We start from the raw sequence: 55840 nt of genomic DNA on the forward strand, positions 1-55840 counted from the left end.
CGCTGGTCACCCGACCGAGCGGCTCGTTCTCGAGATAGGTCAAGCCCGCGTCGATCTCGAGATTTTCCAGCAGCGCCAGGATCTGCAGCGACGTGGTCGAAAGCACCGAAAACGTGACATCGGGGTGCTTCTCCTGGAAGGGCGCGGTGATCATCGGCACCATTGCCAGCGTCGTCGGCACCGCTGCCAGCCGGATATGGCCGGAAAGCCCCTTGCGCGCCGCCCGCATCTCCTCGCGCATGGTGCGGGCATCGCCAACGATGCGGCGCGCCCATTCGAGCACGCGCTGGCCCTCCGGCGTCAGCCCCTGGAAGCGCGAGCCGCGGCTGACGAGCATGACACCAAGCTGATCCTCAAGCTGACGGATGGCGGCCGACAAGGTCGGCTGCGTCACGCCGCATTCCTCCGCCGCGCGGCCGAAGTGCCTTTCGCGCGCCAGGACAAGAAACATTTCCAGCTTGTCGATCATAATGCGCGTCTCAAGTGATCAGCTGCCCGCCATTGACCTCCAGCACCTGGCCGGTGATGTAGCCCGACAGCACATGCGAGGCGAGGAACAGATAGGCGGGCGCACAATCCTCCGCCGTGCCCAGCCGGCCGAGCGGAATGGTCTTGCGGGTGGCCTCCAGTTTCTCCAGCGACGAGTAGCGCTCGTGGAACTCGGTGGTAATCGTGCCCGGCGAAACGCAGTTGACCCGGATGCCCTCGGGCGCGAGCTCGCGCGCCAGCGCCTTGGAGTAGGTGGCAACGAATGCCTTGGTGGCAGAATAGATCGAGGAGCCGGCGCTACCGCCGGTGACCGCCGAGATCGAGACGGTGTTGACGATGGCCGGATGGGTGCCCTTGCGCAACAGCGGTAACATCGCCCGCGTCATTTCGACGACCGCCGTCTGGTTGAGCTGAACGACGGTCTGGTATTGCTCATCGGTCAGTTCGGACGCCGGAAAGCGACCGACCATCGTGCCGGCATTGTTGATGAGGATATCGATGCTTTCAAATCGGCTTCGGACCACGTCGGCGAGCCCCTCGACGCCGCCGAGCGCCAGAAAGTCCGCCGTCACGACATGGGCCCGGCCCTCGGTCGCCGCCGATTCGAGAAAATCAGGCAAATCGCCGATCGACCGGCCGGCATGGACAAGGACATGGGCGCCGCAGTCCAGGAACTGCCGGGCAACTTCCAGGCCAATGCCGCGACCGGCTCCGGTAACGACGACGGTCATGCCTCTGAACAAGGCCGGATGGAACATGTCTTTCCCCTCTTCACGCCTCAGACAGCGTCGCCCATCGGCGAAACGAATGCAACGCGCCCGCACATCTTGATCTGCAGCGAAAGTGATTTCAACGCAAACGCCGATTCTGAAATTGCGCAGCTTTCGTTTTTGCATATTATGAAACAAAACGAAAATGGGGAGGATGAAATGTACCTGACAGGTCGGCAGGCGGAAATTCTGGAGCTGGCAAAAAGCGAAGGCCGCGTGCTTGTCGAGGAGCTGGCGCAGCGCTTTTCCGTCACGCCGCAAACCATCCGAAAGGACCTGAACGACCTCTGCGACGCCAAGGTTCTGAACCGCATTCATGGCGGCGCCATCTTCCCGAGTGGCAAGGAAAACGTCAAATACGACGCCCGCCGGCAGATCGCAGCCCCGGAGAAACAGGCAATCGGCAGGGCCGCCGCCGAGCTCATCCCCGACAATGCCTCGCTGTTCATCAATATTGGCACCACCACTGAAGCCGTGGGCGAAGCCCTGCTCGACCACAAGGAATTGATGGTCATCACCAACAACATCAACGTCGCCAACCGCTTGCGCGTCTTCCCCTCGATCGAGGTAGTGATAACAGGCGGCGTCGTGCGCGGCTCCGATGGCGGCATCGTCGGCGAGGCGGCCGTCGACTTCATCAAGCAGTTCAAGGTCGATTTCGCGGTCATCGGCGCCTCGGCCATCGACCATGACGGCGCGCTTCTCGATTTCGATTTCCGCGAAGTGAAAGTGGCGCAGGCAATCATCGCCAATGCGCGCCATGTCATCCTTGTTTCCGACTCCACCAAGTTCGAAAGAACCGCGCCGGTGCGCATCGGTCATATCTCCCAGGTTCAGACCTTCATCACCGATCGCTGTACGCTCGAAAATGTCAGGAAAATCTGCGCCGAACAGGACGTTCGGCTGATCGAAACCGACTCCTGAAGCATGAGGTTTAGGCACCCCTAAAGATTCGTGGAGCATTCGTTTGACATTCGATATGTTTTCGTTTTAACTGATTTCACTTTCGCTGATGCATCAATTTGTGCGTTGCGAAATGTGGAGGGGAAACAGCAGTGTCAGAGCAGGCAATCTACGACGTCTTCGTCATCGGCGGCGGCATCAATGGATGCGGTATCGCGCGCGACGCGGTCGGCCGCGGATATTCGGTCGCCCTGGCCGAAATGAACGATTTCGCCTCGGGCACGTCGTCTGGCTCCACCAAGCTCATTCATGGCGGCCTGCGCTATCTCGAGCATTACGAATTCCGCCTGGTGCGCGAAGCACTGATGGAGCGCGAAGTGCTGTGGGCGATGGCGCCGCACGTCATCTGGCCGATGCGCTTCGTCCTGCCCTATCACAAGGGCGGCCTGCGCCCGGCCTGGCTCATCCGCCTCGGCCTCTTCCTTTACGACCACATCGGCGGCCGCAAGCTGCTGCCGGCGACGGCGACGCTGGACATGAACCGCGATCCGGCCGGCAAGCCGCTGAAGCGCCTGTTCAACAAGGCCTTCGAATATTCCGACGGCTGGGTCAACGATGCCCGCCTGGTGGTGCTCAACGCCCGCGATGCCGCCGATCGCGGCGCCGTCATCATGGCTCGCACCCGGGTCGTCTCCGCACGGCGCAACGGTGCGCTCTGGACGATCGAGACCGAAAACCAGGCAACCGGCGAACGCAAGACGCTTAAGGCCCGCATGCTCGTCAACGCCGCCGGCCCCTGGGTCGATGCGGTGCTCTCCGGCGCGCTGGGCAAGAACGACGTCCACAATGTGCGCCTCGTGCAGGGCAGCCACATCGTTGTGAAGAAGAAGTTCGACGATCCGCGCGCCTATTTCTTCCAGAATCCGGATGGCCGCATCATGTTCGCCATCCCTTACGAGGAAGACTTCACGCTGATCGGCACCACCGACCGCGACTACAAGGGCAATCCGGCCGACGTGCGCATCAGCGACGCCGAGGTCGACTATCTCTGCCAGGCGGCCAGCGAATACTTCCTCGAGCCGGTGACGAAGGACGACATCGTCTGGACCTACTCGGCGGTGCGCCCGCTCTATGACGACGGCGCCAGCAAGGCGCAGGAAGCGACCCGCGACTACGTGCTGCGTGTGGAAGGCGACAAGGGCTCAGCGCCGCTGCTCAACGTCTTTGGCGGCAAGCTCACGACCTACCGGCGCCTCGGCGAATCCGCACTCGAAAAGATCGGCGAGGCGATCGGCGTCAAGGGATCGAAATGGACCGCCGGCTCACGGCTTCCGGGCGGAGACTTTCCGACCCAGGGTTTTGCCGAAGAAGTCGCAAGACTGCAGAAACAATATCCTTTCCTTGCGCCTGCACATGCCCGACGCCTCGTGCGTCTCTACGGCACGCGGGCGGCAGCCCTCCTGGGCTCGGCAACGAGCGAAGCGGCCCTTGGCCGTCGCTTCGGCGCCGACCTCTACGAGGCCGAAGTCAAGTGGCTGATCGGGCAGGAATGGGCACGGCACGCTGAGGACGTGCTGTGGCGCCGTACGAAGTTGGGATTGAAGCTGACGCCCGGCGAGGCGCTAGCACTGGAGGAATACATGCGAGGCGCGGCCAACGCAGCCGCTTGAACACGCTCGCATCTGGAGCATTTCTGACAAAGGCACGCAGGCGTGCGGCGTCCGGAAATGTGGAAACGATAAGAGAGTGTTTCCGCGCTGTGGTGGAAACGCTCGGGACTGCCGACAGGCTGGGTGGAGAATTCAATGCTTGAAATGAAGAAGATATCCAAGGTCGTGGGCGGGGAGACGCATATCTACCCGACCGACCTGGTGCTGGAGAGGGGGTCGCTCAATGTGCTGCTCGGCCCGACTCTTTCCGGCAAGACGTCGCTGATGCGGCTGATGGCCGGTCTCGACAAGCCTGCCTCCGGTGCGCTGATCTTCGACGGCATCGACGTGACCGGCCAGCCGGTGCAGAAGCGCTCGGTCGCCATGGTCTACCAGCAGTTCATCAACTACCCGGCGATGACGGTCTATGAAAACATCGCCTCGCCGATGCGCATCAGCGGCGCCGATACCGCGACCATCGACCGCGAAGTGCGCAAGGCTGCCGAGCTCCTGAAGCTGACGCCCTATCTCGACCGCACGCCGCTCAGTCTCTCGGGCGGCCAGCAGCAGCGCACGGCGCTGGCGCGCGCCATCGTCAAGAACGCCGACCTCGTGCTTCTCGACGAGCCGCTCGCCAACCTCGACTACAAGCTGCGCGAGGAACTGCGCGAGGAGCTTCCGAAGATCTTCGCCGCTTCCGGCGCCATCTTCGTCTATGCAACGACCGAGCCCTCGGAAGCGCTGCTGCTCGGCGGTAATACAGCAGCCCTCAGCCAGGGCCGCATTACCCAGTTCGACAAGACGATCGACGTCTATCGCCGTCCGATCGATCTCATCACCGCCCGCACTTTCGCCGATCCGCCGCTGAACTGCATCGCGCTCGTCAAATCAGGCGCGACCTTCACGCTTGACGGCAAGCCGGTGCTCGCGGTGCCGTCACATCTCAACGGCATTGCCGACGGTCCCTGCACCGTCGCCTTCCAGCCGCACCATATTTCGTTCGATCGCCCGCAGGGCGGCGGCGATGCGCTTACCGTGAAGACCGCGATCTCCGAAATCGCTGGATCCGAGAGCTTCATTCACGTCGGATTTGCCAATGCGCGCTGGGTCATGCTGGCGCCGGGCATTCACGACATCGAACCGGACGCGACCCTCGAGGTCTTCGTCGATACCCGTCATCTCATGGCCTTCGGGCCGGATGGACGCGCCATTGGCGGCGCGGCCTGAGGAGGCGCTGGGAGGAAAACATGGCACGCATCGACCTGGAACATATCCGCCACGCCTACGGCGCCAAGCCGAAGTCTGAGAACGACTACGCGCTGAAGGAAGTACATCACGAGTGGAACGACGGTGGCGCCTATGCGCTGCTCGGCCCGTCCGGCTGCGGCAAGACCACGCTGCTCAACATCATCTCGGGCCTGATCAACCCGTCGGAAGGGCGTATTCTCTTCGACGGCAAGGACGTGACGCATCTTTCGACCCAGGAACGCAACATCGCCCAGGTGTTCCAGTTCCCGGTCATCTACGACACGATGACCGTCTACGACAACCTGGCCTTCCCCTTGCGCAACCGGCATGTGCCGGAGGCCGAGGTCGACCGCCGCGTCAAGGAGACGATCGAGATGATCGGCCTTGGCGGCTGGGCAAAGAAGACCGCCCGCGGCCTCACCGCCGACCAGAAGCAGAAAATCTCGCTCGGTCGCGGCCTGGTGCGCAACGACGTCAGCGCAATTCTGTTCGACGAGCCGCTGACCGTCATCGATCCGGAAATGAAATGGGTGCTGCGCTCGCAGATCAAGCGGCTGCACAAGCAGTTCGGCTTCACCATGGTCTACGTCACCCACGACCAGACCGAGGCCCTCACCTTCGCCGACAAGGTCGTCGTCATGTATGACGGCCAGATCGTCCAGATCGGTACGCCGGCTGAGCTCTTCGAGCGTCCGCGCCACACCTTCGTCGGCTATTTCATCGGTTCGCCGGGCATGAACGTGCTGCCCGTCAAGCTCGACGGCAACACTGCGACCGTTGGCGGCGAACATGTGGCCCTGAATTTCCTGCCCAAGGTCAAAGCCGGTGCGAAGACCGAACTCGGGATCCGTCCGGAGTTCGTCTCGCTCGGCCGCGAGGGCATGCCGGTCGCGATCACCAAGGTCGAGGACATCGGCCGCCACAAGATTGTGCGCGCCCGCTTCGCCGACCAGCCGATCTCGATCATCGTCGATGAGGACGGCGAAATCCCCGCCGATCCGCGCGTCAGCTTCGATCCGAAAGCCATCAACATCTACGCCGATTCCTGGCGCGTCGGCGAGGAGGCCTGAGCATGGAAAAAACCTGGAACAACAAGGCCTGGTTCATGGTGTTGCCGGTCCTCGTGCTGGTCGCCTTCTCGGCCGTCATCCCGCTGATGACCGTCGTCAACTATTCGGTCCAGGACACCTTCGGCAACAACGAGTTCTTCTGGGCCGGCACCGACTGGTATGTGCAGGTCCTGACCTCCGACCGCTTTTGGGACGCGCTCACCCGCAATCTGATCTTCTCGGCGATCATTCTGGCGATCGAAATCCCGCTCGGCATCATCATCGCGCTCAACATGCCTAAGAAGGGCCTTGGCGTGCCGGTCTGCCTCGTCCTGATGGCGCTGCCTCTCTTGATCCCGTGGAACGTCGTCGGCACCATCTGGCAGGTCTTCGGCCGCGTCGATATCGGCCTGCTCGGACGCACGCTCGAAGCCATGGGCATCAACTACAACTACGTGCAGAACCCGGTCGCCGCATGGGTGACGCTGATCGTCATGGACGTCTGGCACTGGACGAGCCTCGTCGTTCTTCTGTGCTATGCCGGCCTTGTCTCGATCCCGGATGCCTACTACCAGGCCGCCAAGATCGACGGCGCCTCGCGCTGGTCGGTGTTCCGCTACATCCAGCTGCCGAAGATGAAGCGCGTGCTCCTGATCGCCTTCCTGCTGCGCTTCATGGATAGCTTCATGATCTATACCGAGCCCTTCGTCGTCACCGGCGGCGGCCCCGGCAACTCGACCACCTTCCTGTCGATCGACCTCGTCAAGACGGCCATCGGCCAGTTCGACCTCGGTCCGGCGGCAGCGCTTTCGATCATCTACTTCCTCATCATCCTGCTGCTCTCGTGGATCTTCTACACCGTGATGACCACGAGCGACGCGCAAGGCTGATAAAGGCGGGAGGAGAAAAAACATGCAGACAAAACCGCTTACCGAACGCCTTTCCTGGCTGGTGCCGACGATCTACATCGTCTTCCTGCTCTTGCCGATCTACTGGCTCGTCAACATGAGCTTCAAGGAAACGAGCGAGATCCTCAGCACCTTCTCGCTCTGGCCGGTCAATCCGACGCTCCGGAACTATGAGGTGATCTTCACCGATCCGTCCTGGTACAACGGCTATATCAACTCGATCATCTACGTGGTGATGAACACGGTGATCTCGGTCGCAGCAGCCTTGCCGGCAGCCTATGCCTTCTCGCGCTACCGCTTCCTCGGCGACAAGCACCTGTTCTTCTGGCTCTTGACCAACCGCATGGCGCCGCCGGCGGTCTTCGCCCTGCCCTTCTTCCAGCTCTATTCGGCCTTCGGCCTGATCGACACGCACATCGCGGTTGCCCTTGCACACTGCCTGTTCAACGTGCCGCTCGCCGTCTGGATCCTGGAAGGCTTCATGTCGGGCGTGCCGAAGGAAATCGACGAAACCGCCTATATCGACGGCTACTCGTTCCCGCGCTTCTTCGTGAAGATCTTCATGCCGCTGATCGCCTCGGGCATCGGTGTCGCCGCCTTCTTCTGCTTCATGTTCTCGTGGGTCGAACTGCTGCTTGCCCGCACGCTGACGACCACGGACGCCAAGCCGATCGCCGCCACCATGACCCGCACCGTATCCGCCTCCGGCCTTGACTGGGGCGTGCTGGCCGCTGCCGGCGTGCTCACCATCATCCCGGGCGCGCTGGTGATCTATTTCGTTCGCAACTACATTGCCAAGGGCTTTGCCCTGGGGAGGGTATGATGACCGCTCAGCCCATTCGCAAGGCCCGTTGGCAACTGCCCTTCGCCGCCGTTCTGATCGTCTATGGTGCCGTTGCCGGGTTGCTCATGAGCATGCTGCCGGTCAAGGACGGCGCGCGCGACTGGTTCGCGCCGCTGGTCGCCGGTGGCTGGATGGCCTGGTCGTTTCCGTCGGCCATGTTCTTCCTGACCATCTTCGCACTGCTGTCGATGATGGCGGTCTGGGAATATGCCTCGCCGGGCGGCAATCCGCGCGTCGGCATCCTGCGCTTCGAGACGACACGGGGCGATCGCCTTTTCGTGTCGCTGCTCGGCAGCGCCTTCATTCACCTCGCATGGCTCGGCTTCGTCGGCGGGCAGAACCTGTGGTGGGCGCTCGCGCTCTCCCTGGTCTATGCCGTCGGCGTCTTCCGCTACGTCTGAGGCGAACCGATTTTGGGGGGCCGCCCGAAAGCGGCCCCCCGAAAAGCTAAAGAACCGCATTCGCAAACCTAAGGGAGGGAAATATGCGACGGCATCTTTTGACTACAACGGCGGCTATGCTGCTGGCTTTCACCGGCACCGCATTCGCCGGCATGGACGAGGCAAAGAAGTTCCTCGATACCGAAATCGGCGACATGTCCTCGCTTGACCGCGCGGCCCAGGAAGCCGAAATGCAGTGGTTCGTCGATGCGGCCAAGCCCTTTGCCGGCATGGAGATCAAGGTCGTTTCCGAAACGATCACCACGCATGAATACGAATCGAAGACCCTGGCCAAGGCGTTCTCCGACATCACCGGCATCAAGATCACCCACGACCTGATCGGCGAAGGCGACGTCGTCGAAAAGCTGCAGACACAGATGCAGTCGGGCGAAAACGTCTACGACGCCTACATCAACGACTCGGACCTGATCGGTACCCATTGGCGCTACCAGCAGGCCCGCAGCCTGACCGACTTCATGGCCAATGAAGGCAAGGACGTCACCAACCCGAACCTCGACATCGACGACTTCATCGGCAAGTCCTTCACGACCGCGCCGGACGGCAAGCTGTACCAGTTGCCCGACCAGCAGTTCGCGAACCTCTACTGGTTCCGCTACGACTGGTTCAACGACGAGAAGAACAAGGCGGACTTCAAGGCGAAGTACGGCTACGACCTCGGCGTTCCGGTCAACTGGTCGGCCTATGAGGACATCGCCGAGTTCTTCACCGGCCGCGAAGTCGACGGCAAGAAGGTCTATGGTCACATGGACTACGGCAAGAAGGACCCGTCGCTCGGCTGGCGCTTCACCGATGCCTGGCTGTCGATGGCCGGCAACGGCGACAAGGGCATCCCGAACGGCAAGCCCGTCGACGAATGGGGCATCAAGGTCGACGAGAACTCGCGTCCGGTCGGCTCGTGCGTCGCCCGCGGTGGTGACACCAACGGCCCGGCCGCCGTGTACTCCATCCAGAAGTACCTCGACTGGATGAAGGCCTATGCACCGGCTGCTGCCCAGGGCATGACCTTCTCGGAATCCGGCCCGGTTCCGTCGCAGGGCGAAGTCGCCCAGCAGATGTTCACCTACACGGCGTTTACCGCCGACTTCGTCAAGCCGGGTCTGCCGGTCGTCAACGAAGACGGCACGCCGAAGTGGCGTTTCGCTCCGAGCCCGCACGGCGTCTACTGGAAGGACGGCATGAAGCTCGGTTACCAGGACGCCGGTTCCTGGACGCTTCTGAAGTCCACGCCGGACGACCGCGCCAAGGCCGCCTGGCTCTATGCGCAGTTCGTGACCTCGAAGACCGTCGACGTGAAGAAGAGCCATGTCGGCCTCACCTTCATCCGCCAGTCGACGCTTGACCACAAGAGCTTCACGGACCGCGCTCCGAAGCTCGGCGGTCTGATCGAGTTCTACCGTTCGCCGGCCCGCCTGCAGTGGTCGCCGACCGGCACGAACGTTCCTGACTATCCGAAGCTGGCTCAGCTGTGGTGGCAGGCGATCGGTGACGCATCCTCGGGTGCCAAGACCGCTCAGGAAGCCATGGACTCGCTGTGCGCCGAGCAGGAGAAGGTTCTCTCCCGCCTCGAGCGTTCGGGCGTCCAGGGCGACATCGGTCCGAAGCTCGCCGAAGAGCACGATCTCGAATACTGGAACCAGGACGCCGTTTCCAAGGGCAACCTCGCTCCACAGCTGAAGATCGAGAACGAGAAGGAAAAGCCGCAGACCGTCAACTACGACGATCTGGTCAAGAGCTGGCAGAAGTAAAAAAGAAGGCCGCCCCGACCGGGCGGCCTTTTTCTTGCAGGAGATGCGGCACCGGGGTCGGCAACGGCTCCGGTTTTTCGTTGCCTGTAAGCAGATCACCGGGGCGAGCGCGGAAAGCCTTGCCGCCCAAGCCACGCCACGGCCAGAGCCGGGAGCAGGATCGCCAGCAGCATGACGGGAAGAACTGTCGCGCCGGCGCTGTCGAGCAGAAGCCCGCCGGCCAACCCGCCGCCGGCCATCGCCGCATTCCAGCCGGTGACGATCATCGACTGCGCCGCATCGGCCTCCGCGCCGGCAGCCTTTGCAGAAGCTGTCTGAAACAATGTCGGCGCGCCACCGAAAGCCAGACCCCAGGCAACGACACCGAGATAGATCGCCAGCGGCTGCGCTATGAAGACAGCAAGCAGCAGCGATGCCGCTGCAAAAAGCGCCGCGCTCGCCAGCACCAGCAGGCGCAGGTGCCGGTCGACCAGCGCCCCGATGATCGGAATGACGGCCAGCGAGGCCACGCCGAAGACGAACAGCAACCGGTCGGCGTCCGCATCCAGGCCCGACGGCTGCAGGTACGGCACGATGTAGGTGTAGAGAATGTTGTGGGCGAGAACGAAGGCGAACATCACGAAGAGCACTGGCCGGACGCCGGGCAGCCGAAACACCGATGAAAGTACCAGCCGCCGCGCGGTGCGCTGCCCCGGCAAGTCGGGAACCGCCCACAGGACCCAGGCGACGAGGAGCACGGTGGTCACGGTGAGGAGGCCGAAAGTCAGCCGCCAGCCGGTCATGGCGCCAAGCATCGTTCCGGCGGGAATGCCGATCGAGAGCGCCACCGGCGCACCGAGCATGGCGATGGCGATCGCCCTGCCCTGTTGCTCAGGCGCCACCATGCGACTGGCGTAACCGGCCGCAAGCGCCCAGAGCAGGCCGGCAAAGACACCGGCGACAAAGCGGGCTGCCATCGTCAGGACATAGTCGTTCGAGAACGCGGTCACCGTGTTGACCACGGCAAAGCCGGAGATTGCTGCGACCAGCAGCGGCCGCCGGCGCCAGGTCCTCGTCAGCGCAACGAGCGGGATGGCGGCGACGAGCGAACCGATCGCGTAGATCGTCACCATCTGTCCGGCCAGCGATTGTGAGACGCCGAGATCGGCGCCGATCTGCGGTAGCAGGCCGGCCGGCAGTGCCTCCGTGAGGATGGTAACGAAGCCGGCCGTCGCAAGTGCAAGCAGCGCCGAAAGCGGCAGCCCGCGCTCAGGGATCGCCGGCGGCCGCAATGCAGCTTCCTGCACTGGCGCAAGTGTACGGTTGATGGTTTGCATGGAAATTGTCTTTCAGGGTGATCGCCGACGGCATCCGCCTAGCGGCAGGGACGGAAACGCGCGCAAGTCGTTCGCCGCCGGCTGGGGAGGCTCGCTGTCTCGCCTATGCCGACACGGCAGGTGCCGTTCGCTTGGGCAGCACCAGGTCATCAACGCGATAGGTGTGGAACTCAAAGGTCGAGACCGAATGCAGCGCCCCGAATTTTTCGAGGAACACGGGGTCGCTGAAGAATTCCTCAACGTTCCCTTCGCCGGCTATCGCTTCGATGTTGACCACCGTCTTGCCGTCGGTGCTCTTGGAGAGGTTGCTCCAGAGAAAGCCCTCCTTGCGCTCGGCCACATAGTGCACGACGTCCTGGATCAGGCGAAACGCCTCTTCCTGCTTGCCCTCGTGGGCGTGAATGACATTGACGATGAAGACGGTGGGTTGCGGACCCCCACGGAATCCGGCCAACAGTGCCTGCTGCATGTTTTCTCCTTTTCGCCGACGGTGTTGCGCGCCTCAAGTGCGCTGTGTCGGGCAGGCGGACTGTGGCGAGCTTCCAATAAAAGAAAAATGCGCTACAGATCCGAAGATATCGGACAAAAATATCTGCAATCCCGATCAACGGACGAGGACGACGAATGGACAGCCTTGGAGCGCTCAACGCTTTCGTGCAGGCGGCAGAGGCTCGCAGCTTCACCGGGGCCGCGACGCAGCTCGGCGTTTCACCGTCGGCTGTCGGCAAGGCGATTGCTCGTCTAGAGGAACGCTTGTGTGTTCGCCTTTTTCATCGCAGTACCCGCAGCGTCACGTTGACGCCGGAAGGCACGCTGTTTCTCGAACGCTGCCGGCGGATTTTTTGCGAGGTCGAAGCCGCCGAGACCGAACTGATGCAGAGCCAGGAGGTTCCGCGGGGCAAGCTGCGCGTCAGCCTGCCGATGGCCGGCATGCTGTTGATGCCGACGCTGACGGCTTTCATGCGCACCTATCCGGAGGTCGAGATCGATCTCGATTTCTCCGACCGCATGGTCGACGTCATCGAGGAAGGTTTCGATGTCGTGATCCGGAGCGGCGAGCTCGGCGATTCCCGCCTGATGACACGCCAGATCGGAACCTTTCATCCCATTCTCGTCGCGTCACCGGCCTATTTCGAGAAACATGGCACGCCGGTAACGCCAAAGGATCTGGAACGCCATCACTGCCTGCACCATCGGTTTCCCTCGACGGGCAGGCTTGAGCCGTGGCCGTTGATGGAGGACGGCACAGAGGCGAGTGTCGATGTTCCGGTGACGACTGTCTCCAATGCGCTGGAGCCGCTGATCCATATGGCCGAGGAAGGGCTTGGCATCGTCTGCCTTCCGGATTTCACGATCCGTCGGCAGCTGCGCGAGGGAACGCTCGTAGCGGTTCTCGAAAACCAGCTGCGCCGCTGCGGCACCTACCGGATCCTGTGGCCATCCAGCCGACATCTCTCGCCGAAACTGCGCGTCTTCGTAGATTTCATGGCCGCCAACCTCTTCCCGGCAAACGGCGCAAGATCAGGCGAGGTCTGATCGGAAGCGAAGCTCTACGATTTCACCATCACGCGGCGCCCGGACTTTTCCGATCGGCGCTTGTCGAAGATCGCTCTGACGGCCCGCGTCGAGCCATCGTCCATCTGCACCAGCATGTCCATGTAGAGATGCTTGTCGACGATCGCGACGCGTATGTCGAACGGTTGGCCACTGTAGTGGCTCGCGTCGCTTTCGCCCCAGCGGCCGATGCCCTCGGCGCTGTTGTCGTCTCCCGCTCTCCCGACATGGGCGACGGCAACCCAGCCACCCTTGCCGGTCACTTTCAAGACCGGGCCGTTGCGTCTGATCTCGACCCAGCAGGCGACACACGCATCCATGCCCGACGCCACCTGCTGCCATTGGCCGGGAAAGGTCGCACCATCAGCGCGCACGACTGTCGGCCATAGGGCGATTGCAAGCACGAGCAAAATGCCGAACAGGCGGTGGAATGCGAGGGCGGGTTGCCAAGGATTCATCGATCGCGGTCCCAAACAGCTGCGCCGCAACCTGCGCGGCAATGGTCGCACCATGGCCGCGCTGCATTGCGGCAACGTTGCATCCGTTGGTGGCATTGGGTCGAAAGCAATCATCCCTGCCACGCTCGCCATCGCCTATTCCCTCCGGATTCCGGAAAGTGTTTTCGTTTTGGCGATACTTGCGACATTCTGCCTCGGCACGGAAAAATTGCAGTTCCCCGTTGGAGGACGGGGAGCCCGGACTGGTCGATGCAATGGGAGGAGGAACCATGAGCGACGTTTCCAGCATTCACCCGGTGGACGAGAAGCTGCCGGTGGGCAGGCTCGCAACGCTTGGGATCCAGCATGTTCTCGTCATGTATGGCGGTGCGGTCGCGGTGCCGCTGATCGTCGGCCGGGCGCTGCAGCTCAGCCCACAGGACGTCGCCTTCCTGATCTCGGCCGATCTGTTCGTCTGCGGCATCGTCACCATCATCCAGTCGCTCGGCCTCGGCCGCGGCATCGGCATCCGCCTTCCGGTCATGATGGGTGTCACTTTCGCCTCCGTCGGCCCGATGGTTTCGATGGCGGCAATGACACCGGGCCAGGAAGGTGCGCGTATGATCTTCGGCGCCATCATCGGTGCAGGTCTCGTCGCGCTGCTGCTCGCGCCGTTGATGGGCAGGCTGCTCAAGTTCTTTCCGCCCATCGTCACCGGCACCATCATCCTGGTCATCGGCGTTTCGCTGATGCGTGTGGGCGTCAACTGGATCTTCGGCAATCCCTTCGGCCCGACGGCGCCGAAGCTGGTCGACCCGACCCATGCCGAATGGCTGGCGGGGCTGAAGAAGGCCGCTGAGACAGGCGGACCGGCGGTGCCGGACGGACTGGTGCTTGGGGCCACGACGCCGAACCCGATCTATGCACAGCCGAGCCACATCGCGCTTGCCGCCTTCGTGCTCGTGTCGATCCTCGTCATCGCGCGCTTCGGCCGCGGCTTGATCAGCAACATCGCGGTGCTGACCGGCGTCGTCCTTGGCTGCGTCGTCGCCGCCGCGCTCGGCATGATGCACTTCGACCGGGTGGCGGATGCCGGCTGGTTCGCCGTAGTCACCCCCTTACGCTTCGGCATGCCGATCTTCGATCCGGTACTGATCGCCACCATGTCGCTTGTCATGATCGTGGTGATGATCGAATCGACCGGCATGTTCCTGGCGCTCGGTGAAATGACCAACCGCGCGGTGTCGCAGCAGCAATTGACCGCGGGTCTCCGGGTCGATGGCCTCGGTACCATGATCGGCGGCCTGTTCAACACCTTCCCCTATACCAGCTTCTCGCAGAACGTCGGTCTCGTCGGCGTCACCGGCGTCAAGAGCCGCTATGTCTGCGTGATGGGCGGCGTAATCATGATCGCGCTCGGCCTGATCCCGAAGATGGGCGCGCTCGTCGAAGCGGTGCCGACCTTCGTACTCGGCGGTGCCGGCCTCGTCATGTTCGGCATGGTGGCAGCCACGGGCGTACGCATCCTGTCGACCGTCGATTTCAAGTCGTCGCGCAACAACCTGTTCGTCGTTGCCGTCTCGGTCGGCTTCGGCCTGATCCCGCTGATTGCGCCGAACTACCTGATGTGGCTGCCGCATGCGATCCACCCGATCATCGAGTCCGGCATCGTGCTCGCCTCGATCTCTGCTGTGGTGCTCAACGCCTTCTTCAACGGCCTGAGCCTGGAACGGTCCGCGTCCGTCAACGCGGCCAAGCTCGCCGACAGCCACTAAGGCAGCGCCGAAAACATCCGCCCCGGTCCCCCGAAAGGTGGGCCGGGGCTTCGTCGTCTTCTGCAAAAACGAGATCCCGATACTTCGACCGCCACCGAAGCATCGGACAACGCGGCCGCGCTAGAAGAATGGCAACGATGACGACACGAAGGTTCTCTCCCATGGCCAAGACCAATCTCACCCTCGAGCTCCTCCTGCTGCTTGCGCTTGCCACGCTCTGGGGCGCTTCCTACACCTTCATCAAGATCGGCGTTGAAACGATTCCGCCGGTCACGCTGATTGCCGCCCGGACTCTGATCGCCGGCGCGATCCTGCATGCGGTGCTTCGCTGGCGTGGCCTGAAAATGCCGCGCGACGTGGCAACTTGGCGGCGGTTCATGTTCCAGGCCTGCCTCAACAGCGTCGTACCCTTCACGCTGATTGCCTGGGCCGAGCAGACGATCGATGCCGGCATCGCCTCCATCCTCAATGCGACCACACCGATCTTCGCCTTCCTGATGACGGTCCTGATCACCCGCCACGAGCCGGTCACCGCCCGCAAGCTCGTCGGCGTCATCGCCGGCATGGCCGGCATCAGCCTGATCATCGGCATGGAAGCCTTCGGCGGCCTTGGCGAACAATTGCTGCCGCAGCTCGCCGTCGTGCTCGCCACCGTCTGCTATGCGGGTGCTGCGATCTTCGGGCGCAGTTTCAGGGGGCTCGACCCGATGATGCCCGCTGCCGGCTCGCTGATGGCAGGCACGGTGCTGCTGATCCCGACGAGCCTCATCGTCGACAGGCCCTGGACGCTTGCGCCGTCGATGGACTCGCTGCTCGCACTTCTCGGGCTTGCCGTCTTTTCGACCGCGCTCGCCTTCGCCATCTATTTCCGGCTGATCCAGACGCTGGGTTCCGTCGGCGCCACGGCCCAGGCCTATCTTCGCGTGCCCGTCGGCGTCACCATCGGTGTGCTCTTCCTCGGCGAGCGGCTATCGGACACCGCCTGGGTCGGCCTTGGATGTGTCATCATCGGCGTTGCGGCCATGACGATACCGGCGCGGCGGCGCACCTCCGCTGTCGCGGGTCGCGGCTGACGCTCTTTCATTTGAAAGCAGCAGCAGACGTTGCGCGACATCAGAAGCGCAACGGCTCCGAGGAGCTTCGCTCAGTCCTTGCGCTTGCGGCAGTAGAGCTCGAGGCGGTGCCTCACGAGATCGTAGCCAAGCTCAGCGGCAATCTCCGCTTGCAACTGCTCGATCTTGTCTGAACGAAACTCGATCACGGCACCGGTGTCGATGTCGATCAGATGGTCGTGGTGCGGCGCGTCGGCGGTCTCGAAGCGCGCGGTCGCGCTCTCAAAGGCATGGCGGTGCACCACGCCCTGTTGCTCGAGCGCCGACAGTGTCCGGTACACCGTCGAAAGCGAGACGGTGGCGTCGATTTCCTTCGCCCGACGATGCAGTTCGTTTGCATCCGGATGGTCTTCGGCGGTGGCGAGAATTTTCAGGATGGCGGAGCGCTGGCGCGTTACGCGCACGCCGCCATCCCTCAAGACGCCTTCCAGTTCTTCGACACGATTCTTGTTCTGTTTCATCGTCGTACACTAGCCAAGGGCACTGGCTTTGAAAATAGCCAGTTGCGAATGCTTCGCATTTGCATTGACTTATGCAAATCATTCCCCTACTCCTGTTGATGTCAACATCTGGGAGTAGCGAATGATCGATCAGACGAAGCGCGCGATCCTGGCAGCGGCAGCTGCCCTGGCAACCATCGCGCTCGTTCCCAGCGCCGCTTGGGCGCAGGAAAAATTCAAGGCAGTGACGACCTTCACGGTCATTGCCGACATGGCGAAAAACGTCGCGGGCGACGCGGCAATCGTCGAATCGATCACCAAGCCAGGTGCCGAGATCCACAACTACCAGCCGACACCGCGTGACATCCTGAAGGCGCATGACGCCAAGCTGATCCTCTGGAACGGCCTGAACCTCGAGCGCTGGTTCGAGAAGTTCTTCCAGAATTTTGACGACGTTCCGGGTGTCGTCGTCTCGACGGGTGTCGAGCCCATGGGCATCGCCGAAGGCCCCTACAGCGGCAAGCCCAACCCGCATGCGTGGATGTCGCCGTCGGCAGCCCTCATCTATGTCGACAACATTCGCGACGCCTTCGTGAAGTACGATCCCGCCAACGCCGAGACTTACAAGGCCAATGCCGAGGCCTATAAGCAGAAGATCGAGGCAGCCATTGCGCCGATCCGCGCCGAGATCACCAGGATTCCCGAGGACAAGCGCTGGCTCGTTTCAAGCGAAGGCGCCTTCAGCTACCTGATCCGCGATTTCGGGATGAAGGAACTCTATCTCTGGCCGATCAACGCCGATCAGCAGGGCACCCCGCAGCAGGTCCGCAAGGTGATCGATGCCGTCCGGGCCAACCACATTCCGGTCGTCTTCTCCGAAAGCACGATTTCGCCGGATCCTGCCGAACAGGTCGCGCGCGAAACCGGTGCCAAATATGGCGGCGTGCTCTACGTTGATTCCTTGAGCGAAGCGGACGGTCCGGTTCCGACCTATATCGACCTGCTGCGCGTCACATCGGAAACCATCGCCAAAGGCCTCTCGCAATGAACCTCCAGGTGAAGACCCGCTCCGGCCCGACGCCGGTATCCGGCGAGCAAGGCAGCGGTATCCGTGTTTCTGGCGCGACCGTCACCTACCGCAACGGGCTGCGCGCCCTGCGCGACGCCACTTTCGAAATCCCGACGGGCACGATCACCGCGCTCGTCGGCGTCAACGGCAGCGGCAAGTCGACGCTCTTCAAGGCGATCATGGGCTTTGCCCGCCTGTCGCGCGGCGAGATCTCGATCCTTGGCCGTTCTGTTCCGGATGCGCTGAAGAAGAACCTCGTCGCCTATGTGCCGCAGGCCGAGGAGGTCGATTGGAACTTCCCGGTTCTCGTCGAAGACGTGGTCATGATGGGCCGCTACGGCCACATGAACATGCTGCGCATCCCGAAGAAGGCGGATCACGAGGCGGTCGAGGCGGCGCTCGCCCGCGTCGGCATGAGCGACTACCGCAAGCGCCAGATCGGCGAACTCTCGGGTGGCCAGAAGAAGCGCGTCTTCCTGGCGCGCGCGCTCGCCCAGGATGGTAAGGTCATCCTGCTCGACGAACCCTTTACCGGTGTCGACGTGAAAACCGAGGACGCGATCATCCGCCTGTTGATCGGATTGCGCGACGAAGGCCGGGTCATGCTGGTTTCGACACATAACCTCGGCAGCGTGCCGGAATTCTGCGACCGCACCGTGCTGCTCAAAAACACCGTGCTTGCCTACGGCCCGACCGAAACCACCTTCACCCGCGAAAACCTTGAGCTCGCCTTCGGCGGCGTGCTCCGGCATTTCGTGCTCGGCGGCGAGAACCTGCATGACGATGCCGACCCGCGGCAGCTTGCCGTCATCACCGACGACGAACGCCCGCTGGTCATGTATGGTGACAAGGACCGCATGGTGGCGCAGCCGGCAAAACCCGAGACCAACGGGGAGCCGAACGGCAAATGATCGCCACGCTCCTGGAACCCTTCACCTATGGCTACATGCTCAACGCCATGTGGGTCAGCGCACTGGTCGGCGCCGTCTGCGCCTTCCTCTCCTCCTATCTGATGCTGAAGGGCTGGTCGCTGATCGGTGACGCCCTCTCGCACTCGATCGTTCCCGGTGTCGCCGGCGCCTACATGCTGGGGCTGCCCTTCTCGCTCGGCGCCTTCTTCTCCGGGGCGCTTGCCGCCGGCGCCATGCTGTTCCTCAACCAGCGCACCCGGCTCAAGGAGGACACGATCATCGGCCTGATCTTCACCTCCTTCTTCGGCCTCGGACTGTTCATGGTCTCGTTGTCGCCGACATCGGTGAACATCCAGACGATCGTGCTCGGCAACATCCTGGCGATCACGCCTGCCGACACGCTGCAGCTCGCCATCATCGGCATCGTCTCGCTCGCCATTCTGACCGTGAAGTGGAAGGACCTGATGGTGACCTTCTTCGATGAGAGCCACGCGCGCTCGATCGGCATTCCCACCACCTTCCTCAAGGTGCTGTTCTTCACGCTACTCTCGGCCTGTACGGTCGCAGCACTGCAGACCGTCGGCGCCTTCCTCGTCATCGCCATGGTGGTAACGCCGGGGGCAACCGCCTATCTGCTGACGGACCGCTTCCCCCGGCTGATCCTGATCAGCGTCGCCATCGGCGCACTGACGAGCTTCTTCGGCGCCTATTTCAGCTACTTCCTCGATGGCGCCACCGGCGGCATCATCATCGTGCTGCAGACCCTGATTTTCATGACAGCCTTCGTTTTCGCCCCGAAGCACGGGCTTCTCGCTGCGCGCAGGCGCGGCGCCGAACCGGCGGAGGTTGCCCGATGATCTCGCTCGACATGTTGCTTGCCGTCTTCGAATTCGAGTTCATGCGCAATGCGCTTTTGATCTCGGTGCTGGTGGCTGTCCCGACGGCGCTGCTTTCCTGCTTCCTGGTCCTGAAGGGCTGGTCGCTGATGGGCGATGCGATCTCGCACGCGGTCTTCCCGGGCGTCGTCATCTCCTACATCGTGGGTCTGCCGCTGGCCGTCGGCGCCTTTGCCGCCGGCATGTCCTGTGCGCTGCTCACCGGCTATCTCAAGGAGAACAGCCGCATCAAGCAGGACACGGTCATGGGCGTGGTCTTCTCCGGCATGTTCGGCTTCGGGCTGGTGCTCTACACCAAGATCCAGAGCGACGTTCACCTTGACCATATCCTCTTCGGCGACATGCTCGGCATCGGCTGGCCGGACATTATCGAGACCGGCGTGATCGCCTTGATCGCCACCGGCATTCTCGCAGTCAAATGGCGCGATTTCCTGCTGCACGCCTTCGATCCCGCCCAGGCCAAAGCCGTCGGTCTTCCGGTCAACTGGCTGCACTATGGCCTGCTCGCGATCCTGTCGCTGACGATCGTCGGCGCGCTGAAGGCGGTGGGGCTAATCCTTGCGATCGCCATGCTGATCGCACCGGGCGCCATCGCCTTCCTGATCACACGCACCATGGGCGCCATGCTCATCGTCGCCGTGCTGATCGCGATGACAGCCTCCTTCTGCGGCGTCTATCTTTCCTTCTTCATCGACAGCGCGCCAGCGCCGACCATCGTGCTCTTGATGACCGCGATGTTCCTGCTCGCCTTTGTATGGTCCTCCTGGCGAACCTACCGGAACGAAGCGCGGCGAACGGCAGTCGAATGACAAAGAGGCTCCCCTTGCAGGGAGCCTCCTTCATCTTCTCAATGGTTCGGATGGAGCGCGTCGTTGAGATACATGCAGGTGAGCATGGTGAAGATATAGGCCTGGATAAGCGCCATCAGCAGTTCGAGCCCGGTCAATGCCACCGTCATCAGTAGGGGCATGATCGCAGCCAGGACGCCGAGCGCGCCGAAGCCGCTGAGCCCCACGACAAAGCCGGCAAAAACCTTGAGCGTGATGTGACCGGCCAGCATGACCGCGAAGAGACGAACCGAGTGGCTGACGGGCCGCGAGAGGTAGGAGACCACCTCGATCGGGATGATGATCGGCGCCAGAATCAACGGTACGCCCGACGGCATGAACAGCCTGAGGAAGCCGAGGCCGTGCCGGTAGAGGCCGTAGAGCGTGACCGTCAGGAACACGAGCATTGCCAGTGCGAAGGTCACGGCGATATGGCTCGTCACCGTGAACGCATAGGGGAACATGCCGATCAGGTTGGCGGTGAGGATGAACATGAACAGCGAGAAGACCAGCGGGAAAAAGCGCATGCCCTTCTCCCCGGCATTGTCACGCAGCGTCTTTGCCGCAAACTCATAGAGGATCTCGGCCGCCGACTGCGCCCGGTTCGGAACGAGGCCACGTCTGCGCGTCGACAGGATCAGGAACAGACTGGCGATCGCAACCGTCAACAGCATGTAAGCGGCCGAGTTGGTAAAGCTGATCTGGTGACCGCCGATCTCGGCGATCGGTAGGAGTGACTTGATCTCAAATTGTTCGATGGGTCCGGCCATCATCAACCTCGTGCGTTGGTGGCGAAACATCTGCGGCACGCGACGGCGGCCGCCGACGCGTCAATGTGTTGGATAAGCGATCTGCGGCCGGAATCGTCCCACGAAGCGAACGCTTCCGATGGGTTGATCAGGCTGTTCCAGGAAGGGAAAGGGCGTGCGGGCGTGCCGCGAGCTTTGGGGCTGCATGATGCGATCGACTCCAAGTATCTCGGTCGAGATACTGGGGCCGTCCCCAGGCGAAGCACCGACGCGGGTCGTCCCGCGTGCGCCTGACCTAGAGGCAATTCGCAGCGGGGTCAAGCTGGCTTGCGCCCGATCGGGGCTTGGGCGCTAGCCGAAGCGGCGATGATCCGCAAGCACCTCTTCGATCACCGCAAGCTGCCTTGCCTTCTCGCTTTCCCGCGCCCCGGTCATGCCGGCAAGCACGATCAGCGCCTTCCACAGGGTCCAGCCACGCCCGCGTGCCCAGGCGCCGCGATCGAGTGCAATGCCATCACGGAAGACCTCGCGGCTATCGCCATGGAAGAACGTCCAGGCGATCGCGAGGTCGCAGGCGGGATCGCCGATGCCCGAAGTGCCGAAATCGATAACCGCACTTAAACGGCCATCCTTCACCAGCAGGTTGCCCCAGGCGACATCACCGTGAAACCAGACAGGTGGCCCCCCGAACGGCGCGGCAAGTGCGGCTTCCCAGACTTCCCGGGCCGTCTTCGTATCGACCTGTCCCTCAAGCAACGCGAGCGCCTGACGCGTCTGCTCATCATAGAAGGCAGGTGGACCGCCGCGGTGGAAATTGTGGTCGCCGGGCAAGGGGCCATCGACAGCATCCGCCTGTCGCAAGGCGCGCAGAAAATGCGTGAGATCCTTCGCCATATCCCGAAGATCTGCGACCCGCTCCACCGCCAGTGTATCGCCCTGAAGCCAGCGATAGACCGACCAGCACCAGGGAAACCCTTCCCCGGGAACACCCTTGGCCAAGGGAACCGGAATGGGCAGCGGCAGAACGGGCGCCAGCCGCGGCAGCCAGCGATGTTCCTTCTCCACCTGTAGGACATAGCGCTCGGCGCTCGGCAGGCGCACCGTCATCCGGTCGCCGAGCAGGAACGTCCTGTTGTCCCAGCCGCCGGGCTCGATCGGGTGCACCTCAAGATCCGACCATTGCGGAAATTGTGCCGCAATCAGCCGCCGGACCAGCGATGCATCGATCACAAGCTCGGCCGGATTTACTGCCATGGTTTGTCCCATCTGCTGTTGCGTCTCGAAACTATGGAATCGTCCCTGGATTTCAACTTCTTAGTTCACCTCAGCTCCACTTCAGCGGCGCGTTGTGCCGGGATGCAACAGTCGTCCGCCGATATCGGCGGTTGCATATTGCCGCCGCTGCGGATTTCGGGGATGAAGAGGGTCCAGACCCGTTGATAACTGAGATCATGGAAGCCCGGCCGACCGATCAATCTTTGCTGGAGGTCCTGCGCCACGTCGCGCCCTGCCGGGCAGGCGGGGCAGCATGAGCGCGACCCGTGGCAAGACGCCGGCTCCAAAGCCCGCCGGTCGGACTGGACTGCGCTTCTTTCTCGTCGCCCTCATCCTGATCGTCACGGCTATTCTCGCAACGGCCCTGCTTGCCAACGAACAGCGCAACCTCAAGAAAGCGCTCGTGGCCCTGGGCCTGCCGACGACCTTCCTCGAGAGCAACAAGCCCTCCGAACCGACGGCCGAAAGGCCGGCAAGGCGCGAACCGCCGCGCATCGCCCTGCCCGCCTGGACCTTCCAGGATCTGCAGACGCCGGAGCAGCAGTTCATGCGCGTCATCCGCAGCGATCCCAAGGCACTCTGCGACGAGCTGCGCGACGCCGGCTTTCGCGAACTCGAATGGAAAGCCGGTGCCGGCGAGCGCGCTCAATGGGAATGCTCGTCACTCGTCTCCTTCCCGCGTCCTGGCGAGGACAAGCCCTCATCGATCTTCATCTTCGTCAAAGGCAGCGGCGAGGAGGAAATCACCTCCTTCCGCGTCAAGCTCAACATCGAACGTCAAGAGGACCGCCAGGCCGTGACCACCGCAGCAGCGCGGGCGGCGTCCGTGTTCCTCGAACATGTGCGCTGGGCCGACGCCGCAAGCATCACCCTGCAGATCCAGGCACTGAGGGAATTCGACCTCAAGCGTTTCGGCAGCCGCATCCAGTTCAAGCGCGAGTCCGATGAGGTGACACCGCGCTTCAATTTCCTTGCGAACCAGCCGCCGCGCGCACGACCAAAGAGCATTGCCGAACTTTACTTCGACCGCAGCAAGTGGCTCGCCTATGCCGACGGCAGCGTGCGGACCTTCGTTCGCGGACCGACGGCCTGGAACGTCCCGGCCAAAGTGCCCGAAGGTACGGGCGCCGGAAACGAAGCCGCCGCCCCTTCCGGCAAGCCGTAGACATGGCTTGAAAGCGCTGGTAAGCGGCCGTCTACCGGTCGATCCGGGTCGAGAGGATAATGGACGAAAGCGTCCGGTCGACGCCGTCAATCTCGCCGATACGATCGATCAGGAGATCGAGCTCGCTGATCGACGTCGCCGCGACCACGGCGATGAGATCGAAACTGCCGCTGACAGAATGCAGGGTCTGGATTTCGCGGATTGCGCTCAGCTCCGGAGTGACCCGGGAGAGCGCCCGCGGCGCGATGGTGATCAGCACATGCGCCTTGACCAGCCCCTTTTCGTAGCTTTCCGACAGACGCACGCCATAGCCGGCGATGACACCTTCGCGCTCCAGTCGCTCGATGCGGGCCTGTACCGTCGTGCGTGAAAGGCCAAGCTTGCGTGCGATCGTCGCCGTCGGCATGCGGGCGTTTTCGCTGAGGATGGCGAGAAGCTCTCGATCCTTGTCCGTGATTTGCATTTCGTCGGTCCAGTTGGGCAATCTGCCGAATTTAGCTAGGCGATTTAGTCATATCAGCGCTTCAAATCAACACCCCCTGCCACGACAATAGGGCACACACAGTTCTCATGCCCTGGGGGAAAGAATGAAGAATATCGTCGTCATCGGAGCAGGCAAGATCGGCTCCACCATTGCTCGCATGCTCGCCCACACCGGCGACTACAGCGTTTGCGTCGCCGACCGCGCCGCCGAACAGCTGGAGCAGGTTGAAAAGCACGCTGCGATCACCACGGCGACCGTCGACATCGGCGACAAGAAGGCACTCGTCGCCCTTCTCTCCGGCAAGTTCGCGGTTCTGAGCGCCGCTCCGTTCCACCTGACGGTCGCGATCGCCGAGGCTGCCGCTGAAGCTGGCATCCACTACCTGGACCTCACCGAAGACGTCGAATCCACCCGCCAGGTCAAGGCGATCGCCGCCAAGGCCAACACGGCCTTCATTCCGCAGTGCGGCCTCGCACCGGGCTTCATCTCGATCGTCGCCAACGATCTCGCCAGCCGCTTCCAGACGCTGGAAAGCGTGCGCATGCGCGTCGGCGCTCTGCCGCAGTATCCGTCGAACGCTCTGAACTACAATCTCACCTGGAGCACCGACGGCGTCATCAACGAATACATCGAGCCCTGCGAGGCGATCGTTGAGAGCAACCTGATCGAAGTTCCGGCCATGGAAGAGCGCGAAGAATTCTCGCTCGACGGCGTCACCTATGAAGCCTTCAACACGTCGGGCGGTCTCGGCACCCTCTGCGAAACGCTGAAGGGCAAGGTTCGGACGCTCAACTACAAGACCATCCGTTATCCCGGCCACGCTGCGATCATGAAGGCGCTTCTGAACGACCTCGGCCTGCGCCACCGTCGCGAAGTCCTCAAGGACATCTTCGAAAACGCCCTGCCGACCACCACCCAGGACGTCGTCGTGATCTTCGTTACGGTTTCGGGCTTCCGCGACGGTCGCCTGATCCAGGAAACCTACGCCAACAAGGTCTATAGCGGCGTCGTCGCCGGTCGCATGCAGAGCGGTATCCAGATCACCACGGCAGGCAGCATCTGCGCCGTGCTCGACCTGCTCGCCGAAGGCAAGATCGCCTCGAAGGGCTTCGTTCGCCAGGAAGACATCGCACTCGATACCTTCCTCGCAAACCGCTTTGGCCACTACTACGCTCAGAAGGGCGAAACCGAGCGCGTCGCCGGCTGATCCTTCAGCTTTAAGCGTGCCGAATTTGGAGCGGGATAGACATCCCGCTCTCACCTGCACAAAGCCCGGGTCTTCGCCCGGGCTTTTTTCGTTTCCATCGGTCCGGGCCGACTGCGCCACGCGTCGGATCAGACGCGCAAAGGTCGCCGCAGCACTTTGAGGGACGACCCCTCAGCTTCGGCCGAATTCGTCCTCGATGCGGATGATATCATCTTCGCCGAGATAGGAGCCGGTGCGCACTTCGATCAGTTCCAGCGGAATTTTTCCGGGGTTGTGGAGCCGGTGCACGATCCCCGGCGGAATGTAGACCGACTCGTTCTCGTGCAGCATTCGCGTTTCCCCGGACATCGTGATCTCCGCCGTGCCGCGCACCACGATCCAGTGTTCCGCCCGATGATGATGCTTCTGCAGCGAGATCTTCTTGCCGGGGTTCACGCGCAGACGTTTGACGGCGAAGCGCTCACCGTCCGAAATGGCCGCGACCGCACCCCAGGGGCGATAGGACGTCGGGTGGATCTCGGTCAGCACCGTGGTCTGCGGCGACTTCGCCAGCGTCTTGACGATGGAACCGACGCTCTGGCTATCGGCCAGCCGGCCGACATAGACGGCATCCTCGCCGGCAATGACGGCGACATCGTCCAGCCCTTGCACCGCGAGGTGGATGTCGCGCGAAAGAACAAGCGAATTGCGCGTGTTCGACACCGTCGCCTTGTCGGTGACGACATTGCCGTCGCCGTCCTTTTCTCCCGTCTTCCAGACGGCGTCCCAGCTGCCGAGATCGGACCAGAGGAAGGGAGATGGCACCACGGCTGCCCGCTCGGTCTTTTCGAAGACCGCATAGTCGACCGAAATGTCAGGCGCGGTAGCGAAGCTCTCGGCATGCAGCCGGGTGAAGTCGAGGTCCGTCTGAGCCCCCTCCAACGCGAGCTTCGTCGCTTCCCAGACCTGCGGCGCGTGGCGTTTCATCTCCTCGAGAAAAGTCCTTGCCGGCAGCATGAACATGCCCGAGTTCCAAAGATAGCGCCCGGTCTCGAGCATCGCCTCGGCTTTCGCGCGGTCTGGCTTCTCGACGAAACGCGCCACACGGTTCGTGCCGGCCGTCAGTTCTTCGCCGCGCTCGATATAGCCATAGCCGGTCGCCGGTTCGGTCGGCGTAATACCAAAGGTCACCAGCTCTCCGTGGCGGGCAGCCTTGTGGGCCCTGAGTATGCATTCCCGGTAGACATCGCCGGCATCGATCTCATGGTCTGAGGCGAGCACCTGCATGACAGCGTCCTTGCCGTAACGGGCGAGAACCTGGAAAGCAGCGGCGGCAAGGGCCGGTGCGGTGTTGCGTGCAACCGGCTCGAGGAGGATGTCGCCCAGATGAACGTTGATCGCCCGCGCCTGCTCCGCAACGATGAAGCGGAAATCACTGTTCGTAACGATGATCGCCGGTTCGAACTGGTTGGCGTCGCGCACACGCTCCAGCGTCTGCTGGAACAGTGAGTGATCGGAAAGAATCTGCAGGAACTGCTTTGGCGCGGCGGCGCGAGAGAGCGGCCACAGACGGGTGCCACGTCCGCCCGCCATGATCACCGGGACAATCTTTGACGTCATGCCGGCGCCTCTTCCTTTTAAGCTGAACGTTCAGGGACCAATAAAGGGCTTCTGATGAAGAATAGCTAAAGCGCCGATCCGGGCAAGACATTCACCGACGCGAAGGTTAAGGCGGAAGGGCATGGCATGCGGCTTTCTGCCTGCATCTGGCCCCACTTAAAGATGAGAAGCCACACCAAAGGACTGACGACCAATAAAAAACCCCGCTCGAAGGCGGGGCTTTCTCAAATCCGTTACCCTTCCGGGTGTCCCTTTCAGGCCGGGATCACGATCTCGCCGAGCTTCGTCAGTTCGGCAACAAACTGTTCGAGACGAGTCTTCTTTTCGTCGCCCGCGCCTTCCAGCTCGGCACGAACCGCGTCGATGCGGTTTTCAAGAACCGTACGGTCGAGTTCGTCGACATGAACGGCAGATTCGGCGAGCAGCGTGCAGCCGGTCGGCAGGATGTCAGCAAAGCCGCCGAACACGGCAAAGCGCTCGATCTTGCCGTCAGCCGTCTTCACCGTGACCACGCCGGGCTTGATCGTCGTCATCGTCGGCGCGTGATTGGCCATTACGGTCATCTCGCCCTCGGTCGCCGGAAGAACGACTTCCGTCACCTTTTCGGACAGGAGCAGACGCTCGGGGGAAACAAGCTCAAAGTTGAAATCGGCCATGACCATTCACTTCTTGTGGGCGTGCCACCTAAAAGGCGGCTGTGCATGTCTTCCCTACCCTCAGGCGAAGGCAGGATGAAAGCCTCGGCGCTTTAGCCGCGCCGAGGCTTAACAGTGCTATCAAGCGGCTTCTGCAGCCAGCTTCTTGGCCTTTTCGATCGCTTCTTCGATCGAGCCAACCATGTAGAAGGCAGCTTCCGGCAGGTGGTCGTACTCGCCGTTGACCAGGCCCTTGAAGCCCTTGATCGTGTCTTCGAGGGCGACGAGCTTGCCCGGCGAACCGGTGAAGACTTCGGCGACGAAGAACGGCTGCGACAGGAAGCGTTCGATCTTACGAGCGCGGGCAACGGCCAGCTTGTCTTCTTCAGACAGTTCGTCCATGCCCAGGATGGCGATGATGTCCTGGAGAGCCTTGTAGCGCTGCAGGGTCGTCTGGACCTTACGCGACACTTCGTAGTGCTCTTCGCCGACGATCATCGGGTCGAGCATGCGCGACGTGGAGTCGAGCGGGTCAACGGCCGGGTAGATGCCCTTTTCGGCGATCGAGCGCGACAGAACGGTCGTTGCGTCCAGGTGGGCGAACGAGGTTGCCGGCGCCGGGTCGGTCAAGTCGTCGGCGGGAACGTAAATCGCCTGAACCGAGGTGATCGAACCCTTGGTCGTGGTGGTGATGCGTTCCTGCATCTGACCCATGTCGGTTGCCAGCGTCGGCTGGTAACCCACGGCCGAAGGAATACGGCCGAGCAGAGCCGACACTTCGGAGCCTGCCTGGGTGAAGCGGAAGATGTTGTCGACGAAGAACAGAACGTCCTGGCCCTTGTCGCGGAAGTCTTCAGCGATCGTCAGACCGGTGAGAGCGACGCGAGCGCGGGCGCCCGGCGGTTCGTTCATCTGGCCGTATACGAGCGCGGCCTTGGAGCCTGCGCCACCGCCGTGCTTGTTAACGCCGGACTCGATCATTTCGTGGTAGAGGTCGTTGCCTTCGCGGGTACGTTCACCCACGCCCGCGAATACCGAGTAACCACCGTGCGCCTTGGCGACGTTGTTGATCAGTTCCATGATGAGAACGGTCTTGCCGACGCCTGCGCCGCCGAAGAGACCGATCTTGCCGCCCTTTGCGTAAGGAGCGAGAAGGTCGACGACCTTGATGCCGGTGACGAGGATCTGCGCTTCCGTCGACTGCTCGACGTAGGACGGCGCTTCCTGGTGGATGGCGCGCTTGCCGGAGGTGACGAGCGGACCGGCTTCGTCAACCGGCTCGCCGATGACGTTCATGATACGACCGAGCGTTTCGTCGCCGACCGGAACCGTGATCGGTGCGCCCGTATCGGTGACCGACTGGCCGCGAACCAGACCTTCGGTCGAGTCCATGGCGATCGTGCGGACGGAGTTTTCGCCGAGGTGCTGTGCGACTTCGAGAACGAGGCGGTTACCGTTGTTGTCGGTCTCCAGCGCGTTCAGGATCTGCGGAAGCTGGCCTTCGTCGAACGCGACGTCGACGACGGCGCCGATGACCTGCGTTACGCGACCGACAGCGCCGGTTGCGGCAACTGCTGTGGTCTTGGCGGAAGCTGCCTTCCTCGGTGCAGCGGGCTTCTTCTCCGCTACGGTTTCTTTCGGGGTAGCTGCCTTAGCCATAATCCTTACCCTCTTCTCGTAACCTTAGAGCGCTTCCGCGCCCGAGATGATTTCAATGAGTTCCTTGGTGATCTGAGCCTGGCGCTGACGGTTGTAGTTCAGCGTCAGCTTGTTGATCATTTCACCAGCGTTGCGCGTTGCGTTGTCCATCGCGCTCATCTTCGCGCCCATTTCGCCGGCGACGTTCTCGAGCAGGGCCCGGAAGATCTGCACGGAAATGTTGCGCGGAATGAGATCGCTCAGGATCGCGCCCGCGTCCGGCTCATATTCGTAGACAGCCGAAGCATCCGATGTTTCCGCTGCGTCCGGGCCGGCCGAAGCGGGGATCAGCTGCTGAGCCGTCGGAATCTGGGCGATAACGGACTTGAACTCAGAATAGAACAGCGTGCAGACATCGAACTCGCCCTTTTCGAAGAGCCCGATGACCTTGTGGCCAATCTGGTCGGCGTTTTCAAAGCCGATCTTCTTGACTTCACGCAGGTCGACACGATCGATGATCAGCGACGCGAATTCGCGACGCAGAATATCGAAGCCCTTCTTGCCGACGCAGATGATCTTGACCGTCTTGCCGGCTGCAAGCAGCTTGCGAACGTGGTCGCGGGCATGACGGGCGATCTGCGAGTTGAAGCCGCCGCAAAGGCCGCGTTCAGCCGTGCAGACGACCAGAAGGTGCGTATCGTCCTTGCCGGTTCCGGTCATCAGGGCAGGCGCACTGTCGTCCGCGCCAACCGCCTGGGCGATGTTGGCGAGAACGGCAGCCATGCGCTGCGAGTAAGGCCGGGCGGCCTCGGCCGCCTCCTGCGCACGCCGAAGCTTCGCCGCGGCGACCATTTTCATCGCCTTGGTTATCTTCTGCGTCGCCTTGACGGAGGCGATCCGGTTCTTCAGATCCTTAAGTGAAGGCATCCGTTATCCGTCCTAAATGAAATCCGCTCAGGCGAAAGACTTGGCGAAGCTGTCGATTGCAGCCTTCAGCTTGCCCTTGACGTCGTCGGAGATCGCCTTGTCCTTGCGGATGGTTTCCAGGATGTCCTTGCCTTCCGAACGCATGTACGAAAGCAGGCCCTGCTCGAACTTGCCAACCTGGTTGACCGGCAGCTTGTCGAGGTAACCGTTGACGCCTGCGAAGATGACAGCGACCTGCTCTTCCGTCTTCAGCGGCGAGAACTGCGGCTGCTTCAGGAGTTCGGTCAGGCGGGCACCGCGGTTCAGCAGGCGCTGCGTAGCGGCGTCGAGGTCCGAGCCGAACTGCGCGAAGGCGGCCATTTCGCGATACTGGGCGAGTTCACCCTTGATCGAGCCGGCAACCTGCTTCATCGCCTTGATCTGCGCGGCGGAGCCGACGCGCGAAACCGACAGACCGACGTTAACGGCCGGACGGATGCCCTGATAGAACAGGTCGGTTTCAAGGAAGATCTGGCCGTCGGTGATCGAGATCACGTTGGTCGGGATGAACGCCGAAACGTCGTTGCCCTGCGTTTCGATGACCGGCAGAGCCGTCAGCGAGCCAGCGCCCATGTCGTCGTTCAGCTTTGCAGCGCGCTCGAGCAGGCGGGAGTGCAGGTAGAAAACGTCGCCCGGGTAAGCTTCGCGGCCCGGCGGGCGGCGCAGCAGGAGCGACATCTGACGGTAGGAAACGGCCTGCTTGGACAGGTCGTCATAACCGATGAGAGCGTGCTTGCCGTTGTCACGGAAGTATTCGCCCATCGCGCAGCCGGCGAACGGTGCGAGGTACTGCATCGGAGCCGGATCGGAAGCCGTCGCAGCAACGATGATCGAGTACTGCAGGGCGCCGCGCTCTTCCAGAACCTTCACGAACTGGGCAACCGTCGAACGCTTCTGGCCGATTGCGACGTAGACGCAATACAGCTTGTCACCTTCCGGACCATTGTCGTGAATGGCCTTCTGGTTGAGGATCGTGTCGAGGATGATGGCGGTCTTGCCGGTCTGGCGGTCGCCGATGACGAGCTCGCGCTGGCCACGGCCAACCGGGATGAGGGCGTCGATGGCCTTGAGGCCGGTCGACATCGGCTCATGAACCGACTTGCGCGGAATGATACCAGGAGCCTTGACGTCAACGCGCGAACGCTGCTTGGCGTTGATCGGGCCCTTGCCGTCGATCGGGTTGCCGAGCGCGTCGACGACGCGGCCGAGCAGTTCCGGACCAACCGGAACGTCCACGATGGCGCCAGTCCGCTTGACGGTGTCGCCTTCCTTGATGTCACGGTCCGAACCGAAGATAACGACACCGACGTTGTCGGCTTCGAGGTTCAGCGCCATGCCGCGAATTCCACCCGGGAATTCGACCATTTCGCCTGCCTGAACATTGTCGAGGCCGTAGACGCGGGCAATACCGTCACCGACGGAAAGCACCTGACCGACTTCGGAGACTTCTGCTTCCTGGCCGAAATTTTTGATCTGATCTTTAAGAATTGCGGAAATTTCCGCGGCGCGGATATCCATCAGCCGACCTCTTTCAGTGCAAGCTTAAGGGTAGAGAGTTTGGTGCGAAGGGAGGTGTCAATCTGGCGGGACCCGACCTTGACGATCAGACCTCCAAGAATAGACGGGTCGACGGTGACGTTGACCGCCACGTCTTTGCCGGTGACGCCTTTCAGCGTCGCCTTCAATTCGTTTTGCTGCGCTGCGGAGAGCGCATGCGCCGACGTAACGTCGGCAGAGATTTCGCCACGATGGCGCGCGGCGATCAGGCGGAACGCCTTGATCATGCCCGGCAGCGCGAAGAGGCGACGATTGCGGGCAACAACCTTGAGGAAGTTGCCGACGAGCCCGGAGATACCAGCCTTTTCGGCAACCGCCGAAATGGCCTTGAACTGGTCGTCTGCAGAAAAGACCGGGCTTGCGATCAGCCGCTTCAGATCATCGCTGCCGTCGATCAGGGCCTGGACGCGGGTAAGATCCGCACCGACTGCCTCGACGGAACCGGCGCTGAGCGCGAGTTCAAAAAGCGAGGACGCATATCTTTCTGCAACACCGGAAATAAGCTGGGATGTGTCTGCCACGGGCACAAGCTTCTCTCAATTTCATCCAAGAACCGAGCTGGCGGTGGGCCGTCAACTTAACTTCTTGAATTTGCTGCAATAACTTGCAGGATATCGAGGCCTGGCGACCCACTTCCCCCGCAATTCGCGGTTCGTCTAGCATAGGATGTTTGGACTCGCAACACGCGAACGGCAGGAATGCGGCATAAGTCGGCCACCTTTGGCCGAATTTTGCCGTAAATTCGTTTCCTGCATCATGAATCGCGGATCGGCCCGCGGCACGATCAGATCATGCCGAAGACGTAGGCGAGCGGGAGGATGGCAAGTGCCGCCTGAACGAAGAGCGCCAGCCAGTTGTAGACCGTCCCGCCGTTGTCGCTCATCATCGAGAGGATACGCCCGAAGGCGGCAAGCGCAAACGCCGCTCCGACGGCAAGGTAGACCATCGGCTGCGCCAACAGAATGGCGGCAAGGCCGAGCCCGACATGCATGCCGCCCATGGTGGAGCGCGCCTCCGCATAGCCGCCGCGCCGCCCCTCGGCAATGCCGATACCGGCCGTGCGAAAGGTAAGCCGCGGCGCAAACAGCATGACGACGCCGATCAGCGCCGCAGCCACGGCTGCGCTGAAGGCGAGCAACTCGCCGGTTTCCGTCGGAATGTAGAACTCCATGCCTGTTCCCGCAGATGAGCCCGTTGTCCTGCTTCCGTCTTCGGTCGTCTGGCTGGCTGACGAAGCGAAACGTCTTTGTTCTCTAGCGCATGTCGCGCCGGTTGTGAATCGTCCACGGCCTCGTCAAAACGACGATCACAGGAAACTTGCGACTACAGGAAGCTCTGGGGATCGATATCGAGCTGGACGCTGACCGAGCCGCGCTCCTTCGGGCCGGCAGCGATCATCGCCTTGACGAAGGCCTGCATGTCGCTGTTGCGCCGGCCGTGCACCAGCAGGCGGAAGCGATGCCGCCCGCGGATCAGCGCCAGCGGCGCTTCCGCGGGGCCGAGAATGGTGATGCCGTCGGTCCGTGGTGCCGCCATGCGCAAGCCCCGCGCATGACCCTCGGCATCCTGGCGGGTATCGGCCGAGACGATCAGTGAGGCGAGCCGGCCGAAGGGCGGCAGCAGCGCCTTCTCGCGCTCGGCAATCTCGCGGTCGTAGAAGGCGTCCGCATCGCCGGAAACGATCGCCTGCATCACCGGATGCTGCGGCTGGTAGGTCTGCAACAGGCCGAGGCTCTTGAGGCCGGTTCGCCCGGCGCGGCCGGTCACCTGCGAGAGCAATTGAAAGGTTCGCTCCGCCGCACGCGGATCGCCATTTGCCAGACCGAGGTCGGCATCGACAATGCCGACCAGCGTCATCAGGGGGAAGTTATGTCCCTTGGCGACCAGCTGGGTACCGATGACGATATCGGCTTCGCCACGCGTGATGGCTTCAAGCTCCAGCCTCAGCCGTTTGACGCCCATCAGGTCGGAAGAAAGCACGATGGTGCGCGCTTCGGGGAAATGCCGCTCCACCTCCTCGGCAATGCGCTCAACCCCCGGGCCGCAGGCAACGAGGTGATCGAGCGTGCCGCACTCCGGGCAGGCTTCCGGCGTGCGCTCGGAATAGCCGCACTGGTGGCACTGGATCTGTCCGCGAAAGCGATGCTCGACGAGCCAGCTGGAGCAATCCGGGCACTGGAAGCGATGGCCGCAAACACGGCAGAGCGTCAGCGGTGCATAGCCGCGCCGATTGAGGAAGAGCAGCGCCTGCTCGCCGCGCTCGACGGCCTTGCCGACCTGGCTCAAGAGCACCGGTGACAGGAAACCGCCGCGCGCCGGCGGATGCTGGCGCATGTCGACGACGCCGAGCCGCGGCAGCGCCGCATCGCCGAAGCGCGTCGGCAGGTGGATCGGCTTGTAGCGGCCGACCTCTCCGTTGACGCGGCTTTCGACCGAAGGTGTTGCCGAAACGAGCACGACGGGAAAGCCGGTGATCCGGCCGCGCACGACCGCCATGTCGCGCGCATTATAGTAGACGCGATCCTCCTGCTTGTAGGCCGGGTCGTGCTCTTCATCGACGATGATGAGACCGAGTTCTTCGAACGGCAGAAACAGGGCGGATCGCGCGCCGGCGACGACGCGGACCGTGCCAGTGGTCACCTGGCGCCAGACCTTTTCGCGGGTCCGCGGCGCCAGATCCGAATGCCACTCGGCCGGCTTTGCGCCAAAACGATCCTGGAAGCGTTCGAGGAAGCTCGACGTCAGCGCGATTTCCGGCAACAGGATCAGCACCTGCTTGCCGGCCCGAAGCGTCGCGGCAATCGCCTCGAAATAGACCTCGGTCTTGCCGGAGCCGGTGATGCCGTCGATCAAGGACACTGAAAAGCCGCCCTCCGCGACCGCTGCCAGGAGGTCGGCGGCGGCATCCTTCTGCGGACCTTCCAGCCGAGGGGCGACGAAATCGGGATCGGGCAAGGCGACGACCGGCGGCGGCGCCATGAAGACGGTCTCGAAGACGCCTTGCTGCGTCAGTCCCTCGATCACGCTCGACGACGTGCCGGCCGCATGCGCGAGCCCGGAGCGGGTCCAGGAGAAGCCGTCGCTGGCGGCAGCGATCACGCGTTCGCGTGCCGCCGTCATGCGCTCCGGCCGCATCTCGGTGAGGCGCAGGGCCTCCACCATCGGCTCGGGATCAAAGGCGGCCGGCGCCCGCAGCGCCATGCGCGCGACCAGCCCCGGCGGCGTGACGGTATAGGTGGCAACCCAATCGAGAAAGGTCCGCATGTCGCGCGTCAGCGGCGGGCAATCGAAGACCTTCTCGATTGTCTTCAGTTTCTTCGGATCGACGCTTCCGTCATCGTCTCCATCCCAGACGACGCCGACGACGAGGCGCGGGCCGAGCGGCACCTGCACGATCGAGCCCGGCTCGACCGCCATGTGGTCGGGAACCGCATAGGAATAGGCTTTCGGCGCCGGCATGGGCACCAGGACCGGCACGACGCGACGGGCCGAAACAGGCCCGAGCAAATCGCCGAATAAATCGGTTGAATCGCGAGTCATTTTGCCGTGACCTTGCCACGTGTTTCGGTTAAAGAAAACTGCGCTGCGAACCGCAGCCTTGCCGGCGCAGGGTTTGTCACGGTTCCACCAGAGTTTCAACGCGCGCGATCTCTGCCAACGGAATTCCTCCCCGGTAGATATGCGCCCGAACGGCAATCGTGCCCCAAGGGAGTGACCCCATGAAATTTTTCGTTGATACCGCCGACGTCAAGGAAATCCGCGAGCTGAACGATCTCGGCCTTCTCGATGGCGTCACCACCAACCCGTCGCTGATCCTGAAGTCGGGCCGCGACATCACGGAAGTCACCAAGGAAATCTGCGGCATCGTCGAGGGCCCGGTTTCGGCGGAAGTCACCGCCACCGAATACGCCGAGATGATGAAGGAAGCCGCCGTTCTCTCGAAGATCGCCGACAACATCTGCATCAAGCTGCCGCTGACGCTCGACGGCCTCAAGGCCTGCAAGGCGCTGACCTCGGACGGCCACCAGACCAACGTGACGCTGTGCTTCTCGGCCAACCAGGCGCTGCTCGCCGCCAAGGCCGGCGCGACCTTCGTTTCGCCCTTCGTCGGCCGCCTCGACGACATCGCCTTCGACGGCATGGACCTGATCCGCGAAATCCGCCACATCTTCGACAACTACGGCTATGAGACCGAGATCCTCGCAGCTTCGATCCGCACGGTGAACCACGTCAAGGAAGCAGCCCTCATCGGCGCTGACGTCGTCACCGCACCGCCGGCCACGCTGAAGGCTCTCGTCAAGCATCCGCTGACCGACAAGGGCCTCGAGCAGTTTCTGGCCGACTGGGCCAAGACCGGCCAGAAGATCGCCTGATTGTTCAGGAATGAATTGAAAAACCCCGCAGCGATGCGGGGTTTTTTTTGCCTACTCGTCGTCGTCCATCAGCCCCGTCAGCCGCATGCCGTCGATCCAGGTGGCGCTGTCCTTGCGGATCACCCGGCGCGGACGGATGCCTGAGCGCTGGCGCACTTCTTCGGCCAGTCTCTCCGAATGGGTAACGATCCAGATCTGGCTCTCGCGGGAGGCGCTGGCGATCATGTCGGCAAGCGCCGGCAGCATGTCAGGATGCAGGCTCGTTTCGGGCTCGTTGAGCGCAATGAACCGGGGTCGGCGATAGGAAAGCAGGGCGGCCGCCAGCGCCAGGAAGCGCATCTGCCCGTCGGAAAGCTCGCGCGGCGAAAACGGCCGGTTGGGGAAATCCGGAAAGACCAGCGAGAACTCGGCGAACTGTCCCGGCTCGGGAACGTCGAGATGGGCGCCGCCAAAGGCGTCGGCGACCGCCCGGTCTAGATCGGCCGTATCCTGACGGGTGTGCCTGAGCGTCGCGAAGACCGCGGCCATGTTGACGCCCGTCTCGTCGAGCATCGGCGCCGTGACGGCAAGGCAGGGCAGACGCAAGGGCGAATCGCGATCGGTGCGGAAGCCATGGAAGAACCGCCATTGGTCGACCGCACGGCGGAAGGTTCCGACCTCCGGATAATGGCCGGCGTCGCCGAGCAGCGAGATCGCCGTCTCCGAGGTCAACGCCTGTTCCGGATAGTCCTCCATCCGCCCGCGCTCGCCACGCACGAAGATGCCGGGGCCAGACCGCTTCATCATCGTCACCGGACGGCGGCCGGTCTCAACGGTCAGTTCCTCTTCCTTCACCTGAGGCTCATAGGCAAACCCTGCCGCCGCCAATGGCGGGCGCAGCCCGGCCTCTATGCGGTAGCGAAAGGTGATCGCCCGTTCCTCGTCCAACAACTCGGTCTCGAGCCGGATGCGCGCCGGCTTGTCGGCCCGGCGCCGGCCACTCCAGAGCGCCGACGACATGCCGCCCTCCTCGGCGATCTCCCGCGCCAGGGTTCCGCGGATGGCCGACTGCACGAGTTGCAGCGCGCGATAGAGGTTGGATTTGCCGACGCCGTTCTCGCCGATGAACAGGTTGACCCCGGTCAGATCCATGCGGATCGACTTCAACGAACGGTAGTTTTCGGCAAACATGGATTGTAGCTGCATGGCTGAAGACCTAGCCGATCCACCGCCCGGCGTGAAGTCCGGCGGGCATGGCGCGGCTGGTCGCTAGAGCGCAGCCGCCGCTTGCAGTCTGGGCTGGAACGCCGCGTCCGCGTCCATGGCGAGATCGAGAACCGTGTGCCGCTCGAGCGCCTTCGTCACCTCACCAGGCTCACCTTCCAGCGCCTCCGGCGGGATCAGGTTGCCGATGCGGAAATCGAAGAGATCGCCCTTCTTGTTGAGCAATTCATGGAACACGGTCATGTCGCGCAGTTCCGTCGACCACTTGGCGAACCAGTAGAACAGGCCGGAATTGCGGGCGCTCATGTGCACCGGCAGGATCGGCAGACCGTATTTGCGGGCAAAGCCCACCGCAGAGGTCTTCCACGGCCGCTCGTTGAGACAACCGTCCGCCCAGTAGGCGATGCGTCCGGAAGGAAAGAGCACCGTCGCCTTGCCTTCGCCGATCGCCCGATTGGTGACCTGCAGCGTCTCGCGGGCCTTCAGCTTGCTCTTGTGCTCCTCGCGCCATTCGACCGGGATGACCATTTCGACGAAGCGCGGGTTGACGCGGATGGCGTCGCGATTGGCGAAGAACATCATGTCAGGCCGCCGCGTCTTCAGCAGGTCGAAGACAGCGATACCGTCGGCAATGCCGGTCGGATGGTTACTGACAAGCAGGAAGCCGCCCTCGGCCGGTATGCGCTCGGCCTGGTCGACCCGCACTTCCAGCGAGAGCAGCGAACTCAGATGTTCGAAGGCGTGAAAGCCCGGCATGTTGGCGACAGCATCGGCGAACTCGTGCGCCTTGCGATAGTTCAGCAATGCGTAGAGAAAGGGCCGCATCAACGGCCACATCGGGCTCTTGACGATGCGTTGGCCACGCTCGGCAATCAGGGTGTCGACGATGTGCCCAGGTTGCCCCTGTGAGACCAGGGCGATTACTTCAGCAAAATGCGCGAATCCGTTCACCGAATCCCGTCCCGCCATAGTCCGATCCGATTCTTTCCGGCTGACCATCGCAATTCTATATGATCGAAGAATGACAGATTCCAAGGGCGCATTAGCAAAAACATAAGATGCGTCAGGGCATTGTCGCCGATGGACCAACTTGGGAAGCGACAATGAACGAGCTCCTCGTCATCGGCCATCCGGAACTCCTTGCCGAACGCCAACGTTGGCTCGATGGGCTCATGCGGGAGCGCCGCCTCTCCGATAACACCGTCGAGGCCTATGAGCGCGACACGCGTCAATTCCTCACATTCCTGACCAGCCATCTGGCCGGGCCGCCGCGCCTTTCCGACATCCGGACACTCAGGCCGGCGGATCTGCGCGGCTTCCTCGCCCAGCGCCGCAAGGGTGGCGCCGGCGCGCGAACGCTCGGCCGTGGCCTTGCCGGCTTGCGCTCCTTCCTCCGCTTCCTCGAGCGCAACGGTCTCGCCAACGCTGCGGGTGCAACCGCCGTGCGCTCGCCGAAGCAGCCGAAATCTCTGCCGAAGCCGCTGACCGATCGTGAGGCGCTCAATGTCGTGACCTCGGAGGCGCAGCTTGCCGAGGAACCCTGGATCGCCGCCCGCAATGCCGCGGTGTTGACCCTGCTCTATGGTTGCGGCCTGCGCATCTCCGAAGCACTCGGGCTGACACCGGGCGAATTCTCCGGCTCGCCCTCGTCGCTGCGCATCGTCGGCAAGGGCGGCAAGACGCGGCTCGTGCCGCTGATGCAGGCCGCGCGTGAAGCCGTCGCCGCCTATATCAAGCTCTGCCCCTATCAGCCGGCTGCCGACGAACCGTTGTTTCGCGGTGCCCGTGGCGCCAAGCTGCAGCCGGCGATCATCCAGAGGGAAATGCAGAAGCTGCGCGGCGCCCTTGGCCTGCCGGAGACGGCAACGCCGCATGCGCTGCGACACTCCTTCGCCACCCACCTTCTCGCCGGTGGCGGCGACCTCAGGACCATCCAGGAACTGCTTGGCCACGCCAGCCTGTCGACGACCCAGGTCTATACCGGTGTCGATTCCGCACGGCTTCTGGAGATCTACGACCGCGCCCATCCGCGCGCCTGATTTTTGGCGAAACGATGGGTTAACCATGCCCTTTAAGGAAGCCGTGACCGGCCAGGGCCTAGGGTTCAACAACGACCGTCCGACCGTCGGGGAAGAATGATGACCGCCTTTGCGAGACCTGATCGAAACCTGCTCCGCAACCTGTTTGCATGGGTCGCCGACGGTACGCTTTGGCTGATTGCCCTCTTGCATGTCGTTCTTGCCGCCAGCCTCGTCGTTGCACTCTTCTTTGTCGCCGAAGCCGACGCGCAGGAAGTCGAATGCGGCGGCTCGAATGTGCTCACCGCCCTTGCCAAGTCGGATCCGACAAGATTCGCAGCACTCGAAGCGGAAGCCGCCGCCGTGCCGAACGGCAAAGGCATCTTCTGGAAAATCGAGAAGGACGGCATCGCGGCGTCCTGGCTGCTCGGCACCATGCACGTGACCGATCCGCGTGTGCTGGCACTTCCGGCAGAGGCCCCGGCCGCTTTCGAGGCAGCCTCGACCGTGATCGTCGAATCGGACGAGATCATCGATGAGAAGAAATCGGCCGCCGCGATCCTGATGCGGCCCGACCTCACCATGTTCCCCGACAACAAGACGATCGCCGATTTCCTGAAGCCTGGCGATCGCGAACAGCTCGAAGCGGGCCTCAAGGCCCGGGGCATTCCGCTGACGCTCGTTGCGCGCATGAAACCCTGGATGATCGCGAGCTTCGTCGCGTTGCCCGCCTGCGAGATCAGCCGCAAGGCGACCGGCGCCTCCTTCCTCGACAAGAAGATTGCCGAGGATGCGGTCAGCCAGGGCAAGACGCTCAAGGGCCTGGAGACGCTGATCGAGCAGCTCGCGGCGATGGATTCTCTTCCGACCGAACTGCACCTGCGCGCGCTGATCGAGACACTGGCGCTCGGCAAGACGATCGACGACGTCTTCGCGACGATGACCGATCTCTATCTCTCCGGCGACACCGGCATGATCATGCCGATGATGCGATCCGTATCCGACAAGGGCACAGCCGAGGATTTCGGCTATGCCGATTTCGAGCAACGCATCATCGTCGACCGGAACAAGACGATGGCGACACGCGCCGAACCGATCCTGAAGGACGGCGGCGCTTTCATGGCCGTCGGCGCGCTGCATCTGCCGGGCAAGGAAGGCCTGGTCGAGCTCCTGCGCGCCCAGGGCTTCACCGTGACACGCGCCAATTGACAGGACCGGCGACGGATCTGCGGGGCCTCTGAGCCTTTTTCAGCTTTGCGCGCCCGCGCGCGAAACAGCTTCGGCTGTGCTCGCAACCGCCATCGGCCTCGACTCTCGACAGGCGGCGGTAGCCCCAAAACGCAGCCCCAACGATCAAGGCTCCAGCGGCCAGCGCGATGGTGAAGCCCGCCTGCACGCCGAAGCGCGCGACCACCGCCCCTGGCATCGCCGCACCTGCCGCGACGCCTATGCCGAGACCGGTCGTCAGCCAGGTCAGCCCCTCGGTCAGTTTCGACGGCGGCACCGCGACTTCGCCGATGCTCACGGCGACGATCATCGTCGGCGTGAAAAATACGCCAGAAATGAACATCATGACGGCCAGGCCGCCGATCCCGCCCGCAAACAGGAGCGGCAATGTACTGGCGGCCGTCATGCCCGCGCCGATCAGGAACAGCTTCGGCAGCGGCAAGCCGATTCTGGCTGCACCGAACGCCAGGCCGGCGATAAAGGAGCCGAGCGCATACAGGGAAAGCACCAGGCTTGCAGCTGCGGGTCGTCCTTCGGCCTTAGCGAAGGCCACGCTGACCACGTCGATCGTGCCGACGATCACACCCATTCCGGCAAGCGCCGCGATGAGCACGCGTCGCGCCGGATAACGAAGAACCGAACCCTGCTCCCCCATCTCCGCCGGTATGATCGGGGGCTCGGTGCTTCTCTGCAGCACGAAGCCGGTAACACCGACAGCGAGGCATACCGCAGCCGCCAGTGGCCCGGCCTCCGGAAACAATCCGACGCTCAACCCGACTGCGATGGGCGGCCCGACGATAAAGCAGATCTCGTCGAAAACCGGCTCGAGCGAAAAGGCCGTCTTGAGTTCAGGGCGGCCACGATAGAGTTCGGTCCATCGCGCCCGAGCCATCGCCGACATGCTCGGCGTGCACCCCGCAAGGATCGCGAAGACGAAGAGCGTCCAGTCCGGCGCCTGCCAATGGGTCGCGATCAGGAGGGCAGACGCGATGATCCGGTCGCGCGCTTGACCAACGCGAACGACAATCTGGATCTGCTGCTATCCGGGCTGAAAAGCAAGACCTGAGCTCAGCCGCCCGGACCCGCCACCCGCGCCAGGAGCGTCGGCACGATCACCTTGTGAAAGGGTGTGACCACCGCCAGGTAAACGCGCCCGAACGTATTGTGCCTGCGAACAAGGGTGGTGACACCGACGATCTGATTGACTGCGGATCCCGCCCTGACATCGACGACAATGCGAAAATCGAGATGCTTGTCGTCGAAACCGAGTACCACTTCGTCATCGCTTTTCGACAGCACCGGAAATGCCCCGACCAAACCGAACCGGCCCGCTTTCGGCGCAGCCGATTTCAGGCCGACGACAGAGACCATTCGATTGCGCAGGTGCAGCAACTCGCGAACCCAACGCGGCGAACGGCCAAGCGAACGTTCGGCCGCTTCCGATGCGGTCACGCCCCTGCCGTCAAGGGCGAGCTCGAATCGGTCTGCCCAATCGGCTTCCGGAAGATGCCGGTTCGGCAACGATATGGCCACGGCTCTCGGTTTCATGTTTCCTCCTGACGCCTTGGCGTCGTTTGTCCTTTGGAACATGATTGCGCCCACCGCCGTGCCTGCACAGGGGACCGCTTGTCGCAGCCCTCGGTCCAATCGTCACACCCGGTCAGCTGCCAGGAGCCGTCATTCGCCCAAGCACAGGACCCTTCCCTTCGCGCCGACAAGCTGCATAACTCAAGCGGAACCTTGCAAATTCTGGAGACGGACAATGGAAACCAGCTACGACACACGCGAACTCGAAATGGTCGTGCTGATGACGCCGGACATGGCGAACTTCAGCGGCAAGGTCCATGGAGGCGCACTGCTCAATCTCCTCGACCGCGTGGCCTTCTCCTGTGCCTCGCGTTACTCGCAGCAATATGCGGTGACGCTTTCGGTCGACCAGGTGATCTTCCGCCAGCCGATCCATGTCGGTGAACTCGTCACCTTCCGGGCCGCGGTCAACAATGCCGGCCGCACGTCGATGGAAATCGGCATCCGCGTCGAGGCCGAAAACATCCGCAGCGGCGAGCGGCGTCACACCAATTCCTGCTTCTTCACCATGGTCGCGGTCGACGCCGAGGGCGCGCCGACGCCCGTTCCCACCCTTGTCACCGACACGGCCGACCGCAAGCGCCGGCAGCGCGCAGCCGAAGCGCGACGCAGCCTCAGACGCGAGTTCGAAGAACGCTTCCACGCGGTCCGGTCTGCTTCCGAAGAGTGAGAGATCGTCGCGATCCGCCACGAGATATCCCTGGGGAATGTCAGCGGTCGCTGACGCGGCACGGGCGAATGCGCCGCAACAACAGCCGGCACGTCGAAAGCGCACGGCTGGAAAAAGGGGGCCGCTTGCCGCAGCCCCCTCGCCTGATCATTACATATGGATCGGCTTGAAGAAGGTCGACAGCGCTGCTTCCTTGACCGCTTCCGACATGGTCGGGTGCGCGTGGCAGGTGCGGCCGAGGTCTTCCGACGAACCGCCGAATTCCATCAGAACGGCGATCTCGTGGATCATCTCGCCGGCGCCGAAGCCGACGATGTGGCCGCCCAGCACCCGGTCGGTTTCCTTGTCAGCCAGGATTTTCACGAAACCGTCGGTGGCGAGCATCGCACGCGCACGACCATTGGCGGTGAACGGGAACTTGCCAACCTTGTAGGCGACGCCTGCGGCCTTCAGCTCTTCCTCGGTCTTGCCGACGGAGGCAACTTCCGGCTGGGTGTAGACGACGCTCGGGATGACGTCGTAGTTCACGTGGCCAGCCTGGCCGGCGAGGATTTCTGCAACCGCCACACCTTCGTCTTCCGCCTTGTGGGCGAGCATCGGGCCACGCACCACATCGCCGATCGCATAGATGCCAGTAACGCTCGTCTGGAAGTGATGGTCGATCTCGACGCGGCCGCGCTGGTCCATGACGACGCCGGCCTTGTCGAGGCCAAGGCCGTCGGTGTAGGGCTTGCGACCGGTGGCGATCAGCACCACGTCGGCGTCGAGCGTCTGGGCGTCGCCGCCCTTGACCGGCTCGAAGGTTACCTTGGCGCCCTTGCCGTCCTTGACCACACCCGTCACCTTGGCGCCGAGCTTGAAGTCCATGCCCTGCTTGGCCAGCATGCGCTGGAACTGCTTGGCAACGTCGCCGTCCATGCCGCCGAGGATCGTGTCGAGGTACTCGACGACCGTGACCTTGGCGCCGAGACGGGCCCAGACCGAGCCGAGCTCGAGGCCGATGACACCGCCGCCGACGACGATCATGTTGGCCGGGACCTTTTCAAGCGCGATGCCGCCGGTCGAAGAAACGATCACCTTCTCGTCGATGTCGACCTTGACGCCCGGAATGCCCGCGACGTCGGAGCCGGTGGCGATCACGATGTTCTTGGTTTCGAGGATCTGCTCCTCGCCCTTGTCGTTGGTGACCGAGACCTTGCCCTGGCCGAGCACCTTGCCGGTGCCCTGGATGCCGTCGATCTTGTTCTTCTTGAACAGGAACGAGACGCCATCGACGTTGGACTTAACGGTCGCGTCCTTGTGGGCCATCATCTTTGCAAGGTTCAGCTTCGGTGCTGCGACCTCGACGCCGAGCGCGTCGACGCCATGGGCGACCTGGTGGAACATCTCGGAAGCATGCAGCAGCGCCTTCGACGGGATGCAGCCGATGTTGAGGCAGGTGCCGCCATAGGTGGCGCGCTTCTCGACGACGGCAACCTTCAGGCCGAGTTGCGCCGCCTTGATGGCGCAGACATAGCCGCCGGGGCCGCTGCCGATAACGATGAGATCATATGCCATTTGAATATCCTTCCTTCAGGACGGTTAGCGTCCGCCGCTGACATTGAGAATTGCTCCCGTCACATAAGTCGCCTTGTCCGACAGGAGATAGAGAACCGCGTCAGCGACTTCCTCGGCGGTGCCGGGTCGCTGTACGGGAATGGTATGGGCGAGATCACGGGCCCGGTCCGGCAGGCCGCCGGAGGCGTGGATCTCGGTATCGATGATGCCGGGGCGGATCGCGTTGACGCGAATGCCCTCGGTCGCCACTTCGCGCGCCAGCCCGACGGTGAAGGTGTCGATTGCACCCTTCGAGGCGGCGTAGTCGACATACTGCGCTGGCGAGCCAAGCACGGCAGCGGCGGAGGAGATGTTGACGATGGCGCCGCCGCTGCCGCCGTAGCGCGTCGACATGCGGCGCACAGCTTCCGCCGCGCAGCGGATGGAGCCGGTAATATTGATGCGGAACATGCGTTCCAGCCGATCGACGGACATTTCATCGACGCGTGCAGTCTGTCCGATGATGCCGGCATTGTTGACGAGGCCATCCAGCCGGCCGAAAGCCGCATCGACCGCTGCAAAGATCGCCTGGATATCCGCCTCGGCGCCGACGTCACCTTGAACCGCGATCGCCGTACCGCCGGCCGCTTCGATCGCACGCACGACGGCATCCGCCGCATCGTGGTTGCTGGCGTAGTTGACAACGACGCGCCAGCCGGCTCTTGCAGCACCCAGGCAGACCGCAGCGCCAATGCCGCGGCTGCCGCCGGTCACGAGGAGAACAGGGTTTTGGCTCATGCGGCGCATCCCTTGAGGGCAAAGGAATCCCAGCTGTCGGCTTCGGCCTTGCCTTTGCCCCAAGCGCTCGATGCTCTGAGTGAGGGGCCGAAATCCGGTAGCAGCAATTGCGCGGCCGCCGGCTCGGTTTCGGCGGGGATCTCGCTGATCGCGCCCGCCTTGTCGAGCGCATAGACGACACCCTGCCACACCGTGCAGGCGCGCAGTTCCTCGCCGGTCGTATCCCCTTCCGGGCAATTGTGCATGATCAGCCCCGTCGCCCGCTCTGGCTCGCCCGCCGGCATCACCACGCCGTCGAGCAGCAGCCCGGGCTTCAGAACCGCCACCTTGAAGTGATTGCTGGTCGCGGCACTTGCCGAGCCAACAGGTTCGAAGCGCAGTTCGTAGCCGCCGTCGCGATCGGCGTAGATCGCGTGCGACTGCTTGCAATCGGCAGCGGCAGCCGGCGCTGCAAGCGCAGAGCAGAGCAGGATGAAGGTGAGGCGACGAGCAACCATGATCAGGCGGCCTTCTCCGTCGCGAGCTTGAGGCCAAGGGCGATGAAGACCACGCCGCTGGTACGGTCGATCCACTTGCTGGCCCGGGTGAAGGCAGCGCGCATGCGCGGCGTCGTCATGAACAGGCTGACGCCGACGAACCAGAGGATCAGGCAGGTAGCCATGACGAGCCCGTAGCCGAACTTGATGAGGATTGGCGTATGCGCGCTGACGACGGTCGAGAAGATCGACAGGAAGAAGAAGACCGGCTTCGGGTTGAGCGCATTGGCGGCGAAACCGAGGCCGAAGGCCTTGGCGGCCGACTGGCCCTTGGCCGCGTCGCTGTTTTCGGCACGCTCGACCTTGATTTCCGTCTGGCCGGCACGCAGCGCCTTGATGCCGATATAGATCAGGTAAGCAACGCCGCACCATTTGACGATGTTGAAGAGGTAGATCGACTGCGAAATGATCAGCCCGAGGCCGAGGATCGTGTAGGTCACATGGAACATCAGCGACGTGCCGATGCCGAAGGAGGTGATGATCGCCGGGCGGCGGCCATGCACGATCGACTGGCGCATGACCATCGCAAGGTCTGCGCCCGGAGAGACGATGGCGAAGGCGAAGATCGCCATCAGCGATGCGAGTTCGAGAAGATATTGGCTCATGATTGTGCGACCGGTGCGTTGAAGGCCCAGACGTGGCCGAAGGGATCCTGAATGCGCGCGTAGCGTGCGTGCCAGAAGGTATCCTGCGGCTCCAGCACTGTCGATGCCCCGGCACCGATCGCCTTTGCATAGGCCGCATCGACATCGGCAGGGTTCGGCAGGTTGATGCTGATCGCCATGCCGGTTCCGCCGATCGTGTTCGGCGACAGCACGCTGCCGCCGAATTCCGGGAACTCGTCATGCAACATCACCTCGCCGCCATAGATGGCAAGATTGGCATGCATGACGCGTTTGCCATCCTCGGCCATCGCGTGGAACGTGTTCACAGCACCGAGCGCTTTCTCGTAGAAGGCAATGGCGGCAAGGCCGTCCTTGACGCAGATATGGGCCTGGATCGGCGGAACGTTGGGTCCGAATGCCATGCAACGGTCTCCTCTTGCTTTCGTTCGTAACGAAGCTCAAGCCATCAGCCGCACGACCATCAGCAACAGCGCAATGATCGATACGAACCAGACGAGGGTGCGCAGCACGGGAACGCCGGCAACGTAGAGCAGACTGTAGACGACGCGCGCGAGAAGCCAGGTCACGGCGCCGATCGCCCCAAGGCCGCCGGTCTTGCCGGTCACCGCCAGGGCAAGCGCGAGCGCGGCGAAGACCGGATAGGTCTCCAGCATATTGCGCAGCGCGCGCAGCAGACGGCCGGCGATAACGCTTTTTGGGACCTTCTGCTCGTCCCGCGGACCAAGCAGGTATTTGAAACCGAGATCGCCAGCGAGGTCGAGCGATGTCGCCTGTACGATGATATGGACGATGAGGAACACGGCGCTCCAGCCAAGCACCCAGATTTCCGTCGACGCTGCTGCAGCTTCCATGACCCCTCGCAAATATCAGGCACAATCCAGATCAGTCTGACACGCCGAAGGGGGCGGGCTCCGCGGCAAAGCCGGTCGGCGATGGCTTACCATCGCTTCAGCCGAAACACTCGGCAATCGACGGGGGCGCCTAGGCGCCCCCACATAGTTCAGAAATCAGAGGTCGAGGACCAGACGCTCCGGATCCTCGAGGCTTTCCTTGACGCGCACGAGGAAGGTCACGGCTTCCTTGCCGTCGACGATGCGGTGATCGTAGGAGAGCGCGAGGTACATCATCGGTCGGATGACGACCTGGCCGCCGATGGCGACCGGACGCTCCTGGATCTTGTGCATGCCGAGAATGCCCGACTGCGGCGCATTCAGGATCGGCGAGGACATCAGCGAGCCGTACACACCACCGTTGGAGATGGTGAACGTGCCGCCCTGCATGTCGGCCATCGACAGCGCGCCATCGCGCGCAGCCTTGCCGAGACGACCGATGTCCTTCTCGATTTCGGCGATCGACATCTGGTCGGCGTCGCGAACGATCGGAACCACAAGACCCTTGTCGGTGCCGACGGCAACGCCGATGTGGCAGTAGTTCTTGTAGATGATGTCGGTGCCGTCGATCTCGGCGTTGACAGCCGGGATTTCCTTCAGCGCATGGGTCACGGCCTTGGTGAAGAAGCCCATGAAGCCGAGCTTCACGCCGTGCTTCTTCTCAAAGATGTCCTTGTACTTGTTGCGCAGCGACATGACGGCGCTCATGTCCACCTCGTTGTAGGTGGTGAGCATGGCAGCCGTGTTCTGAGCGTCCTTGAGGCGCTTGGCGATCGTCTGGCGCAGGCGGGTCATCTTGACGCGCTCTTCACGAACGACGTCTTCCGCCGTCGACGGCGCACGGGCCTGGACCTTGGCCGGCTCGGAAGCGGCCGGCGTCGAGATGCCCTTGGCGACGGCGGCGAGCACATCACCCTTCAGCACCTGGCCACGCTTGCCGGAGCCGTCGATCTGGTCGGCCGACAGGTTGTTTTCGGCAAGCAGCTTGCCGGCGGACGGTGCCGGCGGCATCGACGAGGCAGCGGGTACTGCAGCGGCGGCCGGGGCAGCCGGAGCGGCAGCAGCAGGCTCGGCCTTCTTTTCGGCAGCAGCAGCCGGAGCAGCAGCTGCGCTGGCAGCGCCGGCGGCGATCTGGCCGAGCAGCGCGCCGAGACCGACGGTCTCGCCGGCCTGTGCGACGATTTCGGAGAGCGTGCCTGCGGCCGGCGCCGGCACTTCGATCGTCACCTTGTCGGTTTCGAGTTCGAGCAGGGGTTCATCGGCCTTGATGGCGTCGCCGACCTTCTTGAACCAGGTGCCGACGGTCGCTTCACTGACGGACTCGCCGAGGGTGGGAACGCGGATTTCTGTTGCCATGATTTTTGTTCCGTTGATTCAGATATCTGTTTCTGTTGGCTCAGAGCGAGGGGAGCGTCAGCCCCCCAGCGCGTCCTCGAGGAAGGCGGCAAGCTGCGCCAGGTGCTTCGACATCAGGCCCGTTGCCGGCGACGCGGCAGCCGGACGACCGGTGTAGCGCACGCGCTGATACTTGGCATCGATATGGGCGAGAACCCACTCGAGGTACGGGTCGATGAACGACCATGCGCCCATGTTCTTCGGCTCTTCCTGGCACCAGACCATCTCCGCGTTGCGGAAGCGGCTAAGCTCGTTGATGAGCGCCTTGGCCGGGAACGGATAGAGCTGTTCGACGCGCAGCAGGTAGATATCGTCGATGCCGCGCTTTTCGCGTTCTTCGAGCAGGTCGTAGTAGACCTTGCCCGAGCAGAGCACGACGCGACGGATCTTAGAGTCCTTCTGCAGCTTGATCGGACCATCCTTGATCACCTCGGCATCGTCCCACAGCAGGCGGTGGAACGAGCTCTCGCCGGCCATTTCCGACAGGCTGGAGACCGCACGCTTGTGACGCAGCAGCGACTTCGGCGTCATCAGCACCAGCGGCTTGCGGAAATCACGCTTCACCTGGCGGCGCAGGATGTGGAAGTAGTTCGCCGGCGTGGTGACGTTGGCGACCTGCATGTTGTCTTCTGCGCAAAGCTGCAGGAAGCGCTCGAGGCGGGCGGACGAGTGCTCTGGACCCTGGCCTTCATAGCCGTGCGGCAGCAGGCAGACGAGACCCGACATGCGCAGCCACTTGCGTTCGCCCGACGAGATGAACTGGTCGAAGACGACCTGTGCACCGTTGGCGAAGTCGCCGAACTGGGCTTCCCAGAGGGTCAGCGCATTCGGACGTGCCAGCGAATAGCCGTATTCGAAGCCGAGCACGGCCTCTTCCGAGAGCATCGAGTTGATGACCTCGTAGCGGGCCTGGGTCGGCGACAGGTTGGCGAGCGGGATGTAGCGCTCTTCGGTCTGCTGATCGTAGAGAACCGAATGGCGCTGCGAGAAGGTGCCGCGTTCGCAGTCCTGGCCCGACAGGCGGATCTTGGTGCCTTCCGTGACCAGCGTGCCGAAGGCGAGCGCTTCAGCCATGGCCCAGTCGACGCCTTCGCCGGTCTGGATCATGTTGGCGCGATTTTCCATGAAGCGCTGGATCGTGCGGTGCGCGTTGAAGCCCGCCGGAATTTCGGAGATCTTGCGACCGACTTCCTTGAGCTGCTTCATCGGCACCGAGGTCTTGCCGCGGCGCTGTTCGTCCTGATTGTCGGCCGAGCGCAGGCCCGACCAGACACCGTCGAGCCAGTCGGCCTTGTTCGGCTTGTAGGACTGGCCGGCCTCGAACTCCTGCTCGAGGTGCGCGCGCCAGTCGGCCTTCATCTTTTCGACTTCGCCTTCCGACATCAGGCCCTCGGCGACCAGGCGGTCGGAGTAGAGCTGGACGACCGTCTTGTGGCCACGGATGACCTTGTACATCTTCGGCTGGGTGAACGCCGGCTCGTCGCCTTCGTTATGGCCGAAGCGGCGGTAGCAGAACATGTCGATGACGACCGGCTTGTGGAACTTCATCCGGAATTCGGTCGCGATCTTGGCAGCATAGACGACCGCTTCCGGATCGTCGCCGTTGACGTGGAAGATCGGCGCCTCGATCATCTTGGCGACGTCGGACGGATAGGGCGACGAGCGCGAGAAAGCCGGATTGGTGGTGAAGCCGATCTGGTTGTTGATGATGAAGTGAACCGTGCCGGCAACGCGGTGACCGCGCAGGCCGGAAAGGCCGAGGATTTCGGCAATCACGCCCTGGCCGGCAAAGGCGGCATCGCCATGCAGCAGCAGCGGCATGACCTTGGAGCGTTCGCGCAGCGGAATGATGTCGCCTTCGAACACCGTTGCCATCTGGTCCTGCTTGGCGCGGGCCTTGCCCATGACCACAGGGTTGACGATTTCGAGGTGCGACGGGTTTGCCGTCAGCGACAGGTGAACCTTGTTGCCGTCGAACTCGCGGTCGGAGGAAGCGCCGAGGTGGTACTTCACGTCGCCCGAACCTTCGACGTCGTCAGGTGCGTAGGAGCCGCCCTTGAACTCGTGGAAGATAGCACGGTGGGGCTTCGCCATGACCTGGGAGAGCACGTTCAGACGGCCGCGGTGGGCCATGCCGAGAACGATTTCCTTGAGGCCTTCCTGGCCGCCGCGCTTGATGATCTGCTCAAGCGCCGGGATCAGCGATTCGCCGCCGTCGAGACCGAAGCGCTTGGTGCCCTTGTACTTGACGTCGATGAACTGCTCGAAGCCTTCCGACTCGATCAGCTTCTGCAGGATCGCCTTCTTGCCTTCCGGGGTGAACTCGACACCCTTGTCCGGCCCTTCGATACGTTCCTGGATCCAGGCCTTCTCTTCCGGGTTGGACATGTGCATGAATTCGACGCCGATCGTCGAGCAGTAAGTGCGCTCGAGGATTTCGACCATCTCGCGAATGCTGGCGTATTCGAGGCCGAGCACGTTGTCGATGAAGATCTTGCGGTCGAGATCCTTGTCCTCGAACCCGTAGTTCGAAGGCGAAAGCTCGTTGTAGTCTTCGACCGGGGCAGCAAGGCCGAGCGGATCGAGTTTGGCGTGCAGGTGGCCACGGGCGCGATAGGCGCGGATCATCATGATGGCGCGAACGGAATCGCGCGTCGCCTGATGGATGTCGGCAGCGCTTGCGACTGTGCCGGTAGCAGCGGCGGCTTCCTCAGCCTTCGCCTTCACCTTCTTTTCGATGACCTTCTCGACCGTGCCCCAGTCGCCATCAAGCGCGGAGACAAGTTCGCCATTGGCCTGGATCGGCCAGTTGTTCTTTTTCCAGGAGGCGCCCTTGGCTGCCTTCACGACATCTTCCGGCCGGTCGGCGAGCGCCTTGAAGAAGGCCTGCCATTCGGCCGACACGGACGCCGGGTCCGTTTCATAGCGTGCTTGGAGCTGCTCGATATAGGCGGCGTTGGCGCCGTCCAGAAAGGATGTGAGCTGGAATTGCTCGTTGGCCTCTTGCCTTGTCATGGTCTCACGCGGACTGATCCGTCCGCCTCCTGACTGAAGTTGGGTTGCCGGGTATCCCGGCCGTTCATGTTCGTTCGGCGCGTTTGGCGCCAGGCCTTCCTACGGCGCCGCGCATCGAAGGGACGCGCCGGGATCGCCGTGGCAGTAGGGTTGCCGTATGTCCTGATCCTGAATCAGCCAAGGAAACATGCGGCAGGCAGACTGCCCGGGCCGGGTCGCTCCGGCCCGGGCAGAAGTCTTTAAGATCAGCCCTTGAGGACTTCGACCAGCGTCTTGCCGAGACGGGCCGGCGACGGCGACACGCGAATGCCTGCCTGCTCCATCGCGGCGATCTTGGATTCCGCATCGCCCTTGCCGCCGGAAACGACGGCGCCAGCGTGACCCATCGTGCGGCCCTTCGGCGCGGTACGGCCCGCGATGAAGCCGGCCATCGGCTTCTTGCGGCCCTTCTTCGCCTCGTCGATGAGGAACTGCGCCGCATCCTCTTCGGCCGAGCCGCCGATTTCGCCGATCATGATGATCGAGGTCGTGGCTTCGTCCGCCAGGAACATCTCGAGCACGTCGATGAACTCGGTGCCCTTGACCGGGTCGCCGCCGATGCCGACAGCCGTCGTCTGGCCGAGGCCTTCGTTTGAGGTCTGGAACACGGCTTCATAGGTCAGCGTGCCGGAGCGCGAGACGATGCCGACCGAACCCTTGCGGAAGATCGAGCCCGGCATGATGCCGATCTTGCATTCTTCCGGCGTCAGGATACCGGGGCAGTTCGGGCCGAGCAGGCGCGACTTGGAGCGGTCGAGACGAGCCTTGACGCGCACCATGTCGGCAACCGGGATGCCTTCGGTGATGCAGGTGATGAACGGGATTTCGGCATCGATCGCTTCGATGATCGCGTCCGCGGCGCCTGCCGGCGGAACATAGATCACGGATGCGTCCGCACCGGTCTTTTCACGGCCTTCGGCAACCGACGCGAAGATCGGCAGGGTTTCGCCCTTGGAGCCGGTCCAGGTTTCGCCGCCCTTCTTCGGGTGAATGCCGCCGACCATCTGCGTGCCGTAGTAGGCAAGCGCCTGTTCGGTGTGGAAGGTGCCGGTCTTGCCGGTCAGGCCCTGAACGAGGACCTTGGTGTTCTTGTTGACGAGAATCGACATTAGGTCTGGTCCTTCAGTTAGCCGTTGATCGCGGCGACGATCTTCTTGGCAGCGTCATCCAGATCGTCGGCGGCGGTGATCGCCAGGCCGGATTCGTTCAGGATCTTCTTGCCAAGCTCGACATTCGTGCCTTCGAGACGAACGACCAGCGGAACCTTGAGGCCGACTTCCTGCACGGCCGCAACGACACCTTCAGCAATGACATCGCACTTCATGATGCCGCCGAAGATGTTGACGAGGATGCCCTCGACCTTCGGGTCGGCCGTGATGATCTTGAAGGCTGCCGCGACCTTCTCCTTGCCGGCGCCGCCGCCGACGTCGCAGAAGTTTGCCGGCTCCTTGCCGTAGAGCTTGATGATGTCCATCGTCGCCATGGCAAGGCCGGCGCCGTTGACCATGCATCCGATGTTGCCGTCGAGCGCCACATAGGCGAGGTCCCACTTGGAGGCCTCGATTTCCTTGGCGTCTTCTTCGGTTTCGTCGCGCAGGGCCTTGATGTCGTCGTGACGGAACAGCGCGTTGCCGTCGAACGAGACCTTGGCATCGAGAACGCGCATGCGGCCGTTCTTCATGACGATCAGCGGGTTGATCTCGAGCAGGCTCATGTCCTTCTCGACAAAGGCCTTGTAGAGGATCGGGAAGAGCTTTTCGGCGTCAGCCTTGGCTTCGCCGTCAAGCTTCAGGGCCGAGGTGAGCTTGGCGAGATCGGCGGCCGTGACGCCAGCTTCCGGGTTGATCGCGACGTTGACGATCTTTTCCGGCGTGTCGTGCGCAACAGCCTCGATGTCCATGCCGCCTTCCGTCGAAACGACGAAGGCGACCTGGCCGACCGAGCGGTCGACGAGCAGCGACAGATAGAGTTCGCGTTCGATGTCGGCGCCGTCCTCGATGTAGAGGCGGTTCACCTGCTTGCCGGCAGGGCCGGTCTGCGCGGTAACGAGCGTATTGCCGAGCATTTCCTTGGCATGAGACTTGGCTTCATCGATCGAGAAGGCAAGACGCACGCCGCCCTTGGCGTCGGCGGAAAGTTCCTTGAACTTGCCCTTGCCGCGGCCGCCGGCATGGATCTGGCTCTTGACCACGTAAAGTGGGCCCGGGAGCGACTTGGCAGCGGCTTCAGCCTCGTCGGCAGAGAAGATCGCGACACCTTCCGCGACCGGTGCGCCATAGCTCTTCAGGAGAGCCTTGGCCTGATATTCATGAATGTTCATGGTGTTTTTCCTGTCTGGAGCATTGTGCGGGCAGGTAAGGCACCTACCCGCACCAATGCGGCAAAAACAAAGAGGTCGAGCAGATCCAAGCGTCTGCCCGACGGGAGGCGATTACTGCTTCAGGCTCGGCGCAATGCCGATGCAGGCTTCGCAAAGACCGGCGACCGAAGCGACCGACTTGTCGAACGCCTCCTTCTCGGCCTTGTTGAGATCGATCTCGATGATGCGCTCGACACCGCCGGCGCCAATGACGGTCGGAACGCCGACATACATGTCCTTGACGCCGTACTGGCCGGTCAGATGAGCGGCGCAGGGCAGAACGCGCTTCTTGTCCTTGAGGTAGGCTTCAGCCATTTCGATCGCCGAGGCGGCCGGAGCGTAGTAGGCCGAGCCGGTCTTCAAGAGGCCGACGATTTCGGCGCCGCCGTCACGGGTGCGCTGGATGATCTCTTCGAGACGCTCCTTGGTGACCCAGCCCATCTGGACGAGATCGGTCAGCGGAATGCCGGCAACCGTCGAGTAACGGGCGAGCGGCACCATGGTGTCGCCGTGACCGCCGAGAACGAAGGCGGTGACGTCCTGGACCGAAACGTTGAATTCCTGGGAAAGGAACAGGCGGAAGCGCGCGCTGTCGAGAACGCCGGCCATGCCGACGACCTTGTTCTTCGGCAGGCCCGAGAACTTCTGCAGCGCCCAGACCATGGCGTCGAGCGGGTTGGTGATGCAGATAACGAAGGCGTTCGGAGCATATTTCTTGATGCCCGCGCCGACCTGTTCCATGACCTTGAGGTTGATGCCGAGAAGATCGTCGCGGCTCATGCCCGGCTTGCGGGCCACGCCGGCGGTGACGATGCAGACATCGGCGCCTTCGATGGCGGCGTAATCGCTGGCACCGGTCAGGTTCACGTCGAAGCCTTCGACCGGCGAGGACTGGCCAATGTCGAGGCCCTTGCCCTGCGGGATGCCGTCGGCGATGTCGAAGAGGACGATGTCACCCAGTTCCTTCAGGCCGGCGAGATGCGCCAGCGTGCCACCAATCATCCCTGAACCGATAAGTGCGATCTTGTTGCGAGCCATGAAAGTGCTTCCTTTGTGATCCCAATATGATCGAGGCCTGAAACGCGGCAAACGCCAAACCTTCGCGGAAGCCATTAAACGGCAATCGTTAAAATATCAATCGATACTTTTTGGTGAAGGAATTTCAATCGGTTAGATCATAAAATTCTTACGTAAACGTAAGAATTTACGTCACAACTGCGTCATGAAACAGCACGATTGGCGGGGTGCTCTGCGGCATATTCCTCGCTCTGCATCTCGATCAGACGCGAAACCGTACGGTCGAACTCGAAGCCCTCCGTGCCCTTTTTCTGGGTCAGAAGATCCTGCGGCTCGGCCGCGGCCGAAGCGAACAATCTGGCCCCATTGTCGTAGAGGGTGTCGACCAGGAGGATGAAGCGCTTGGTCTCGTTGCGCATATGCGGGCCGAGATGCGGCACGTGATCGACAAAGATCGTCGAATAGCGCTCGAGAATGGCAAGGTAGTCGGCAGCGCCCAGCGGCTGCTGGCAAAGGTCGGCGAAGGCAAAGCGGGCACTCTTGCCGGATGCCGCCGGCACGGGAATCTTGCGGCCCTTGCGCGGCACTTCGGCCGGGGCAAAGGGGGCATTGCGGGTCTCGCTTGCCCAGGCGCGCGCCATCGCCGCATCCGCCTCCGGGCCGAGCGGTGACAGCCACACCGGGCTGCCGTCGGTCTTCGTCAGCCGGTAATCCGTATCCGTATCCAGCGAGATGACCTCGGCATTCGCCTTGAGCAGATCGATGAAGGGCAGGAACAGGCCGCGGTTGAGACCGTCGCGATAGAGATCGTTCGGCGCCACGTTCGACGTGGCGACGAGCACGCACCCCTTGGCGAAAAGCTCGCCAAAGAGA

Annotated in this window: 54 protein-coding genes (2 of these 54 only partly in view); 21 read left to right on the plus strand and 33 right to left on the minus strand. The window is 62.8% G+C overall.

The features are described from left to right. Positions 1 to 469 carry the 5' portion of a LysR family transcriptional regulator gene (locus PWG15_RS17020; RefSeq protein ID WP_275021702.1) on the minus strand. Its footprint begins 428 nt before the window's first position, so 469 of the gene's 897 nt are visible here — the first part of the coding sequence; it begins with the start codon at positions 467 to 469; the stop codon falls past the left edge of the window. 10 nt (positions 470 to 479) lie between these two features. Continuing rightward, positions 480 to 1247, minus strand: a complete 768-nt coding sequence (locus tag PWG15_RS17025; protein ID WP_275021703.1) for an SDR family NAD(P)-dependent oxidoreductase — start codon at positions 1245 to 1247, stop codon at positions 480 to 482. Between the two features lie 171 nt (positions 1248 to 1418). Here PWG15_RS17025 and PWG15_RS17030 point away from each other — a divergent pair, with 171 nt between their 5' ends. The 8 genes from PWG15_RS17030 (at position 1419) to PWG15_RS17065 (ending at position 10066) form a co-directional block, all read left to right on the plus strand. Next, positions 1419 to 2183: a DeoR/GlpR family DNA-binding transcription regulator gene (locus PWG15_RS17030; RefSeq protein ID WP_275021704.1), complete on the plus strand. Its 765-nt coding sequence runs from the start codon at positions 1419 to 1421 to the stop codon at positions 2181 to 2183. A 131-nt stretch (positions 2184 to 2314) separates the two neighbouring features. Next, positions 2315 to 3832: a glycerol-3-phosphate dehydrogenase gene (gene glpD, locus PWG15_RS17035; RefSeq protein ID WP_275021705.1), complete on the plus strand. Its 1518-nt coding sequence runs from the start codon at positions 2315 to 2317 to the stop codon at positions 3830 to 3832. Between the two features lie 135 nt (positions 3833 to 3967). Next, a complete protein-coding gene (locus PWG15_RS17040) occupies positions 3968 to 5038 on the plus strand; it encodes an ABC transporter ATP-binding protein (protein WP_275021706.1) in 1071 nt (356 codons plus the stop codon). A gap of 20 nt (positions 5039 to 5058) precedes the next feature. Beyond that, positions 5059 to 6129 (plus strand): ABC transporter ATP-binding protein, encoded by a 1071-nt coding sequence (locus tag PWG15_RS17045; protein ID WP_275021707.1) that lies wholly within the window; start codon positions 5059 to 5061, stop codon positions 6127 to 6129. Positions 6130 to 6131: 2 nt separating this feature from the next. Next, a complete protein-coding gene (locus PWG15_RS17050; RefSeq protein WP_275021708.1) occupies positions 6132 to 6998 on the plus strand; it encodes a carbohydrate ABC transporter permease in 867 nt (288 codons plus the stop codon). 22 nt (positions 6999 to 7020) lie between these two features. Next, positions 7021 to 7839 (plus strand): carbohydrate ABC transporter permease, encoded by an 819-nt coding sequence (locus PWG15_RS17055; protein WP_275021709.1) that lies wholly within the window; start codon positions 7021 to 7023, stop codon positions 7837 to 7839. Continuing rightward, the gene (locus PWG15_RS17060) at positions 7839 to 8261 is read left to right on the plus strand and encodes a DUF2160 domain-containing protein (RefSeq protein ID WP_275021710.1); all 423 of its coding nucleotides are present in this window, start codon (positions 7839 to 7841) and stop codon (positions 8259 to 8261) included. The genes PWG15_RS17055 and PWG15_RS17060 overlap by 1 nt, the downstream gene beginning before the upstream one ends. Before the next feature lie 83 nt (positions 8262 to 8344). Continuing rightward, positions 8345 to 10066 carry an ABC transporter substrate-binding protein gene (locus PWG15_RS17065; RefSeq protein WP_275021711.1) on the plus strand — a complete coding sequence of 574 codons (1722 nt, stop codon included), beginning with the start codon at positions 8345 to 8347 and terminating at the stop codon, positions 10064 to 10066. 95 nt (positions 10067 to 10161) lie between these two features. Here the strand turns inward: PWG15_RS17065 and PWG15_RS17070 are convergent, their stop codons facing one another. Together PWG15_RS17070 and PWG15_RS17075 are read right to left on the minus strand one after the other, a co-directional pair. Continuing rightward, complete coding sequence (locus PWG15_RS17070) at positions 10162 to 11382, minus strand: MFS transporter (protein ID WP_275021712.1); 1221 nt, start codon at positions 11380 to 11382, stop codon at positions 10162 to 10164. A gap of 103 nt (positions 11383 to 11485) precedes the next feature. Further along, on the minus strand, positions 11486 to 11851 hold the full coding sequence (locus tag PWG15_RS17075) for an antibiotic biosynthesis monooxygenase (protein WP_275021713.1): 366 nt from the start codon (positions 11849 to 11851) through the stop codon (positions 11486 to 11488). A gap of 155 nt (positions 11852 to 12006) precedes the next feature. On the opposite strand from PWG15_RS17075, the gene PWG15_RS17080 reads away from it, so the two are divergent. Then, entirely contained in the window at positions 12007 to 12918 is a 912-nt protein-coding gene (locus tag PWG15_RS17080) for a LysR family transcriptional regulator (RefSeq protein ID WP_275021714.1), read from the plus strand. A 14-nt stretch (positions 12919 to 12932) separates the two neighbouring features. On the opposite strand, the gene PWG15_RS17085 is transcribed toward PWG15_RS17080, so the two are convergent. Further along, entirely contained in the window at positions 12933 to 13394 is a 462-nt protein-coding gene (locus PWG15_RS17085) for a hypothetical protein (protein WP_275021715.1), read from the minus strand. Positions 13395 to 13663: 269 nt separating this feature from the next. Here PWG15_RS17085 and PWG15_RS17090 point away from each other — a divergent pair, with 269 nt between their 5' ends. Further along, on the plus strand, positions 13664 to 15148 hold the full coding sequence (locus PWG15_RS17090) for a nucleobase:cation symporter-2 family protein (RefSeq protein WP_275021716.1): 1485 nt from the start codon (positions 13664 to 13666) through the stop codon (positions 15146 to 15148). A gap of 161 nt (positions 15149 to 15309) precedes the next feature. Then, positions 15310 to 16221, plus strand: coding sequence for a DMT family transporter (locus PWG15_RS17095; protein WP_275021717.1), 912 nt, complete (start codon positions 15310 to 15312; stop codon positions 16219 to 16221). Positions 16222 to 16292: 71 nt separating this feature from the next. Here the strand turns inward: PWG15_RS17095 and PWG15_RS17100 are convergent, their stop codons facing one another. Continuing rightward, on the minus strand, positions 16293 to 16721 hold the full coding sequence (locus PWG15_RS17100; protein ID WP_173517719.1) for a Fur family transcriptional regulator: 429 nt from the start codon (positions 16719 to 16721) through the stop codon (positions 16293 to 16295). Between the two features lie 121 nt (positions 16722 to 16842). Between PWG15_RS17100 and PWG15_RS17105 the strand changes: the two genes are divergently transcribed. Genes PWG15_RS17105 through PWG15_RS17120 form a run of 4 tightly spaced genes read left to right on the plus strand, consistent with a single transcriptional unit; the run spans position 16843 to position 20385 of the window. Next, positions 16843 to 17748, plus strand: coding sequence for a metal ABC transporter substrate-binding protein (locus PWG15_RS17105; protein ID WP_275021718.1), 906 nt, complete (start codon positions 16843 to 16845; stop codon positions 17746 to 17748). Continuing rightward, positions 17745 to 18680, plus strand: coding sequence for a manganese/iron ABC transporter ATP-binding protein (locus PWG15_RS17110; protein WP_275021719.1), 936 nt, complete (start codon positions 17745 to 17747; stop codon positions 18678 to 18680). Before PWG15_RS17105 ends, PWG15_RS17110 begins: the two co-directional genes overlap by 4 nt. Continuing rightward, on the plus strand, positions 18677 to 19537 hold the full coding sequence (locus PWG15_RS17115) for a metal ABC transporter permease (protein ID WP_275021720.1): 861 nt from the start codon (positions 18677 to 18679) through the stop codon (positions 19535 to 19537). The genes PWG15_RS17110 and PWG15_RS17115 overlap by 4 nt, the downstream gene beginning before the upstream one ends. Beyond that, positions 19534 to 20385 (plus strand): metal ABC transporter permease, encoded by an 852-nt coding sequence (locus PWG15_RS17120; RefSeq protein WP_275021721.1) that lies wholly within the window; start codon positions 19534 to 19536, stop codon positions 20383 to 20385. Before PWG15_RS17115 ends, PWG15_RS17120 begins: the two co-directional genes overlap by 4 nt. A 38-nt stretch (positions 20386 to 20423) precedes the next feature. On the opposite strand, the gene PWG15_RS17125 is transcribed toward PWG15_RS17120, so the two are convergent. Then, positions 20424 to 21173, minus strand: a complete 750-nt coding sequence (locus PWG15_RS17125) for a F0F1 ATP synthase subunit A (RefSeq protein WP_275021722.1) — start codon at positions 21171 to 21173, stop codon at positions 20424 to 20426. A 330-nt stretch (positions 21174 to 21503) separates the two neighbouring features. Further along, a complete protein-coding gene (locus tag PWG15_RS17130; protein ID WP_275021723.1) occupies positions 21504 to 22406 on the minus strand; it encodes an aminoglycoside phosphotransferase family protein in 903 nt (300 codons plus the stop codon). Between the two features lie 274 nt (positions 22407 to 22680). Here PWG15_RS17130 and PWG15_RS17135 point away from each other — a divergent pair, with 274 nt between their 5' ends. After that, the gene (locus tag PWG15_RS17135) at positions 22681 to 23592 is read left to right on the plus strand and encodes a DUF6030 family protein (protein ID WP_275021724.1); all 912 of its coding nucleotides are present in this window, start codon (positions 22681 to 22683) and stop codon (positions 23590 to 23592) included. Positions 23593 to 23623: 31 nt separating this feature from the next. On the opposite strand, the gene PWG15_RS17140 is transcribed toward PWG15_RS17135, so the two are convergent. Beyond that, entirely contained in the window at positions 23624 to 24055 is a 432-nt protein-coding gene (locus tag PWG15_RS17140; RefSeq protein WP_275021725.1) for an Lrp/AsnC family transcriptional regulator, read from the minus strand. 124 nt (positions 24056 to 24179) lie between these two features. Between PWG15_RS17140 and PWG15_RS17145 the strand changes: the two genes are divergently transcribed. Then, positions 24180 to 25283 (plus strand): saccharopine dehydrogenase family protein, encoded by a 1104-nt coding sequence (locus tag PWG15_RS17145; protein ID WP_275021726.1) that lies wholly within the window; start codon positions 24180 to 24182, stop codon positions 25281 to 25283. Between the two features lie 171 nt (positions 25284 to 25454). On the opposite strand, the gene PWG15_RS17150 is transcribed toward PWG15_RS17145, so the two are convergent. The 8 genes from PWG15_RS17150 to PWG15_RS17185 all read right to left on the minus strand — a co-directional run bounded on the left by PWG15_RS17150 (position 25455) and on the right by PWG15_RS17185 (position 35218). Beyond that, positions 25455 to 26882 (minus strand): mannose-1-phosphate guanylyltransferase/mannose-6-phosphate isomerase, encoded by a 1428-nt coding sequence (locus PWG15_RS17150; RefSeq protein ID WP_275021727.1) that lies wholly within the window; start codon positions 26880 to 26882, stop codon positions 25455 to 25457. A 254-nt stretch (positions 26883 to 27136) separates the two neighbouring features. Continuing rightward, the gene (locus tag PWG15_RS17155) at positions 27137 to 27538 is read right to left on the minus strand and encodes a F0F1 ATP synthase subunit epsilon (RefSeq protein ID WP_275021728.1); all 402 of its coding nucleotides are present in this window, start codon (positions 27536 to 27538) and stop codon (positions 27137 to 27139) included. A gap of 120 nt (positions 27539 to 27658) precedes the next feature. Next, positions 27659 to 29176 carry a F0F1 ATP synthase subunit beta gene (gene atpD, locus PWG15_RS17160; protein ID WP_275021729.1) on the minus strand — a complete coding sequence of 506 codons (1518 nt, stop codon included), beginning with the start codon at positions 29174 to 29176 and terminating at the stop codon, positions 27659 to 27661. Positions 29177 to 29200: 24 nt separating this feature from the next. Beyond that, entirely contained in the window at positions 29201 to 30082 is an 882-nt protein-coding gene (locus tag PWG15_RS17165; RefSeq protein ID WP_275021730.1) for a F0F1 ATP synthase subunit gamma, read from the minus strand. Positions 30083 to 30109: 27 nt separating this feature from the next. Continuing rightward, positions 30110 to 31639 (minus strand): F0F1 ATP synthase subunit alpha, encoded by a 1530-nt coding sequence (atpA, locus tag PWG15_RS17170; protein ID WP_034802507.1) that lies wholly within the window; start codon positions 31637 to 31639, stop codon positions 30110 to 30112. After that, complete coding sequence (locus PWG15_RS17175; RefSeq protein ID WP_275021731.1) at positions 31639 to 32205, minus strand: F0F1 ATP synthase subunit delta; 567 nt, start codon at positions 32203 to 32205, stop codon at positions 31639 to 31641. The genes atpA and PWG15_RS17175 overlap by 1 nt, the downstream gene beginning before the upstream one ends. 257 nt (positions 32206 to 32462) lie before the next feature. Continuing rightward, the gene (locus PWG15_RS17180; protein WP_275021733.1) at positions 32463 to 32849 is read right to left on the minus strand and encodes an AGROH133_08824 family phage infection protein; all 387 of its coding nucleotides are present in this window, start codon (positions 32847 to 32849) and stop codon (positions 32463 to 32465) included. Between the two features lie 152 nt (positions 32850 to 33001). After that, positions 33002 to 35218: a primosomal protein N' gene (locus PWG15_RS17185; RefSeq protein ID WP_275021734.1), complete on the minus strand. Its 2217-nt coding sequence runs from the start codon at positions 35216 to 35218 to the stop codon at positions 33002 to 33004. Between the two features lie 179 nt (positions 35219 to 35397). Here PWG15_RS17185 and fsa point away from each other — a divergent pair, with 179 nt between their 5' ends. Then, on the plus strand, positions 35398 to 36051 hold the full coding sequence (fsa, locus tag PWG15_RS17190; RefSeq protein WP_275021735.1) for a fructose-6-phosphate aldolase: 654 nt from the start codon (positions 35398 to 35400) through the stop codon (positions 36049 to 36051). Between the two features lie 51 nt (positions 36052 to 36102). Here the strand turns inward: fsa and PWG15_RS17195 are convergent, their stop codons facing one another. Further along, entirely contained in the window at positions 36103 to 37236 is a 1134-nt protein-coding gene (locus PWG15_RS17195) for an AAA family ATPase (protein ID WP_275021736.1), read from the minus strand. 63 nt (positions 37237 to 37299) lie between these two features. After that, positions 37300 to 38223, minus strand: a complete 924-nt coding sequence (locus PWG15_RS17200) for a lysophospholipid acyltransferase family protein (RefSeq protein ID WP_275021737.1) — start codon at positions 38221 to 38223, stop codon at positions 37300 to 37302. Between the two features lie 134 nt (positions 38224 to 38357). Here PWG15_RS17200 and PWG15_RS17205 point away from each other — a divergent pair, with 134 nt between their 5' ends. Further along, the gene (locus PWG15_RS17205) at positions 38358 to 39293 is read left to right on the plus strand and encodes a tyrosine recombinase XerC (RefSeq protein WP_275021738.1); all 936 of its coding nucleotides are present in this window, start codon (positions 38358 to 38360) and stop codon (positions 39291 to 39293) included. A gap of 99 nt (positions 39294 to 39392) precedes the next feature. Next, complete coding sequence (locus PWG15_RS17210; RefSeq protein ID WP_275021739.1) at positions 39393 to 40481, plus strand: TraB/GumN family protein; 1089 nt, start codon at positions 39393 to 39395, stop codon at positions 40479 to 40481. Here PWG15_RS17210 and PWG15_RS17215 read toward each other — a convergent pair. Together PWG15_RS17215 and PWG15_RS17220 are read right to left on the minus strand one after the other, a co-directional pair. After that, entirely contained in the window at positions 40459 to 41259 is an 801-nt protein-coding gene (locus tag PWG15_RS17215; RefSeq protein WP_275021740.1) for an MFS transporter, read from the minus strand. The genes PWG15_RS17210 and PWG15_RS17215 overlap by 23 nt on opposite strands. A gap of 308 nt (positions 41260 to 41567) precedes the next feature. After that, on the minus strand, positions 41568 to 42047 hold the full coding sequence (locus tag PWG15_RS17220) for a DUF2867 domain-containing protein (protein ID WP_275021741.1): 480 nt from the start codon (positions 42045 to 42047) through the stop codon (positions 41568 to 41570). 214 nt (positions 42048 to 42261) lie between these two features. Here PWG15_RS17220 and PWG15_RS17225 point away from each other — a divergent pair, with 214 nt between their 5' ends. Continuing rightward, positions 42262 to 42756 carry an acyl-CoA thioesterase gene (locus tag PWG15_RS17225; RefSeq protein WP_275021742.1) on the plus strand — a complete coding sequence of 165 codons (495 nt, stop codon included), beginning with the start codon at positions 42262 to 42264 and terminating at the stop codon, positions 42754 to 42756. A 150-nt stretch (positions 42757 to 42906) separates the two neighbouring features. Here PWG15_RS17225 and lpdA read toward each other — a convergent pair whose 3' ends face one another. From lpdA to zapE, 12 genes are all read right to left on the minus strand, one after another. Further along, complete coding sequence (gene lpdA / locus PWG15_RS17230; protein WP_275021743.1) at positions 42907 to 44313, minus strand: dihydrolipoyl dehydrogenase; 1407 nt, start codon at positions 44311 to 44313, stop codon at positions 42907 to 42909. A gap of 24 nt (positions 44314 to 44337) precedes the next feature. Beyond that, positions 44338 to 45090 carry an SDR family oxidoreductase gene (locus PWG15_RS17235; protein WP_275021744.1) on the minus strand — a complete coding sequence of 251 codons (753 nt, stop codon included), beginning with the start codon at positions 45088 to 45090 and terminating at the stop codon, positions 44338 to 44340. Then, positions 45087 to 45587 (minus strand): hypothetical protein, encoded by a 501-nt coding sequence (locus PWG15_RS17240; RefSeq protein ID WP_425536712.1) that lies wholly within the window; start codon positions 45585 to 45587, stop codon positions 45087 to 45089. The genes PWG15_RS17235 and PWG15_RS17240 overlap by 4 nt, the downstream gene beginning before the upstream one ends. 2 nt (positions 45588 to 45589) lie before the next feature. Further along, positions 45590 to 46231: a LysE family translocator gene (locus PWG15_RS17245; protein ID WP_275021745.1), complete on the minus strand. Its 642-nt coding sequence runs from the start codon at positions 46229 to 46231 to the stop codon at positions 45590 to 45592. Continuing rightward, the gene (locus PWG15_RS17250; protein WP_275021746.1) at positions 46228 to 46653 is read right to left on the minus strand and encodes a VOC family protein; all 426 of its coding nucleotides are present in this window, start codon (positions 46651 to 46653) and stop codon (positions 46228 to 46230) included. Before PWG15_RS17250 ends, PWG15_RS17245 begins: the two co-directional genes overlap by 4 nt. 36 nt (positions 46654 to 46689) lie before the next feature. Then, a complete protein-coding gene (locus PWG15_RS17255; RefSeq protein WP_275021747.1) occupies positions 46690 to 47103 on the minus strand; it encodes an MAPEG family protein in 414 nt (137 codons plus the stop codon). 156 nt (positions 47104 to 47259) lie between these two features. Further along, positions 47260 to 48498 carry a 2-oxoglutarate dehydrogenase complex dihydrolipoyllysine-residue succinyltransferase gene (gene odhB / locus PWG15_RS17260; RefSeq protein WP_275021748.1) on the minus strand — a complete coding sequence of 413 codons (1239 nt, stop codon included), beginning with the start codon at positions 48496 to 48498 and terminating at the stop codon, positions 47260 to 47262. Positions 48499 to 48555: 57 nt separating this feature from the next. Continuing rightward, positions 48556 to 51552, minus strand: a complete 2997-nt coding sequence (locus PWG15_RS17265) for a 2-oxoglutarate dehydrogenase E1 component (RefSeq protein WP_275021749.1) — start codon at positions 51550 to 51552, stop codon at positions 48556 to 48558. A 245-nt stretch (positions 51553 to 51797) separates the two neighbouring features. Further along, entirely contained in the window at positions 51798 to 52700 is a 903-nt protein-coding gene (gene sucD, locus PWG15_RS17270; protein ID WP_058321727.1) for a succinate--CoA ligase subunit alpha, read from the minus strand. A gap of 17 nt (positions 52701 to 52717) precedes the next feature. Beyond that, positions 52718 to 53911 carry an ADP-forming succinate--CoA ligase subunit beta gene (gene sucC / locus PWG15_RS17275; RefSeq protein WP_275021750.1) on the minus strand — a complete coding sequence of 398 codons (1194 nt, stop codon included), beginning with the start codon at positions 53909 to 53911 and terminating at the stop codon, positions 52718 to 52720. Positions 53912 to 54022: 111 nt separating this feature from the next. Further along, positions 54023 to 54988 (minus strand): malate dehydrogenase, encoded by a 966-nt coding sequence (mdh, locus tag PWG15_RS17280; RefSeq protein ID WP_065774031.1) that lies wholly within the window; start codon positions 54986 to 54988, stop codon positions 54023 to 54025. A gap of 182 nt (positions 54989 to 55170) precedes the next feature. Next, a protein-coding gene (gene zapE / locus PWG15_RS17285) for a cell division protein ZapE (protein ID WP_275021751.1) crosses the window boundary here: on the minus strand, positions 55171 to 55840 show its 3' portion. 485 nt of this gene lie beyond the right edge of the window; only the last 670 of its 1155 coding nucleotides appear in the window; its start codon lies beyond the right edge, outside the window — the gene reads right to left on this strand; the stop codon is at positions 55171 to 55173.

It is taken from the genome of Ensifer adhaerens, assembly GCF_028993555.1.
Taxonomy (GTDB): Bacteria; Pseudomonadota; Alphaproteobacteria; order Rhizobiales; family Rhizobiaceae; genus Ensifer; species Ensifer adhaerens_I.

What these genes read in the sequence shown, in the direction of transcription:
- sucD (WP_058321727.1), bottom strand. Translation starts at nt 52,700, where the DNA reads ATGTCGATTCTCGTCAACAAGAACACCAAGGTCCTCGTTCAGGGCCTG.
- PWG15_RS17085 (WP_275021715.1), bottom strand. Translation starts at nt 13,394, where the DNA reads ATGAATCCTTGGCAACCCGCCCTCGCATTCCACCGCCTGTTCGGCATT.
- PWG15_RS17050 (WP_275021708.1), top strand. Translation starts at nt 6,132, where the DNA reads ATGGAAAAAACCTGGAACAACAAGGCCTGGTTCATGGTGTTGCCGGTC.
- PWG15_RS17265 (WP_275021749.1), bottom strand. Translation starts at nt 51,552, where the DNA reads ATGACAAGGCAAGAGGCCAACGAGCAATTCCAGCTCACATCCTTTCTG.
- PWG15_RS17090 (WP_275021716.1), top strand. Translation starts at nt 13,664, where the DNA reads ATGAGCGACGTTTCCAGCATTCACCCGGTGGACGAGAAGCTGCCGGTG.
- PWG15_RS17115 (WP_275021720.1), top strand. Translation starts at nt 18,677, where the DNA reads ATGATCGCCACGCTCCTGGAACCCTTCACCTATGGCTACATGCTCAAC.
- mdh (WP_065774031.1), bottom strand. Translation starts at nt 54,988, where the DNA reads ATGGCTCGCAACAAGATCGCACTTATCGGTTCAGGGATGATTGGTGGC.
- PWG15_RS17025 (WP_275021703.1), bottom strand. Translation starts at nt 1,247, where the DNA reads ATGTTCCATCCGGCCTTGTTCAGAGGCATGACCGTCGTCGTTACCGGA.
- PWG15_RS17095 (WP_275021717.1), top strand. Translation starts at nt 15,310, where the DNA reads ATGGCCAAGACCAATCTCACCCTCGAGCTCCTCCTGCTGCTTGCGCTT.
- PWG15_RS17105 (WP_275021718.1), top strand. Translation starts at nt 16,843, where the DNA reads ATGATCGATCAGACGAAGCGCGCGATCCTGGCAGCGGCAGCTGCCCTG.
- atpD (WP_275021729.1), bottom strand. Translation starts at nt 29,176, where the DNA reads ATGGCTAAGGCAGCTACCCCGAAAGAAACCGTAGCGGAGAAGAAGCCC.
- PWG15_RS17100 (WP_173517719.1), bottom strand. Translation starts at nt 16,721, where the DNA reads ATGAAACAGAACAAGAATCGTGTCGAAGAACTGGAAGGCGTCTTGAGG.
- PWG15_RS17200 (WP_275021737.1), bottom strand. Translation starts at nt 38,223, where the DNA reads ATGGCGGGACGGGATTCGGTGAACGGATTCGCGCATTTTGCTGAAGTA.
- PWG15_RS17255 (WP_275021747.1), bottom strand. Translation starts at nt 47,103, where the DNA reads ATGGAAGCTGCAGCAGCGTCGACGGAAATCTGGGTGCTTGGCTGGAGC.
- PWG15_RS17045 (WP_275021707.1), top strand. Translation starts at nt 5,059, where the DNA reads ATGGCACGCATCGACCTGGAACATATCCGCCACGCCTACGGCGCCAAG.
- PWG15_RS17225 (WP_275021742.1), top strand. Translation starts at nt 42,262, where the DNA reads ATGGAAACCAGCTACGACACACGCGAACTCGAAATGGTCGTGCTGATG.
- PWG15_RS17150 (WP_275021727.1), bottom strand. Translation starts at nt 26,882, where the DNA reads ATGACGTCAAAGATTGTCCCGGTGATCATGGCGGGCGGACGTGGCACC.
- PWG15_RS17030 (WP_275021704.1), top strand. Translation starts at nt 1,419, where the DNA reads ATGTACCTGACAGGTCGGCAGGCGGAAATTCTGGAGCTGGCAAAAAGC.
- PWG15_RS17065 (WP_275021711.1), top strand. Translation starts at nt 8,345, where the DNA reads ATGCGACGGCATCTTTTGACTACAACGGCGGCTATGCTGCTGGCTTTC.
- PWG15_RS17125 (WP_275021722.1), bottom strand. Translation starts at nt 21,173, where the DNA reads ATGGCCGGACCCATCGAACAATTTGAGATCAAGTCACTCCTACCGATC.
- PWG15_RS17240 (WP_425536712.1), bottom strand. Translation starts at nt 45,587, where the DNA reads ATGGTTGCTCGTCGCCTCACCTTCATCCTGCTCTGCTCTGCGCTTGCA.
- sucC (WP_275021750.1), bottom strand. Translation starts at nt 53,911, where the DNA reads ATGAACATTCATGAATATCAGGCCAAGGCTCTCCTGAAGAGCTATGGC.
- PWG15_RS17205 (WP_275021738.1), top strand. Translation starts at nt 38,358, where the DNA reads ATGAACGAGCTCCTCGTCATCGGCCATCCGGAACTCCTTGCCGAACGC.
- PWG15_RS17075 (WP_275021713.1), bottom strand. Translation starts at nt 11,851, where the DNA reads ATGCAGCAGGCACTGTTGGCCGGATTCCGTGGGGGTCCGCAACCCACC.
- PWG15_RS17110 (WP_275021719.1), top strand. Translation starts at nt 17,745, where the DNA reads ATGAACCTCCAGGTGAAGACCCGCTCCGGCCCGACGCCGGTATCCGGC.
- PWG15_RS17130 (WP_275021723.1), bottom strand. Translation starts at nt 22,406, where the DNA reads ATGGCAGTAAATCCGGCCGAGCTTGTGATCGATGCATCGCTGGTCCGG.
- PWG15_RS17070 (WP_275021712.1), bottom strand. Translation starts at nt 11,382, where the DNA reads ATGCAAACCATCAACCGTACACTTGCGCCAGTGCAGGAAGCTGCATTG.
- PWG15_RS17245 (WP_275021745.1), bottom strand. Translation starts at nt 46,231, where the DNA reads ATGAGCCAATATCTTCTCGAACTCGCATCGCTGATGGCGATCTTCGCC.
- PWG15_RS17220 (WP_275021741.1), bottom strand. Translation starts at nt 42,047, where the DNA reads ATGAAACCGAGAGCCGTGGCCATATCGTTGCCGAACCGGCATCTTCCG.
- PWG15_RS17060 (WP_275021710.1), top strand. Translation starts at nt 7,839, where the DNA reads ATGACCGCTCAGCCCATTCGCAAGGCCCGTTGGCAACTGCCCTTCGCC.
- PWG15_RS17135 (WP_275021724.1), top strand. Translation starts at nt 22,681, where the DNA reads ATGAGCGCGACCCGTGGCAAGACGCCGGCTCCAAAGCCCGCCGGTCGG.
- PWG15_RS17055 (WP_275021709.1), top strand. Translation starts at nt 7,021, where the DNA reads ATGCAGACAAAACCGCTTACCGAACGCCTTTCCTGGCTGGTGCCGACG.
- atpA (WP_034802507.1), bottom strand. Translation starts at nt 31,639, where the DNA reads ATGGATATCCGCGCCGCGGAAATTTCCGCAATTCTTAAAGATCAGATC.
- fsa (WP_275021735.1), top strand. Translation starts at nt 35,398, where the DNA reads ATGAAATTTTTCGTTGATACCGCCGACGTCAAGGAAATCCGCGAGCTG.
- PWG15_RS17180 (WP_275021733.1), bottom strand. Translation starts at nt 32,849, where the DNA reads ATGGAGTTCTACATTCCGACGGAAACCGGCGAGTTGCTCGCCTTCAGC.
- PWG15_RS17250 (WP_275021746.1), bottom strand. Translation starts at nt 46,653, where the DNA reads ATGGCATTCGGACCCAACGTTCCGCCGATCCAGGCCCATATCTGCGTC.
- PWG15_RS17040 (WP_275021706.1), top strand. Translation starts at nt 3,968, where the DNA reads ATGCTTGAAATGAAGAAGATATCCAAGGTCGTGGGCGGGGAGACGCAT.
- PWG15_RS17165 (WP_275021730.1), bottom strand. Translation starts at nt 30,082, where the DNA reads ATGCCTTCACTTAAGGATCTGAAGAACCGGATCGCCTCCGTCAAGGCG.
- PWG15_RS17080 (WP_275021714.1), top strand. Translation starts at nt 12,007, where the DNA reads ATGGACAGCCTTGGAGCGCTCAACGCTTTCGTGCAGGCGGCAGAGGCT.
- PWG15_RS17120 (WP_275021721.1), top strand. Translation starts at nt 19,534, where the DNA reads ATGATCTCGCTCGACATGTTGCTTGCCGTCTTCGAATTCGAGTTCATG.
- PWG15_RS17155 (WP_275021728.1), bottom strand. Translation starts at nt 27,538, where the DNA reads ATGGCCGATTTCAACTTTGAGCTTGTTTCCCCCGAGCGTCTGCTCCTG.
- PWG15_RS17140 (WP_275021725.1), bottom strand. Translation starts at nt 24,055, where the DNA reads ATGCAAATCACGGACAAGGATCGAGAGCTTCTCGCCATCCTCAGCGAA.
- lpdA (WP_275021743.1), bottom strand. Translation starts at nt 44,313, where the DNA reads ATGGCATATGATCTCATCGTTATCGGCAGCGGCCCCGGCGGCTATGTC.
- PWG15_RS17235 (WP_275021744.1), bottom strand. Translation starts at nt 45,090, where the DNA reads ATGAGCCAAAACCCTGTTCTCCTCGTGACCGGCGGCAGCCGCGGCATT.
- PWG15_RS17185 (WP_275021734.1), bottom strand. Translation starts at nt 35,218, where the DNA reads ATGACTCGCGATTCAACCGATTTATTCGGCGATTTGCTCGGGCCTGTT.
- PWG15_RS17210 (WP_275021739.1), top strand. Translation starts at nt 39,393, where the DNA reads ATGACCGCCTTTGCGAGACCTGATCGAAACCTGCTCCGCAACCTGTTT.
- odhB (WP_275021748.1), bottom strand. Translation starts at nt 48,498, where the DNA reads ATGGCAACAGAAATCCGCGTTCCCACCCTCGGCGAGTCCGTCAGTGAA.
- PWG15_RS17145 (WP_275021726.1), top strand. Translation starts at nt 24,180, where the DNA reads ATGAAGAATATCGTCGTCATCGGAGCAGGCAAGATCGGCTCCACCATT.
- PWG15_RS17195 (WP_275021736.1), bottom strand. Translation starts at nt 37,236, where the DNA reads ATGCAGCTACAATCCATGTTTGCCGAAAACTACCGTTCGTTGAAGTCG.